The 56,196-nt window shown below is 63.3% G+C and carries 53 protein-coding genes and 1 riboswitch (1 of these 54 running past the window's edge); of the genes, 37 read left to right on the plus strand and 16 right to left on the minus strand.

Features of this window, described 5'->3' with window-relative positions; genetic code table 11:
* A protein-coding gene (locus tag NKI97_RS05315; RefSeq protein WP_352450835.1) for a sulfite exporter TauE/SafE family protein crosses the window boundary here: on the plus strand, positions 1-131 show its 3' end. Its footprint begins 640 nt before the window's first position; the window shows 131 of its 771 coding nt (coding positions 641-771); its start codon lies off the left edge, out of view; the stop codon is at positions 129-131.
* A 39-nt stretch (positions 132-170) separates the two neighbouring features.
* On the opposite strand, the gene NKI97_RS05320 is transcribed toward NKI97_RS05315, so the two are convergent.
* Positions 171-722, minus strand: coding sequence for a DUF2269 family protein (locus tag NKI97_RS05320; RefSeq protein WP_352450834.1), 552 nt, complete (start codon positions 720-722; stop codon positions 171-173).
* A 581-nt stretch (positions 723-1,303) separates the two neighbouring features.
* Here NKI97_RS05320 and rcdA point away from each other — a divergent pair.
* Entirely contained in the window at positions 1,304-1,831 is a 528-nt protein-coding gene (gene rcdA, locus NKI97_RS05325) for a protease adaptor protein RcdA (protein WP_352450833.1), read from the plus strand.
* 38 nt (positions 1,832-1,869) lie between these two features.
* Here rcdA and NKI97_RS05330 read toward each other — a convergent pair whose 3' ends face one another.
* On the minus strand, positions 1,870-2,187 hold the full coding sequence (locus NKI97_RS05330; protein ID WP_352450832.1) for a winged helix-turn-helix transcriptional regulator: 318 nt from the start codon (positions 2,185-2,187) through the stop codon (positions 1,870-1,872).
* Between the two features lie 192 nt (positions 2,188-2,379).
* Between NKI97_RS05330 and NKI97_RS05335 the strand changes: the two genes are divergently transcribed.
* The 17 genes from NKI97_RS05335 to ftsH all read left to right on the plus strand — a co-directional run bounded on the left by NKI97_RS05335 (position 2,380) and on the right by ftsH (position 17,341).
* Positions 2,380-3,234 carry an SDR family oxidoreductase gene (locus tag NKI97_RS05335; protein ID WP_352450831.1) on the plus strand — a complete coding sequence of 285 codons (855 nt, stop codon included), beginning with the start codon at positions 2,380-2,382 and terminating at the stop codon, positions 3,232-3,234.
* 264 nt (positions 3,235-3,498) lie between these two features.
* Entirely contained in the window at positions 3,499-4,011 is a 513-nt protein-coding gene (ruvC, locus tag NKI97_RS05340; protein WP_352450830.1) for a crossover junction endodeoxyribonuclease RuvC, read from the plus strand.
* Positions 4,012-4,067: 56 nt separating this feature from the next.
* The gene (locus NKI97_RS05345) at positions 4,068-4,337 is read left to right on the plus strand and encodes an AbrB/MazE/SpoVT family DNA-binding domain-containing protein (RefSeq protein ID WP_352450829.1); all 270 of its coding nucleotides are present in this window, start codon (positions 4,068-4,070) and stop codon (positions 4,335-4,337) included.
* Positions 4,315-4,737 (plus strand): type II toxin-antitoxin system VapC family toxin, encoded by a 423-nt coding sequence (locus NKI97_RS05350; RefSeq protein WP_023678002.1) that lies wholly within the window; start codon positions 4,315-4,317, stop codon positions 4,735-4,737. Before NKI97_RS05345 ends, NKI97_RS05350 begins: the two co-directional genes overlap by 23 nt.
* A 13-nt stretch (positions 4,738-4,750) precedes the next feature.
* Positions 4,751-5,371 carry a Holliday junction branch migration protein RuvA gene (gene ruvA, locus NKI97_RS05355; protein ID WP_023678001.1) on the plus strand — a complete coding sequence of 207 codons (621 nt, stop codon included), beginning with the start codon at positions 4,751-4,753 and terminating at the stop codon, positions 5,369-5,371.
* Positions 5,372-5,411: 40 nt separating this feature from the next.
* Positions 5,412-5,696 (plus strand): AbrB/MazE/SpoVT family DNA-binding domain-containing protein, encoded by a 285-nt coding sequence (locus NKI97_RS05360; protein WP_352832984.1) that lies wholly within the window; start codon positions 5,412-5,414, stop codon positions 5,694-5,696.
* A gap of 46 nt (positions 5,697-5,742) precedes the next feature.
* Positions 5,743-6,783 (plus strand): Holliday junction branch migration DNA helicase RuvB, encoded by a 1,041-nt coding sequence (gene ruvB, locus NKI97_RS05365; RefSeq protein WP_023677999.1) that lies wholly within the window; start codon positions 5,743-5,745, stop codon positions 6,781-6,783.
* A 128-nt stretch (positions 6,784-6,911) separates the two neighbouring features.
* Positions 6,912-7,382 (plus strand): tol-pal system-associated acyl-CoA thioesterase, encoded by a 471-nt coding sequence (gene ybgC, locus NKI97_RS05370; protein ID WP_023677998.1) that lies wholly within the window; start codon positions 6,912-6,914, stop codon positions 7,380-7,382.
* Between the two features lie 296 nt (positions 7,383-7,678).
* A complete protein-coding gene (tolQ, locus tag NKI97_RS05375; RefSeq protein ID WP_023677997.1) occupies positions 7,679-8,389 on the plus strand; it encodes a protein TolQ in 711 nt (236 codons plus the stop codon).
* A 9-nt stretch (positions 8,390-8,398) separates the two neighbouring features.
* On the plus strand, positions 8,399-8,857 hold the full coding sequence (gene tolR, locus NKI97_RS05380; RefSeq protein ID WP_352450825.1) for a protein TolR: 459 nt from the start codon (positions 8,399-8,401) through the stop codon (positions 8,855-8,857).
* 7 nt (positions 8,858-8,864) lie between these two features.
* Positions 8,865-10,022 carry a cell envelope integrity protein TolA gene (gene tolA, locus NKI97_RS05385; RefSeq protein WP_352832987.1) on the plus strand — a complete coding sequence of 386 codons (1,158 nt, stop codon included), beginning with the start codon at positions 8,865-8,867 and terminating at the stop codon, positions 10,020-10,022.
* A gap of 79 nt (positions 10,023-10,101) precedes the next feature.
* A complete protein-coding gene (gene tolB, locus NKI97_RS05390) occupies positions 10,102-11,373 on the plus strand; it encodes a Tol-Pal system beta propeller repeat protein TolB (protein ID WP_245274748.1) in 1,272 nt (423 codons plus the stop codon).
* Positions 11,374-11,416: 43 nt separating this feature from the next.
* A complete protein-coding gene (locus NKI97_RS05395; RefSeq protein ID WP_352450823.1) occupies positions 11,417-11,794 on the plus strand; it encodes a four helix bundle protein in 378 nt (125 codons plus the stop codon).
* A gap of 223 nt (positions 11,795-12,017) precedes the next feature.
* A complete protein-coding gene (pal, locus tag NKI97_RS05400; RefSeq protein ID WP_352832990.1) occupies positions 12,018-12,524 on the plus strand; it encodes a peptidoglycan-associated lipoprotein Pal in 507 nt (168 codons plus the stop codon).
* 188 nt (positions 12,525-12,712) lie between these two features.
* The gene (gene ybgF, locus NKI97_RS05405) at positions 12,713-13,822 is read left to right on the plus strand and encodes a tol-pal system protein YbgF (RefSeq protein WP_352450822.1); all 1,110 of its coding nucleotides are present in this window, start codon (positions 12,713-12,715) and stop codon (positions 13,820-13,822) included.
* Between the two features lie 57 nt (positions 13,823-13,879).
* Positions 13,880-15,310, plus strand: a complete 1,431-nt coding sequence (gene tilS, locus NKI97_RS05410) for a tRNA lysidine(34) synthetase TilS (RefSeq protein ID WP_352833022.1) — start codon at positions 13,880-13,882, stop codon at positions 15,308-15,310.
* A 105-nt stretch (positions 15,311-15,415) separates the two neighbouring features.
* Entirely contained in the window at positions 15,416-17,341 is a 1,926-nt protein-coding gene (ftsH, locus tag NKI97_RS05415) for an ATP-dependent zinc metalloprotease FtsH (RefSeq protein WP_023677989.1), read from the plus strand.
* Positions 17,342-17,871: 530 nt separating this feature from the next.
* On the opposite strand, the gene NKI97_RS05420 is transcribed toward ftsH, so the two are convergent.
* Positions 17,872-18,534, minus strand: a complete 663-nt coding sequence (locus NKI97_RS05420; RefSeq protein ID WP_502901040.1) for a hypothetical protein — start codon at positions 18,532-18,534, stop codon at positions 17,872-17,874.
* Positions 18,535-19,408: 874 nt separating this feature from the next.
* On the opposite strand from NKI97_RS05420, the gene glmM reads away from it, so the two are divergent.
* The 5 genes from glmM to serA all read left to right on the plus strand — a co-directional run bounded on the left by glmM (position 19,409) and on the right by serA (position 25,936).
* Positions 19,409-20,761, plus strand: coding sequence for a phosphoglucosamine mutase (gene glmM, locus NKI97_RS05425; RefSeq protein ID WP_031213285.1), 1,353 nt, complete (start codon positions 19,409-19,411; stop codon positions 20,759-20,761).
* A gap of 226 nt (positions 20,762-20,987) precedes the next feature.
* Positions 20,988-21,815 carry an outer membrane protein gene (locus NKI97_RS05430; RefSeq protein WP_352450820.1) on the plus strand — a complete coding sequence of 276 codons (828 nt, stop codon included), beginning with the start codon at positions 20,988-20,990 and terminating at the stop codon, positions 21,813-21,815.
* Between the two features lie 232 nt (positions 21,816-22,047).
* Positions 22,048-22,797, plus strand: coding sequence for an outer membrane protein (locus tag NKI97_RS05435; protein WP_352450819.1), 750 nt, complete (start codon positions 22,048-22,050; stop codon positions 22,795-22,797).
* A gap of 181 nt (positions 22,798-22,978) precedes the next feature.
* Positions 22,979-24,154: a phosphoserine transaminase gene (locus NKI97_RS05440; RefSeq protein WP_352450818.1), complete on the plus strand. Its 1,176-nt coding sequence runs from the start codon at positions 22,979-22,981 to the stop codon at positions 24,152-24,154.
* Between the two features lie 183 nt (positions 24,155-24,337).
* Positions 24,338-25,936 carry a phosphoglycerate dehydrogenase gene (gene serA, locus NKI97_RS05445; protein ID WP_352450817.1) on the plus strand — a complete coding sequence of 533 codons (1,599 nt, stop codon included), beginning with the start codon at positions 24,338-24,340 and terminating at the stop codon, positions 25,934-25,936.
* A 59-nt stretch (positions 25,937-25,995) separates the two neighbouring features.
* Here the strand turns inward: serA and NKI97_RS05450 are convergent, their stop codons facing one another.
* Entirely contained in the window at positions 25,996-26,898 is a 903-nt protein-coding gene (locus tag NKI97_RS05450) for a DMT family transporter (RefSeq protein WP_352450816.1), read from the minus strand.
* Between the two features lie 321 nt (positions 26,899-27,219).
* On the opposite strand from NKI97_RS05450, the gene NKI97_RS05455 reads away from it, so the two are divergent.
* Positions 27,220-28,518: an adenylosuccinate synthase gene (locus NKI97_RS05455; protein ID WP_352450815.1), complete on the plus strand. Its 1,299-nt coding sequence runs from the start codon at positions 27,220-27,222 to the stop codon at positions 28,516-28,518.
* Positions 28,519-28,590: 72 nt separating this feature from the next.
* Positions 28,591-30,270, plus strand: a complete 1,680-nt coding sequence (locus NKI97_RS05460; RefSeq protein ID WP_352450814.1) for a hypothetical protein — start codon at positions 28,591-28,593, stop codon at positions 30,268-30,270.
* A 33-nt stretch (positions 30,271-30,303) separates the two neighbouring features.
* On the opposite strand, the gene NKI97_RS05465 is transcribed toward NKI97_RS05460, so the two are convergent.
* From NKI97_RS05465 to NKI97_RS05480, 4 genes are all read right to left on the minus strand, one after another.
* Entirely contained in the window at positions 30,304-30,603 is a 300-nt protein-coding gene (locus NKI97_RS05465; RefSeq protein ID WP_352450813.1) for a CcdB family protein, read from the minus strand.
* A complete protein-coding gene (locus tag NKI97_RS05470; protein ID WP_254816484.1) occupies positions 30,603-30,845 on the minus strand; it encodes a type II toxin-antitoxin system CcdA family antitoxin in 243 nt (80 codons plus the stop codon). The genes NKI97_RS05465 and NKI97_RS05470 overlap by 1 nt, the downstream gene beginning before the upstream one ends.
* Before the next feature lie 76 nt (positions 30,846-30,921).
* Positions 30,922-32,742 carry an ABC-F family ATP-binding cassette domain-containing protein gene (locus NKI97_RS05475; protein ID WP_352832995.1) on the minus strand — a complete coding sequence of 607 codons (1,821 nt, stop codon included), beginning with the start codon at positions 32,740-32,742 and terminating at the stop codon, positions 30,922-30,924.
* Between the two features lie 15 nt (positions 32,743-32,757).
* On the minus strand, positions 32,758-33,402 hold the full coding sequence (locus NKI97_RS05480; RefSeq protein WP_352450811.1) for a thiamine diphosphokinase: 645 nt from the start codon (positions 33,400-33,402) through the stop codon (positions 32,758-32,760).
* Between the two features lie 127 nt (positions 33,403-33,529).
* A riboswitch (TPP riboswitch) is annotated at positions 33,530-33,644 on the plus strand.
* A gap of 43 nt (positions 33,645-33,687) precedes the next feature.
* On the opposite strand from NKI97_RS05480, the gene thiB reads away from it, so the two are divergent.
* The 4 genes from thiB to NKI97_RS05500 all read left to right on the plus strand — a co-directional run bounded on the left by thiB (position 33,688) and on the right by NKI97_RS05500 (position 39,084).
* Positions 33,688-34,701, plus strand: a complete 1,014-nt coding sequence (gene thiB / locus NKI97_RS05485) for a thiamine ABC transporter substrate binding subunit (RefSeq protein ID WP_352471187.1) — start codon at positions 33,688-33,690, stop codon at positions 34,699-34,701.
* Positions 34,702-34,952: 251 nt separating this feature from the next.
* Entirely contained in the window at positions 34,953-36,572 is a 1,620-nt protein-coding gene (thiP, locus tag NKI97_RS05490) for a thiamine/thiamine pyrophosphate ABC transporter permease (RefSeq protein ID WP_352677922.1), read from the plus strand.
* Positions 36,569-37,360, plus strand: a complete 792-nt coding sequence (gene thiQ / locus NKI97_RS05495; RefSeq protein WP_352832998.1) for a thiamine ABC transporter ATP-binding protein — start codon at positions 36,569-36,571, stop codon at positions 37,358-37,360. Before thiP ends, thiQ begins: the two co-directional genes overlap by 4 nt.
* A gap of 254 nt (positions 37,361-37,614) precedes the next feature.
* On the plus strand, positions 37,615-39,084 hold the full coding sequence (locus NKI97_RS05500) for a M48 family metalloprotease (RefSeq protein ID WP_023680559.1): 1,470 nt from the start codon (positions 37,615-37,617) through the stop codon (positions 39,082-39,084).
* A gap of 13 nt (positions 39,085-39,097) precedes the next feature.
* Here NKI97_RS05500 and NKI97_RS05505 read toward each other — a convergent pair whose 3' ends face one another.
* Entirely contained in the window at positions 39,098-39,955 is an 858-nt protein-coding gene (locus NKI97_RS05505) for an RNA polymerase factor sigma-32 (RefSeq protein ID WP_023680558.1), read from the minus strand.
* A 325-nt stretch (positions 39,956-40,280) separates the two neighbouring features.
* On the opposite strand from NKI97_RS05505, the gene NKI97_RS05510 reads away from it, so the two are divergent.
* The 3 genes from NKI97_RS05510 (at position 40,281) to NKI97_RS05520 (ending at position 42,624) form a co-directional block, all read left to right on the plus strand.
* Positions 40,281-41,054 carry an amino acid ABC transporter substrate-binding protein gene (locus NKI97_RS05510; RefSeq protein WP_352452514.1) on the plus strand — a complete coding sequence of 258 codons (774 nt, stop codon included), beginning with the start codon at positions 40,281-40,283 and terminating at the stop codon, positions 41,052-41,054.
* A gap of 122 nt (positions 41,055-41,176) precedes the next feature.
* Positions 41,177-41,857 (plus strand): ABC transporter permease subunit, encoded by a 681-nt coding sequence (locus NKI97_RS05515; RefSeq protein WP_023721020.1) that lies wholly within the window; start codon positions 41,177-41,179, stop codon positions 41,855-41,857.
* Complete coding sequence (locus NKI97_RS05520; protein WP_352452513.1) at positions 41,854-42,624, plus strand: amino acid ABC transporter ATP-binding protein; 771 nt, start codon at positions 41,854-41,856, stop codon at positions 42,622-42,624. The genes NKI97_RS05515 and NKI97_RS05520 overlap by 4 nt, the downstream gene beginning before the upstream one ends.
* 78 nt (positions 42,625-42,702) lie before the next feature.
* On the opposite strand, the gene NKI97_RS05525 is transcribed toward NKI97_RS05520, so the two are convergent.
* The 6 genes from NKI97_RS05525 to NKI97_RS05550 all read right to left on the minus strand — a co-directional run bounded on the left by NKI97_RS05525 (position 42,703) and on the right by NKI97_RS05550 (position 50,691).
* Positions 42,703-43,284 (minus strand): CarD family transcriptional regulator, encoded by a 582-nt coding sequence (locus NKI97_RS05525; protein ID WP_006327799.1) that lies wholly within the window; start codon positions 43,282-43,284, stop codon positions 42,703-42,705.
* 368 nt (positions 43,285-43,652) lie between these two features.
* The gene (fdxA, locus tag NKI97_RS05530; RefSeq protein ID WP_352452512.1) at positions 43,653-43,991 is read right to left on the minus strand and encodes a ferredoxin FdxA; all 339 of its coding nucleotides are present in this window, start codon (positions 43,989-43,991) and stop codon (positions 43,653-43,655) included.
* Between the two features lie 148 nt (positions 43,992-44,139).
* The gene (locus NKI97_RS05535; RefSeq protein ID WP_352833001.1) at positions 44,140-44,526 is read right to left on the minus strand and encodes an RNA-binding S4 domain-containing protein; all 387 of its coding nucleotides are present in this window, start codon (positions 44,524-44,526) and stop codon (positions 44,140-44,142) included.
* A gap of 12 nt (positions 44,527-44,538) precedes the next feature.
* Positions 44,539-47,946, minus strand: a complete 3,408-nt coding sequence (locus NKI97_RS05540) for a helicase-related protein (RefSeq protein ID WP_352833004.1) — start codon at positions 47,944-47,946, stop codon at positions 44,539-44,541.
* Positions 47,947-48,677: 731 nt separating this feature from the next.
* On the minus strand, positions 48,678-49,403 hold the full coding sequence (phbB, locus tag NKI97_RS05545; protein WP_352452509.1) for an acetoacetyl-CoA reductase: 726 nt from the start codon (positions 49,401-49,403) through the stop codon (positions 48,678-48,680).
* Between the two features lie 103 nt (positions 49,404-49,506).
* Positions 49,507-50,691 carry an acetyl-CoA C-acetyltransferase gene (locus tag NKI97_RS05550; protein WP_352833007.1) on the minus strand — a complete coding sequence of 395 codons (1,185 nt, stop codon included), beginning with the start codon at positions 50,689-50,691 and terminating at the stop codon, positions 49,507-49,509.
* 278 nt (positions 50,692-50,969) lie between these two features.
* Here NKI97_RS05550 and phaR point away from each other — a divergent pair, with 278 nt between their 5' ends.
* Positions 50,970-51,578: a polyhydroxyalkanoate synthesis repressor PhaR gene (phaR, locus tag NKI97_RS05555; RefSeq protein ID WP_023678449.1), complete on the plus strand. Its 609-nt coding sequence runs from the start codon at positions 50,970-50,972 to the stop codon at positions 51,576-51,578.
* Between the two features lie 66 nt (positions 51,579-51,644).
* Here phaR and NKI97_RS05560 read toward each other — a convergent pair whose 3' ends face one another.
* A complete protein-coding gene (locus tag NKI97_RS05560) occupies positions 51,645-52,793 on the minus strand; it encodes a citrate/2-methylcitrate synthase (RefSeq protein WP_352833009.1) in 1,149 nt (382 codons plus the stop codon).
* A 92-nt stretch (positions 52,794-52,885) separates the two neighbouring features.
* Here NKI97_RS05560 and NKI97_RS05565 point away from each other — a divergent pair, with 92 nt between their 5' ends.
* The 3 genes from NKI97_RS05565 to NKI97_RS05575 all read left to right on the plus strand — a co-directional run bounded on the left by NKI97_RS05565 (position 52,886) and on the right by NKI97_RS05575 (position 56,114).
* The gene (locus tag NKI97_RS05565) at positions 52,886-53,974 is read left to right on the plus strand and encodes a citrate synthase/methylcitrate synthase (protein WP_352833012.1); all 1,089 of its coding nucleotides are present in this window, start codon (positions 52,886-52,888) and stop codon (positions 53,972-53,974) included.
* 200 nt (positions 53,975-54,174) lie between these two features.
* Positions 54,175-54,957: a 3-hydroxybutyrate dehydrogenase gene (locus tag NKI97_RS05570; RefSeq protein ID WP_352833014.1), complete on the plus strand. Its 783-nt coding sequence runs from the start codon at positions 54,175-54,177 to the stop codon at positions 54,955-54,957.
* Positions 54,958-54,983: 26 nt separating this feature from the next.
* A complete protein-coding gene (locus tag NKI97_RS05575) occupies positions 54,984-56,114 on the plus strand; it encodes a patatin-like phospholipase family protein (RefSeq protein ID WP_352613559.1) in 1,131 nt (376 codons plus the stop codon).
* The last annotated feature ends 82 nt before the right edge of the window (positions 56,115-56,196 follow it).

Genomic DNA, 56,196 nt, shown 5'->3' on the forward strand with positions numbered 1-56,196 from the left:
CGCTGTCGACAATCGCCGGCGCCTGGCTGGTGCGGCGGATGCGGCCGGAGCTGTTCTATCCCTTCACCTATGCGACCGTGGCGGTCGTCGCGGTCAAGCTTCTGTGGGACGGCATCGCCGGCCTCCTGTAAGACGGCGGCCCCATTCGGCCGCCGCCGGTTCCTTACACCTCAGGCGGCACTCGGCAGCAGCTGCCGCGTCCTGCCAAGCGCGAGCGCGGCGCCGGTTGCCAGTACGAACGCCATGCAGCCCAGAATGGTGATGTCGTGCAGCGTCGGCTTCAGCACCATGTCCGCGATGATCACCAGCATCACCGAATAGTCGAAGCGCGCGGCGCTGAGGACGCGCTGGCCCTGGGCAAGCACTGCCGGCGTCACGCCCTCCTTGGCGATCATGCCTGCCATGCGGTCGGCAGTCGGCTTGAAGATGAACATGCCGATGCAGAAGGTCGTCGCATAACCGGCAAGGCCGATCAGCACCCACAGATCGGAAAAGCCGACCCAGAAGCCGCACATGATGAGGCCGAAAAGCAATGTCAGCATCGACATCGGCGCGAAGAACCGGTTGCCGAGCTCGCCGGTGGCGCGCATCGCCTGCAGCATGCCTTCGACGTTTCCAGCGCGGTCGGCGCGTACCGCGAGCAGCATCAGCGTGAAGCCGCCGCCGACCCAGAGGATCGCCGAGACGATATGCAGAAATTTAACGGCCGAGTACCAGTCCATTATTCGCTCCTTGAGAGATTTGATGATTTGCCGGAGCGCAAGGTTTGCTCCGCCTCGTTGCGAGGAGCGGGCGTTTACCGCGGCGCCTGTTTCGGAACGATGTCGCGCGGCGAGCGGATCTGTTTCGATATGTCGGTCACGATCTGGAGGAAACATGGCGCAAGCGCGTCGCCCCGACTTTCCAGCCGGTAGTGGGAACGGGTGCCGTGGCCAGTCAGCTGTGCTGTTACGGCACAGATGCTGGGCGCTTGATCGAAAAATATGCCCTGCGTTAAGGCTTCGTTAAGCTTTACAGGCGTTTACTATGTCCATCCAGTGATCTGGATTCTTACCGAGTGGTTGGAGCCACTTTGTTTGACGCCTCCCTGTTAAACTCCTGAGAGCCGCCTTATCCGCGGCTCTTTTTTTGTCCGCCGGCATGGGCGTCCTTCCGGCTAAATGCGGCCGTTAACCGTTTGTTAAACATGTGCTTGCCTTCGCTGGCAGCGAAGCGCATTTTCAAGCTTCAGTCGTTTAGGCTGCCGGATATGGCGGCCAAGAGCCGAATCGGCCGGCTGTCAGGCAAGTGCAGGGGCGTAGCGATGAACGAGCCTTCGAAGGCGAGCGCGAAAACCATCAAGCTGGCGGAGCGCCGGGTTTTCTCCCAATCCTTCAAGCCGCTCTATCAGGAAGGCATGGGCCTGGTCGAGCAGGCGGCCGAATATCTCGACGGCAAGGGCCGCGCCGAGGCCAAGAAGCTGTCGAGGCTGGCGGCGACGCTTTATGCGGCCGAATCGATGCGGCTGACCACCAGGCTGATGCAGGTCGCCTCGTGGCTGCTTTTGCAGCGGGCGGCGAATTCCGGCGAGATGACCCGCGATCAGGTGGCCTCAGAAAAATCCAAGGTGCGTCTCGACACTGCCTCGGCGCATGACGAGGCGCCCGGCTGGGCCGAGCTGCCGAAGGATTTCATCGACCTCGTCAACCGTTCGCTGCGGCTGCAGGCGCTGGTGCGCCGGATGGACGAGGAGATCTATGGCGGCCTTGCCGAGGTGCCGCCGTCGAGCCGTCGCCTCAATCCGGTCTCCGACCAGATCACGCTGCTCAACACGGCTTTCGCCCGCGGCTGAGAGACCGTTTCATAATTCTACTCCGGCGGCCATCTAGACTAACCGCGAAGGGATGGGCTCGCGATCATCAGGCGGGGAGAATCACGCAGCAGCAGGCGCGATCCGACCTCCACGATAGACCTGATCGCTGGGAGCAGCTCCTGCCCCAATGACGTCAGCTCATACTCCACGGTCGGCGGCGATGTCGGCATCACGTGGCGTGCGAGGACGCCACGCTCCTCGAGATCGCGCAACCTGGCGGTCAGCACCTTCGCCGAAATGGCTGGGATATCGCGGCGCAATTCGGAGAACCGGCGCGGGCCGTCGCTCAAGGACCAGAGCACCTCGGGTGTCCAGCACCCGCCAAGCAGCGCCATGCACCTCGACATGGGGCAGCCGGGAAGCGCCTTCACCTTCGTTCGCATCCTGAGGACCATCGCGCATCTTCCATGAGAGTTTCCAGTTGGTTACCGGAAAATGATGGTAACTACAAGATACGTGGTTTCCGAGGGTAACGAGAGCCGCTATCTGAGGCTCTCAATCCATCCAACCACGAAATGGACAGAACGATGTACGCAATAACTGGAGCAACAGGACAGCTTGGCCGTCTCGTGATCGACGCACTGCTGAAGACAGTTCCGGCCAGCCGGATCGTTGCGGCGGTTCGTGATCCGGCAAAGGCCCGCGATCTTGTCCAACGCGGCGTAGTCGTGCGGGAGGCGGACTATAATCGTCCCGACACGCTCCCGATGGCGCTGGCCGGCATCGATAGACTGCTGCTGATTTCCTCGACCGAAGTCAGCGGCCGCTTGCCGCAGCATCGGTCAGTGATCAAGGCCGCCCAACGGGTGGGGGTTTCGCTGATCGCTTACACAAGCATGCTGCATGCGGACACGTCTCCCGCGAGGCTCGCGGTCGAACATCGGCAGACGGAGGAGGTCATCGCGGCCTCCGGCCTACCCGCCGTCATCCTGCGCAACGGCTGGTACACCGAGAACCATCTGATGGCGCTCCCGGCGGCTCTGGAGCACGGCGCCTTCATCGGCGCCGCAAATGAGGGGCGCTTCTCGTCCGCGGCGCGGCAGGATTATGCCGAGGCCGCGGCCGTGGTGCTGACGAGCGAGGATCAAGCAGGGAGGACTTACGAGCTCGCCGCGGACCAAGCCTTCACGCTCGCCGAGCTTGCGGCGAAGGTCTCGCGGCAATCGGGCAAGGCGATCGCCTACAACGATCTTGCCGGGGCGGCCTATGAGGGTGTGTTGACAGGCGCCGGGCTGCCCGCCGATCTCGCCGCTATCCTGGCCGATGCCGACATTGCAGCCTCACGCGGAGCGTTGTTCGATGACGGCGGCGCCATGAGCCGGCTGATCGGTCGACCGACAACGCCACTGGAGAGCGTCGTTGCGGCAGCATTGCGCGGTTGAAACCGAGACGGCTGTCACATCCGCCAAAGGATCAGAGGACCGTCTGTCGCTCGCGCCAACAGTTATTCAAACGACTAGACTAGCGCAGCTTTCTGCGCTTCCGGTGCTCGCGTACTTATGTACGCTCCGCTCCGGTTCTCGAAAACCACGCTATCTGTCTCGCCAGAGCGAATTCTCAAACATTCTCTAAACCAGACTCGGTTGCTGTTTCTGGTTTGTTCACATTTCGCTGGCATCGCTGCTCGCCGGGGTTAAAGTTGACGGATGGGGGAAGCGATTCGCATCATCGGCATCGATCCAGGGCTGAGGCGCACCGGCTGGGGCATAGTCGAAAGCCTCGGCAATTCGCTGCGCTTCGTCGCTTCCGGCACGGTGCGGTCCGACGACAAGGCCGCGCTGGCGGTGCGTCTTTGCCAATTGCATGACGGGCTCGCCGAGATCCTGCATGCCGCGATGCCGCACGAGGCGGCGGTCGAGCAAACTTTCGTCAACAAGGACGCGGCGGCGACGCTGAAACTCGGCCAGGCACGCGGCATCGCCATGCTGGTGCCGGCGCGTGCCGGCCTTGTCGTTGCCGAATATGCGCCAAACGCCGTCAAAAAGGCGGTGATCGGCGTCGGCCATGGCGACAAGAAGCAGATCCACATGATGGTCAAGGTGCTGATGCCGAAGGCGACTTTCGACACCGACGACGCCGCCGATGCGCTGGCCATCGCCATCTGTCACGCGCATCACCGGCAGAGCATCGCCTACAGGATGGCGGCGCTGGCCGGATAAGTATGTTCTTGACTTGTTCTCCAGTGGGCAATAGGTAATACCAACGAGGTATTACCATGCGCGTTACCACCAAGGGCCAAGTGACCATCCCGAAGGAAATACGGGATCATCTCGGTATCGGCCCGGGCTCGGAGGTGGAGTTCGTCCCCACCGAGGACGGCGCTCGTGTCATAGCCGTCGACGAAAACATGTCGGAGGAGGAAGCCTCGCGCAGATTCAGCCAGATACTCGATCGTATGGCCGGTACGCTGGATCTGGGAGGCATGACGGCGGATGAATATGTGGAATGGCTGAGGGGCCCACGTGAAGATCTCGACATTGATTGACACAAATGTCTTGATCGACGTTTGGGGTCCTGCCGGACGGGAGACGAAATGGTCGGCATCCGCGATTACCGCATGCCGGCGCGACGGCGCACTCGTAATCAATGCAATCGTCTGGTCCGAGCTCGCGCCGTTGATTGCGACCGAACAGGCTCTTCGTCAAGCAGCCGACATGCTCAAGATGGATCGCGAATTTCTGCCGTGGGAAGCAGCCTTCCTCGCTGGTGTCACGCACTCGCGCTATCGCCGCGCCGGCGGCATTCGCGAACGAACCTTGCCGGATTTCTTTATTGGAGCCCATGCGGTTGTCGCTGGGCATCGCCTGCTGACGCGCAATGCTGCGCGCTATCGCGGCTATTTCCCGGACCTCGATATCATCTCTCCGGAAACCCACCCGGCATGATCGGCACGCTCAAATGATCGGCAAGCTAAAAGGCACGCTGGATGAGATCGACGAGGATTTCTGCATCGTCGACGTGCATGGCGTCGGCTATGTCGCCTACTGCTCGGCGCGCACGCTGGCGGCATTGCCGCGGCCGGGCGAGGCGGTCGTGCTGTTCATCGAGACCTATGTGCGCGAGGACATGCTGCGGCTCTATGGGTTCCAGTCGGTGCTGGAGCGCGAATGGTTCCGGCTGTTGATGAACAATGTGCAAGGCGTCGGCGCCAAGGTGGCGCTGGCCATCCTGTCGACTCTGGCGCCGGCCGATCTCGCCAATGCGATTGCGTTGCGCGATATCGCCATGGTCAGCCGTGCGCCGGGCGTCGGCAAGAAGGTGGCGGAGCGCATCGTAACCGAATTGAAGAACAAGGCGCCTGCCTATGCGGGCACTGCCTCCGGCACCATCGGCCTGAAGCAGGAGCTCGGCGAGGGCGTCGCCTCGGCGCCGATCACCGACGCCGTCTCGGCGCTGGTCAATCTCGGCTATTCGCGCGACACCGCCGCCAATGCGGTGGCGGCGGCGCTGAAGACGGCAGGCGAGGAGGCGGACGCCTCGAAGCTGATCCGCTTCGGCCTGAAGGAGCTGGCACGGTGAGACGTTGCCCGACAAATAAATTCCGACTAGGAACAAGAGCATGGTCGGATATGCAAGCTTGACCTCCAGGGGGCAGCTTACGATTCCAAAGAAAGTCCGGAACGAGTTGTCGCTCAAGTCAGGCGATACTGTTGCGTGGACGGTCGTGGATGGTCTCCTGATAGGAACGCCGCGCAATCTCGAATTTGCCGACCTCGCTGGATTTCTAGGCGATCCACCTGACGGGCCTGCTGCGCTGGAACAGATCGACGCGGTGGTAAGAGATGCAGTGGGCCGCCATGTTGCTGGCGAGGAGCACGGCGACGAACGAGAGGGTGCCGGGTGACGTTGATCGGTATCGATATAAACTTTTTCTTTCGGGCGGTATGCGCATGAGCCTTTCGCCACGCCTCATTGCTCCCGACAGACGCGGCGAGGACGCCGAGCAGACCTTGCGGCCGCAGACGCTCGGCGACTTCGTCGGCCAGGCGGCGGTGCGGGCCAATCTCAAAGTCTTCATCGAGGCCGCCAAGGGCCGCAGCGAAGCGCTCGACCATGTGCTGTTCGTCGGCCCGCCCGGCCTCGGCAAGACGACGCTGGCGCAGATCATGGCGCGCGAGCTTGGCGTCAATTTCCGCTCGACCTCGGGTCCGGTCATCGCCAAGGCCGGCGATCTCGCGGCGCTGCTCACCAACCTCGAAGACCGCGACGTGCTGTTCATCGACGAGATCCACCGGCTCAACCCGGCGGTCGAGGAAATCCTCTATCCGGCGATGGAGGATTTCCAGCTCGACCTGATCATCGGCGAGGGGCCGGCGGCGCGCTCGGTCAAGATCGACCTGGCCCGCTTCACGCTCGTCGCCGCCACCACCCGGCTCGGCCTGTTGACCAACCCGCTGCGCGACCGCTTCGGCATTCCGGTGCGGCTCAATTTCTACTCGGTCGAGGAACTCGAGCAGATCGTGCGGCGCGGCGCCCGCATCCTTGCCATGCCGCTCGGCGACGACGGTGCTTTGGAGATCGCCCGGCGGGCGCGCGGCACGCCGCGCATCGCCGGCCGGCTGTTGCGCCGGGTGCGCGACTTCGCCAGCGTTGCCGGCGACGGTCATGTCGACCGCAAGGTCGCCGACGAGGCGCTGACGCGGCTGGAGGTCGACGGGCTCGGCCTCGACGCGCTCGACCGCCGTTATCTGTCGATGATCGCCCGGAATTTCGGCGGCGGGCCGGTCGGCATCGAGACAATCGCTGCCGGGCTTTCCGAGCCACGCGATGCCATCGAGGACATCATCGAACCCTTTCTGATCCAGCAAGGCTTCATCATGCGTACCCCGCGCGGCCGCGTGCTGGCGGCCAATGCCTGGCGGCATCTCGGCCTCGACGCGCCAAAGGACCTGGCGCAGCAGCAGATCAGCTTGTTCCAGGAAGAACCCTAAGTTCCGCTGCTTATGGCTTCGGTGCTGGCAGTTCCCCGGCCCAGCCCTCCAGGTCTTGATCATCGCCGGTCTATGCGCAAAACAGGTGTTGCTTGAAACAGGGCCTGTCGGGCCAAAAGGACAGCGCAATGGACGATCACGGTGAATCGGCATTGTCCGCCGGACTTTCCGGCGCGCTGACGGAATTCGGCCATCGACTGATGGCGCGGGTCTATTATGCAGACACCGATTTTTCCGGCGTCGTCTACCACGCGCGCTATCTCGAATTCTTCGAGCGCGGCCGGTCCGACTATCTGCGGCTGGCCGGCGTCCACCACACCGAGCTTGCCGACGGCAAGCATGGCGAGAAAATAGTCTGGGTGGTGCGGCGCATGGAGATCGATTTCCGCGGTTCGGCCCGCATGGATGACATCCTGACCATCGATACGCGCACCGACGAGATTTCCGGCGCCCGCATCGTCATGGCGCAGCAATTGAAGCGCGGCAGCGAAGTGCTGGTCGAGGCGCGTGTCGAAGCGGCGATCGTCGGCGAGAACGGGCGGCCGCGGCGCTTTCCCAAGGACTGGATCGCAGCCTTCATGCCCAGAACGCGCAAATAAAGGTTCAGAGGCGGACGATCCCAGAGCTCCCGGTCCAGGCCAGAATCGCGAGGCGGTCTATCAGGGCGCGGCAATGCGCCGCGCTGTACGTCCTAACCCATCCTTAACCATAACGGTCCATGAAGGGATTGGTTAAGATTGGGAGAATCCAAGCGCCTTCCTTTCACCAATATTTGCCCCGAAAAGGCCGCCAACGGTGCATTTGGGGTTATTCCGCAAGCCTAACGCGAACGGACCACAAGGGATGCCCATGGGCCAGCCGCCAGCCACGCCCGGAAAATCTTTAAGGACGTAACATGGAAAACATCGCTCTCGCCGAACCGGGCGCGCATTTATCGATTTGGGCCTTGTTCATGCAGGCCGGTTGGGTGGTCAAGCTGGTCATGATCGGGCTGCTTGGTGCCTCGATCTGGACCTGGGCGATCATCGTCGACAAGCTCGTCGCCTATGCCCGCATGCGGCTGGCGCTCAACCGCTTCGAACAGGTGTTCTGGTCGGGGCAGTCGCTGGAAGAGCTTTACCGCACGCTCGCCGACCGCAAGACGACCGGCATGAGCGCGATCTTCGTCGCCGCCATGCGCGAATGGAAGAAGAGCTTCGAGAAAGGCGCGAAATCGCCACTCGGCCTGCAGACCCGCATCGACAAAGCGATGGATCTGGCGCTGACCCGCGAGATGGAAAAGCTGGAAGGGCGGCTCGGCTTCCTCGCCACCACCGGCTCGGCGGCGCCCTTCATCGGCCTGTTCGGCACGGTGATCGGCATCATGACCTCGTTCCAGGCGATCGCCGCCTCGAAGAACACCAGCCTGTCGGTGGTCGCGCCAGGCATCGCCGAAGCGCTGCTGGCGACCGCGATCGGCCTGCTAGCCGCCATCCCGGCCGTCATCGCCTATAACAAGCTGTCGTCCGACGCGAGCAAGATCGCGGTGCGCATGGAAGGGTTCGCGGATGAGTTCTCCGCCATACTCTCGCGCCAAATCGATGAAAAAGTGGCGCAGAAGGCCTGAGGAACGATCATGGGAATGTCCGTAAGCGCAGGTGGCGGAGGACGCGGCGGGCGCGGCCACAGGCGGCGCGGCCGCCACCACGCGTTGATCTCGGAGATCAACGTCACGCCGATGGTCGACGTGATGCTGGTGCTGCTGATCATCTTCATGGTCGCGGCACCGTTGCTGACGGTCGGCGTGCCGGTCGACCTGCCGGACACGCAGGCCAAAGCGATGAACGCCGATACGCAGCCTATAACCGTGTCCATCAACTCGGCCGGTCAGATCTACCTCCAGGAAACCGAGATCCCGATCGAGGAGCTGGTGGCAAAGCTGCAGTCGATCTCGAAGACCGGCTATGACGAGCGCATTTTCATCAGGGGTGACAAGTCCACCGACTATGGCACTGCCATGAAGGTGATGGCCCGCGTCTCGGCTGCTGGCTACAAGAATATCGGCCTGGTTTCACTGCAGGAACAGGATCAGTAGACGCAAGATGAGGACCGGCCTCACCACATCGGTGATCTTGCATACGCTGGCGATTGCCTTCGGGCTGTTCACGCTGTCGGCGCCGCCCGCGATGCCTGCGTCCGATGCGGAATCGGTGTCGGTCGAGATCGTGCCGATGGAAGCGACGGCACAGGTCCTGCAAGGCGACAAGAAGTCTGTGATGCATGACAAGCCGGCGCCGCTGCCGACACAGCGTCCCGACGTCGTTCCCGATGCCCAGAAAGTCGGCGATAACAGCGTCGATACCGACAAGCCGCCGACACCTGAGCCCAAGCCCCAGCCGGTCGACATGACGGCGGCTCCGCCACCCGCGCCGACGCCGGTCGAAAAGCCCAAGCCTGAGGACGTGCCGAAGCCGAAGGAAAAGCCGAAGCCTATTCCCGCTACGGAGGTGGCGCCGGTGCCGCAGCCGAAGGAAGAGGTCAAGCCCGAACCTGTCAAGCAGACCGAGCCCAAGCCGACGCCGGCCAAGGAGCCGACGCCCACGCCGCCGCAGGACAAGACTGCCGCGATCGATCCGCAGCCCGAGGTCAAGCCGGATGCCGTCGCCGAGGCGATTGCCAAGCAACCGCCGACCGAGGAGGCGCAGCTTCCGGACTCGGCGCCGGCGCCCGAGGCTCGGCCAAAGCCGCAGCCGGCCCAGGCTGAAAGCGCGAAGGCGCCGGAGCGCAAGGACACCGACAAGCCGGTCAAGGAAGCCTCGTCCAGGCCGAAATCGGACGACAAGCAATTCAATGCCGACGAGATTTCGGCGCTGCTCGACAAGCGGAAGCCGTCCGGCGGCGGCGCCAAGCGCTCGACCCAGCAGGCATCGCTCGGCGGCGAGAAGGACCAGGGCCAGAGGCTTTCGAAATCGGAGCAGGGGGCATTGGAGGCCCAGCTTGGTGGTTGCTGGACGCTTCCGGCAGGGCTCGAGGGTTCGGAGAATTTCGTCGTCGTGGTCCGGTTTAATCTGGACGCCTCCGGCAAGCTGGATGGCCGGCCGAGCGTTGAAAAGTCGAGCGGAAACCGCCCGTTTGACGAAAGTGCAGTGCGCGCGGTTCAGAAATGCGATGTGGCCGGCTTGCAGGTTCCGGCGGGCAAGCAAGACATCTGGTCCGACGTTCGGGTCACTTTTGACCCCAGGGAGATGCTCGGTCTTTAGGCCCGGCTCCCACAGAATCAGCGAAGAGAAGCGAGAAGACATGAAATCCATCCTCAAGCCGCTCCTGACGATCGCAGCGATGGCGCTGGGTATGACTGTTGCTGTCACCCTGCCGGCGCGGGCGCTCGTTGAGCTCAACGTCAATAAGGGCAATGTCGAGCCGTTGCCGATCGCCATCACGGACTTCCAGGGCGGCGATGCGCTCGGCGCCGAGATTTCCGGCATCGTCAGTGCCGACCTGAAACGCTCCGGCCTGTTCGCGCCGATCGACAAAAGCGCTTTCATTGAAAAGATCTCGAACCCGGATGCCACGCCGCGCTTCGAAGACTGGAAGGTGATCAATGCGCAGGCGCTGGTCACCGGCAGTGTCGGCAAGGAGGCTGACGGCCGCATTCGCGCCCAGTACCGGTTGTGGGACACGTTTGCCGGCCAGCAGATGTCGGGCGAGCAGTTCTTCGCCAACGACGCCAATACCAGGCGCGTCGCCCATATCATCGCCGACGCGATCTACGAGCGGCTGACCGGCGAGAAGGGCTATTTCGACACGCGCGTCGTCTTCATCGACGAATCCGGTGCCAAGAATGCGCGCAAGAAGCGGCTTGCCATCATGGACCAGGACGGCGCCAACGTCCGCTATCTCTCGAACGGTAAATCGATCGTGCTGACGCCGCGCTTTTCGCCGAACCGGCAGGAAATCACCTACATGTCCTATGAAAGCGGCCAGCCGCGGGTGTACCTGCTGCAGATCGAGACGGGGCAGCGCGAGCTGGTCGGCAATTTCCCCGGCATGACGTTTGCGCCGCGCTTTTCGCCGGACGGCCAGAAGGTAATCATGAGCCTGCTGCGCGATGACGGCAATTCCAACATCTTCGCCATGGATCTGAGAAGCCGCTCGACGACCAGGCTCACCAACTCGACCGCCATCGATACCTCACCCTCCTATTCGCCTGACGGCAGCAAGGTGGTGTTCACCTCGGATCGCGGCGGCCGCGCGCAGATCTATGTGATGGGCGCCGACGGCTCGGGCCAGACCCGCATCTCGTTTGGCGACGGCGTCTATTCGACGCCGGTGTGGTCGCCGCGCGGCGATCTCATCGCCTTCACCAAGCAGACCGGCGGCGAATTCCAGATCGGCGTCATGCGCACCGACGGTTCGGGTGAGCGCATCCTGTCCACCGGCTTTCAGCAGGAAGGGCCGACCTGGGCGCCCAACGGCCGGGTGCTGATGTTCTTCCGCGATTCCAATGGCGGACCAAAACTTGTTTCGGTCGATCTCACCGGCCGCAACGAACAGTCGATCCCGACGGCGAACTTCGCCTCGGATCCGGCCTGGTCGCCGCTGCTGGAGTGATGGAAGAAGAACTGAGGAATTGAAGAACTGAAGAACTGAGGAGATGGAGAAGCCGGGGCGCTACGTTGAGCGCGCGAGGGACCTGGAGGTCTACAAACGCGCCTACGCGGTTTCTCTTGAGGTGCATAGAGCCACGCTTGCTTTTCCGAAAATTGAGCAATACGCGCTAGCCGATCAATTGCGTCGCTCGAGTAAGGCAATCTGCGCCAATTTAGCTGAGGGATTTGCCAAGCAGAGCCATTCCAAAGCCGAATTCGCTCGCTTCGTTTCGATGGCGGTGGGGTCATGCAGCGAAGTGGAGACGTGGATATGTTACGCGTTCGATCTTGAATACATCACGCAGTCCCAACTCGACGCCTGGCGGCAATCTTATGCCCAAATCCATGGGATGCTCGTGAGCCTCAGAGAGAAGCTGACGTAATTCCTTTTCTTCAATTCCTCAGTTCTTCAGTTCCTCAATTCCCTCTTTTTCATGTTTTGGCCGCATTTTCGCCTACGGTCCGCGCTCATTGTCGCCCCTCGGCAGAACGGTTGCGGACGGCAGCCGAAAACCAAATTTTAACCGTGTTTCTTGAGCGTCGGTTAACCCAAACGTGGTTACTGGACGATCAATGAAATCACTCGAATTGCGAAGGAGAGGCGGCATGGGCCGTATCGCAGCACTTACCACAAACCCGGTCATGATCGCGCTGGTCGCTATGCTCGCGATCACCGGTTGCGCCTCGAAGAAGACGCCGAACAGCGCCGCCGATCTTGGCCTCAACGGCGCCGGCGCGGCAACGCCAGGGTCGGCCCAGGACTTTACCGTCAATATCGGCGACCGCATCTTCTTCAATACCGATTCGTCCTCGATCCGCGCCGATGCGCAGACAACGCTGTCGCGCCAGGCGCAGTGGCTGAACCAGTACAAGCAGTATGCCATCGTCATCGAAGGCCATGCCGACGAGCGCGGGACGCGCGAATACAATCTGGCGCTCGGCGCCCGCCGTGCTGCCGCCACACGCGACTTCCTGGTCGCCAAGGGTGTTTCGGCGCAGCGCCTGAAGACCATTTCCTACGGCAAGGAGCGTCCGGTCGCGGTTTGCGACGACATCTCCTGCTGGTCGCAGAACCGCCGCGCCGTAACCACGCTGGGCGGCGCCGGTTCTTGATCGGCATAAATGCAACACTTGGTGTGAAAGGCGGCCAAAAGGCCGCCTTTTTCATATCTGCTCGCTCCAAACAAAATTTGGCCGAAGTCTCACGTCCTGTTAAGAGCCGAGAGCGTCTGGCTAGTCCCCAGTTGACTGGTCTACTTCGAATGAGAGGCGCGCAACAATGGTTTCACGGCGAGAGGCACATGCATTTCAGATCGGTCTTGAGCGGCACGCTTGCGCTGCTGCTCGTATCAAGTATCGCGGCACTTGCTGACGGGGCAAACGGCACCGGGCCGTCATCGGAAAGCGGTTTTTCCTTCCACCTGCCGACGATCAAACTGCCCGGCATTTTCGGCGAAAAGAAAAAGCCGGATCAGGTTCAATTCGCGCAACAGGATGGCACCGGCACTCCGGCGCTGGAGGAACAGCTCCGGCAGATGAATGGCAAGATCGAGGAACTCAATTTCCAGGTCCTGCAGATGCAGGAGCAGATCCGCAAGCAGCAGGAAGACAACGAATTCCGCTTCCAGCAGTTGGAAGGCGGTCCGCAAGGCGCGCAGCAGCCGGCCGAGCAGAAGAAGTCCGAGGCGGCGCCTAGCAGCGACAGCCCCAACGGCGACAGTAACGTGGCGGAGGCGCCGGGGACGCCGGCTGCGGCCGATGCGGGCAAGGCGGCAGACGGCGACAAGAGCGTCGAGGACGTCATCGTCGAATCGCCCAACGGCGATCCCGGCAAGCTGATCCCCGGCGCGCCGCCCAAGACGTTCGGCACCATCACCGTCGACAAAAACGGCAATGTCGTCGAAGCCGACGGCAATGCGCAAGCGAATGCGCCGCAGCAGAATACGGCCCCAGCCAACGGCGCCAGCGCAGCCGGCAACAAGGCCGGTAAATCCGATGATACGGTGGTCGCGGCACTCCCGTCGACCAACGATCCGGAAGAGCTTTACCGCAATTCTTACCAGTTCATCCTGTCGGGCGACTACAGCACCGCCGAACAGGGCTTCCGCGACCATATCGCCCGTTTTCCCAAGGACGCCAAAGCGGCGGACGCGCATTACTGGCTTGGTGAATCGCTGCTCGGCCAGCAGAAATACCGCGATGCGGCCGAGACTTTCCTCGCTGCCAGCAAGGACTATCCCAAGGCCAAGAAAGCGCCAGACATGCTGCTGAAGCTCGGCGTTTCACTTGTCGGGCTGAAGCAGCGCGACGTGGCCTGTGCCACCTTCAGCGAGATCGGCAAGCGCTATCCCGATATTTCCGGCGCGCTCAAGGAGCGGGTCAAGCAGGAAAGGGCGCTCGCGGCGTGCTAGTTTTTCTGTTGCATGTCGTAGCCCCAAAACCGGGTCCACTTTTGGGCGACATGCATGATGCTCGACACCGAGCCTGACCTTTCGGATTTTTCGCGGATCGACTTTTCCAACGGCGCTGTTGCGGCCGTGTCCGGCGGCAGCGACTCGACCGCCCTTCTCCTCCTCCTCAAAGCCCATCTCGACCGTAACGCCCCGGCAACGAAATTGCTGGCGGTAACGATCGATCATCAATTGCGGCCGCAAGCGGCAGCGGAAGCGCAAGCCGTGGCCAGGCTGTGCGCGGCGCGCGGCATTGCCCATCGCGTCCTCGCCTGGTCGGGGCACAAACCCTCGACCGGCCTGCCTGCCGCCGCGCGCGAAGCCCGATACCGGCTGCTCGCCGAGGCCGCCGACGCGACAGGCATCGGCCTGATCCTGACCGGCCACACCGCCGACGACCAGGCCGAGACCGTGCTGATGCGGCAAGCACGTGACGACGGGCCAGGTGAGGAGAGGCCGCGCGACGAAGGGCGGGGCCTTGCCGGCATGGCGCCGGCAACCCTCTACGAGTGGCGGCACTGGATCGTGCGGCCGCTGCTCGGCATAAGGCGTGCTGACCTGCGCGAATTCCTGCGGCGTGAACAGGTTGCCTGGATCGAAGATCCGACCAATGCCGACACCGCTTTCGAGCGGCCGCGCGTCCGCGCAGCACTTGCCGAAGGCGATGGTACGCCTCGCGTGGCTGAAGCGATAGCGCTGGCCAGAAAGGCGGCGGTCGAGCGTGAGCAGCTGGGACATCGCGCCGCCATGCTGATCCGCAACTTGGCCTCCAGGCCGGCCGCCGGCCTCGTCCGCCTCGATCGTGATTTTGCGACGGCCGCCGACAGCCGGGCGGCCATTTATGCGCTGCGCATCCTGCTGGCGGCGACCGGCGGCACCGCCTTCCTTCCCGACCAGGCCCGCAGCGAAGCCCTTTTCGGCCGGTTCCGCACCGGGCCGCTTTGTGCCACATTGTCGCGGACCGTGATCGATGCCCGGCGTACCGGCATCTTTCTGCACCGCGAATTGCGCGATCTGCCGCCCGCTGTTGCGGTTTCCGACAATGCCCTGTGGGACGGCCGCAGACGGATCACATTGGGCGACAGTCCAGGTGCATTGTTGATCGCGCCGCTGTTGGTAGCACCGCTCGGGGCGGCTCTTGCCGCAAAGCGGGCAATTGAAGGGCATGGCACGCCGGCAAGTCTTGTACGCGCAGCCCTGGCCGCCGAGCCGGCGCTCTGGCGGGACGGCGAATGCCTTGGTTTGCTCGGGGAAGGCCCGGGTTTGCCCGGGGAAGGCCCGATGCCGGCGGCTGTCGCCGCATATCCGGCAGTCGCGCCCTTCGCCCGTTTCCTGCCGTCCTTCGATCTGGCGCCGGCCGATGCCGTCGCCGCCTTGCTTGGCGCGGCGCCGGTTCCAGCCTCGCCATTCGGTGGCCACAGTGCCGGCCTACCACGGCCGAATGCTTAACCGAGACCTGCTGTTATGCTTGGCAAGGGGGAACGCTCTCCCTATGTTATGGCCAAGTTTCCTCTCACGACGCGTGTCCGCCCAGCGGCGCCAACGGGACAATTGATGAATCCGAATTATCGCAACCTCGCGCTCTGGGCGATCATAGCGGTCCTGCTCATCGCTCTCTTCAATCTTTTCCAGACGCCGCAGACGCGTGGAGCCTCGAGCGATGTTCCCTATTCGCAGTTCCTGCAGGAAGTCGCGGCGGGACGGATCAAGTCGGTGACCATCGCCGGCGCCCGTATCTCCGGCAACTACACTGACAGTTCCAACGGCTTCCAGACCTATTCGCCTGGGGATCCGTCGCTGGTTTCGCGGCTGCAGGACAAGAACGTCACCATCAATGCGCGTCCTGAATCCGACGGCTCCAATTCGCTGTTCGGCACCCTGATCTCCTGGCTGCCGATGATCCTCATCCTCGGCGTCTGGATATTCTTCATGCGCCAGATGCAGTCCGGTTCCGGCCGCGCCATGGGCTTCGGCAAGTCGAAGGCCAAGCTTTTGACCGAAGCACATGGCCGCGTCACCTTCCAGGACGTCGCCGGCGTCGACGAAGCCAAGGAAGATCTGGAAGAGATCGTCGAATTCCTGCGCGACCCGCAGAAATTCCAGCGGCTCGGCGGCAAGATCCCGCGCGGCGTGCTGCTCGTCGGTCCTCCCGGAACCGGCAAGACGCTGCTCGCCCGCTCGGTCGCGGGTGAAGCCAACGTGCCGTTCTTCACCATTTCGGGCTCGGACTTCGTCGAGATGTTCGTCGGCGTCGGCGCAAGCCGCGTCCGCGACATGTTCGACCAGGCCAAGAAGAACGCGCCTTGCATCATCTTCATCGACGAAATCGACGCGGTCGGCCGCCATCGCGGCGCCGGCCTCGGCGGCGGCAATGATGAACGCGAGCAGACGCTGAACCAGCTGCTGGTCGAGATGGATGGCTTCGAATCCAACGAAAGCATCATCCTGATCGCCGCCACCAATCGGCCGGACGTGCTCGATCCGGCGCTGCTGAGGCCGGGCCGCTTCGACCGCCAGGTGGTGGTGCCGAACCCCGACATCGTCGGCCGCGAGAAGATCCTGAAAGTGCATGTGCGCAACGTGCCGCTGGCGCCCAATGTCGACCTCAAGGTGATCGCGCGCGGCACGCCGGGCTTTTCCGGCGCCGACCTGATGAACCTGGTCAACGAATCCGCCCTGATGGCGGCGCGGCGCAACAAGCGCCTCGTCACCATGGCCGAATTCGAGGACGCCAAGGACAAGATCATGATGGGCGCCGAGCGCCGCTCGTCGGCGATGACACAGGCCGAGAAGGAGCTGACCGCCTATCACGAGGCCGGTCATGCCATCCTAGCGCTCAACGTGCCGTCGGCCGATCCGCTGCACAAGGCGACCATCATCCCGCGCGGCCGGGCACTCGGCATGGTCATGCAGCTGCCGGAAGGCGACCGCTATTCGATGAGCTACAAATACATGATCTCGCGCCTCGCCATCATGATGGGCGGCCGTGTCGCCGAGGAGTTCAAATTCGGCAAGGAGAACATCACCTCCGGCGCCTCCTCCGATATCGAGCAGGCGACCAAGCTGGCGCGTGCCATGGTGACGCGCTGGGGCTTCTCGGACAAGCTCGGCCATGTCGCCTATGGCGACAACCAGGAGGAGGTGTTCCTCGGCCATTCGGTGGCGCGCACGCAGAACATCTCGGAAGAGACGGCGCAGATCATCGACGCCGAAGTGCGCCGGCTGATCGACGAGGCCTATTCGACGGCAAGGTCCATCCTGACCAAGAAAAAGAAGGAATGGATCGCGCTGGCGCAGGGCCTTCTCGAATACGAGACGCTGTCCGGCGAGGAGATCAAGCAGCTGATCGCCGGCAATAAGCCCGCGCGCGACCTTGGCGACGATACGCCGCCGAGCCGCGGCTCGGCCGTGCCGAAGTCCGGCCGCCGCAAGAAAGGCCCCGAGCCCGAAGGCGGCATGGAACCCCAGCCATCAAGCTAGGCTCCGGCCCAGGACAGATCGACTTCGAAACGCCGCGGCTCTAACCGCGGCGTTTTCTCTTGGGGAATGCGACCCTTCCTGCATCGCTGGAAATTGGCGAAAGTGACGATGACGGCCAATCTCCCCCTCGTGGGGGAGATGTCCGGCAGGACAGAGAGGGGCGCGAAGGAATGGGGCCTTCTATCGTCCTCGTTGACGATTTCGGGAAGATCGACAAAGCGCGCCGGAGAATGAAGCTCGCATTTTTTTGCCGGCGGCGCCACATTTTGTTCTTGCTTTGTGCCGGCAGCTATGCTATTAATTTGGGTATAGTGCCAATTGGCGCTGACGACCCGCCCGCTGAGGCGGGTTTTCTGCTTCTGGCTGTGAAAGTTCCGGTGGTGCCGAGATCGATGTCGGCCGGACAGAGCGAAGAAACGCGATCTGACTGTTGGTTCGACCTCGGAAGGCCCTCTCACTTGTTCGGCAGCAACAAAAAAGCCCGCGAACCTTGGGGCTCGCGGGCTCATGTCGTCGGATGGTGGCGCCGGTCAGCTCTTCAGCTTGGCGTTGCACAGGCTGTAGAAGCCGCCGCCCTTCTGGATCCACCTGAGGCCGCCCAGCGTGTTGGCGTCCTTGTTGGCGTAGTAGAGGTCGAGGCAGGTGTGCATGCGGCCCTTGGCCGGGGTCTCGGTTGCATACTTCTTGGAGATCGTCGTCGGGAATTTCACGCCCTGGGGGGCGGTGATGGTCGGCGGTTGCGGATCGCCGGTGTACTTGGCGTCGGGAGCCGGCAGGGTGTCGTCGTCGGCTGCGCCGGCGCCGCATTGGCTCTTGCGGAAGTCGTTCCACTTCATGCCATTCAGCGTGTTGCCGGCCTTGGCAGCCTGATATTTGGCGCTGCAATCCGCCATGCTGAGGCCTTTGCCGGTATCGGTCGCGGCGGCTGTCGTCGCCTTGGCAGGTGCCGCGGCAGGCTGTGCGGCTGCAGTTCCGCCGGCGGCGCATTCACTCTTGCGGAAGTCGTTCCATTTCATGCCGTTGAGCGTGCCGGCAGCCTTGGCGGCCTGGTATTTGGTGCTGCACTCCTTGGCCGTCAGCCCAGGCGCCGCGTCATCGCTGCTGGCCGCCGCTGCTTTGGTCGTGGCGGCGGGTTGTGCGGCTGCCGTCGCGCCGGCGGCGCACTGGGTCTTGCGGAAGTCGTTCCACTTCATGCCGTTGAGCGTGCCGGCAGCCTTGGCGGCCTGGTATTTGGTGCTGCACTCCTTCGCCGTCAGGCCCGGCGCCGCATCGTCGGCGGCGGCTGCCTTGGTCGTGTCGGCGGCCTTGGCCGTGGCTTTGGCTGGCGCGGGTTCGGTTGTAGCGGCGGTGGCATCGGTGCCGCATTGGGCCTTGCGGAACTGGTTCCAGTTCTGCCCGCCAAGCGTTCCCGCATCCTTAGCCGCGTTATACTTGGTGCTGCACTCGGCCATGGTCAGCGCGTTGGCAGGCGCCGCCAGGAATAAGGTCGCGACGGCAAGACCCGTCAAAGTGGCAAGTCGGTGGATGAGCATGCGTTTTCTCCCTACGGCGGTTCATGATATGTCCCAGTGCAGCAATAGCGCTCAACGGCTGGTTGCGCCAGATGCTAAGTAGCGTAGAGACAAATTTAGAAGTGCATTCTTTTCTTTAAGGTGATGAATTCGTTGCCGGGACTGTCTCCCGGCCAAGTTCGTCCGGGTTTATTGCACGGAGAGCGCGCATATGGCTGGTTCCCAGCGAGGACAATGCGTCGCATGACAGCCAGTCAAATCGGCGGGTGCGGCGGACCTGAGCCTACCACTGTCTGGAGCAGCACGATGCGGATTCGGGTTCAAGGCCACACTGCCACAGACCAAAGGATCCAGATGAGGTTTGAGTTGACGTTTCTGATGTTGCTGCCGCAACAAGGGCTCGGAACTTGAAAATCAACACACTAGCGTGACGCAAAACACACAAAACAATAATTTTCTAAGGATTGGTCGTCCATAATCATACAATGTGATGACGGGGCTTGGGCCATTTTATGGCATGAGATGCTCGGAAAGAACCATCGGGAAGCTGGCGAACATGGCAGGACATTATTTCGGTACGGACGGCATTCGTGGGCGAGCCAACAAGTTTCCAATGACGGCGGAGGTCGCCATGCGGGTCGGCATGGCCGCCGGCCTCTCGTTCCAGCGCGGCAGCCACCGCCACCGCGTCGTGCTCGGCAAGGATACCAGGCTTTCCGGCTACATGATCGAGAACGCGATGGTATCCGGCCTGTGCGCCGCCGGCATGGATGTCTTCCTGCTCGGCCCGATTCCGACGCCGGCTGTTGCCATGCTGGTGCGCTCGCTGCGCGCCGATATCGGCGTGATGATCTCTGCCTCGCACAACCCCTATTACGACAACGGCATCAAGCTGTTCGGTCCCGACGGCTACAAGCTGTCCGATGAGATCGAGGAGCGTATCGAGGGGATGCTCGACAAGGATATCGAACTGGCGCTCGCCGATTCCGATGGGCTCGGCCGCGCCAAACGCGTCGACGGCGTGCATGACCGCTATATCGAATTCGCCAAGCGCACGCTGCCGCGCTCGATGTCGCTGTCGGGCCTGCGCATCGTCGTCGATTGCGCCAATGGCGCCGCCTACAAGGTGGCGCCCGACGCGCTGTGGGAACTCGGCGCCGAGGTCGTTGCCATCAATGTCGAGCCCAACGGCTTCAACATCAACAAGGAATGCGGCTCGACTCATCCGGCCGGCCTGCAAAAGAAGGTGCACGAGGTGCGCGCCGATATCGGCATTGCGCTCGACGGCGATGCCGACCGCGTCGTTATCGTCGATGAAAACGGCGCGATCGTCGATGGCGACCAGATCATGGCACTGATCGCCGAATCCTGGCACCAGAGCGGACGGCTGGCCGGCGGCGGCGTCGTCTCGACGGTGATGTCCAATCTCGGCCTCGAACGCTTCCTCGGCGACATGAACCTGCAGTTGCATCGCACCAAGGTCGGTGACCGCTATGTCGTCGAGCACATGCGTGCCCATGGGCTCAATGTCGGCGGCGAACAGTCGGGCCACATCGTGCTGTCCGATTTCTCGACTACCGGCGACGGGCTCGTCTCGGCGCTCCAGGTGCTCGCCTGCATCAAGCGCCATAACCGGCCGGTCAGCGAACTGTCGAAGAAATTCGAGCCGGTGCCGCAGCTTTTGAAGAATGTGCATATTTCCGGCGGCAAGCCGCTGGAGGAGGCGCCGGTCAAGGCGGCGATCGAAGATGCGCGCAATCGCCTCGGCAAGGCCGGGCGCCTGGTCATCCGGCCATCCGGCACGGAGCCGCTCATCCGCGTCATGGCGGAGGGCGACGACCCGCAGCTTGTCGAGTCCGTGGTCAACGACATCGTCGAGGTCATTTCGGAAACGCGCAGCGCCGCCTGATCTCCCTCCAACATCGGTTCAAAAGCCCGCCTTGCCGGCGGGCATTTTATTGAGTCGCGGCCAGCTCCGCCTGCAGCAACGGCCGCCAGATTGCTCCACTTTTAGTGATTCGTGGTTAATCAATACGGTTAAACGCCTTTTAACCTTTCCGATTCATTATCCACAACTGAGGTCAATCACATTTCGGGCGCGTTCGCCGTTCGAGGGTTCTCAGGGGTGATAAAGCATGTTCAACACAGCAAGAATGGCTCTCCTGGCCGCGCTGTTTGCCGGCGCCGGGCCGGCATTCGCCGCCGATTTCGTCGAGCCGCCCGTCGTCGAGGAGGCGCCGCCACCGATCGCCTACGAGCAGCCGGCCGACTTTGGCGGCTGGTATATCCGTGGCGACATCGACTATCACTGGTCGAAGTTTCGCGGCGCCGACTATATCACCTACGGACCGCCTCCCGGAACCGGCACTTTTGACAGCGGCAAGCTGAAGAGTGCTTTCTCGGCCGGTGCCGGCGTTGGCTATCAAATCGACCGGCACTTCCGCACCGACTTGACCGCGGACTGGATGAGCAAATCCACCTTCCGCGGCTCGACCAGCGGCATCTGCCTTGATGGAGATCCGTGTACTTCGGTCGACACCTCGTCCTATACCGCGCTGCTGCTGCTCGCCAACGCCTATGTCGATATCGGCACATGGCACGGTATCACGCCCTATGTCGGCGCCGGCATCGGCGGCGCCTGGGTTAAGTGGGATACACTCCACAACAGCGATGAAGACGGTGAATTCTTCCACCACGGCGGCAAGGGCTGGCGTTTTGCCTATGCTGCCATGGTTGGCGCATCCTACTGTTTGACCGATCGCGTCAAACTCGACGTCGGCTACCGCTACAGCCATATAAACGGTGGGAAGATGTTCGACTTCGGCAGCGGCGTCGGCCCCGGCTATGACAATGGCATCAATGTTCATGAGGTGCGCGGCGGCCTGCGCTACCAGTTCGGCAGATCGGACTGCGTTGAACCGGAACCTTATGTTCCGGAACCCGAGCCCGTCTACACCAAGTAGTCGCTTCGAAATCGAGGAATTCGTTGACCGCCCGGCTGATGCCGGGCGGTTTCGTTTGGCTGCCTAAACATGCTGCGGCGCTCTGTAACACCGTCCGGCTCGAGGAGCGAAGGCGGATCAAATCAATTGCTAACGCCTTGTTATCCTTAACCCGCACTTAACCACTATGGTTAACAATGCTGTCTGAAACGGCGCGCGATCGCGAATGCGCCAAGTTCGGGAGCCGAGGACCATGACATTCAAATCGCCTGTAGCACTGGCGCTTGCAGCAGTCGTCCTGGTGCCGCTGACGCCGGCGCTTGGCGCCGATTACGAACCGCCGGTCTATGTCGACCAGGCGCCCGACTATGTACCGGTCGAGGTTGGCTCGGGATGGTATCTGCGTGGCGATGTCTCCTATCTGGTGCAGAAGAGCTTCAAGGATGAGCATTTCGCCTTTACACCCGCGAGCTTCGACGAAAAGGAAGATCCCATCTTCGCCAGCATCGGCTTCGGCTACCATTTCAACGACTATTTGCGCGCCGATCTCAATGTCGGCTATCTTCCCGGCAACAAGATCGACGTCGGCTATAACGACGGAACGACCGTGGCATCGGCGACCCTGAAGAACTATGCCTTCTCAGGCATACTCAATGGCTATGTCGATCTTGGGACCTATGTCGGAATCACACCTTATCTCGGCGCTGGTGTCGGTATCCTGCAGAGCAAGCGTCGCCTCTCGGCGAGCTACTTCACCGACAACGCCGACCCCACCGACGATTTCGTCCTGCGTGACAACAAGACCCAATACTCCTTCGCCTACACGCTGAATGCCGGCCTTGCCTACCAAGTGTCCAAGAACGTCTCAGTCGATCTGGGCTATCAGTATTTTTCCGCGCCAGACGCCGAATATGTGACTGCCGAGAGTCTGACTTCTTTTCCGATCCGCAAAGGGATCAACAATCATCAAGTCAAAGTCGGACTACGCTACGATCTCTGGTAGGCTCGATCGAAGCCGAGGCGTTGACAATGGCGGGTCGCAGGCCCGCCGTTTGCGTTTCGCCCTCGGCAATATCCCGGCAGCGACAAAACTTTCCCCTTGACGCCGAAAGCCTGAACGCATATCGCCATCCGTGGGCCACCCCTCCCCAACGAGGGGCCACTATCTGGAAGGATAGACCACGATGTCCACGCATACCAAGCCCGGATTCCGTCCGGCAAATCCCAATTTTTCCTCAGGTCCCTGTGCAAAACGCCCCGGCTGGTCGGTCGAGGCGCTCAAAAATGCCGCGCTCGGGCGCTCGCACCGTGCCAAGATCGGCAAGACCAAGCTCGAACAAGCGATCGAGCTGACGCGGGAAATCCTCCAGGTTCCGGCGGATTACCGCATCGGCATCGTGCCGGCCTCGGATACCGGCGCGGTCGAAATGGCGCTGTGGTCGCTGCTCGGCGAGCGCGGCGTCGACATGGTGGCCTGGGAGAGCTTCGGCTCCGGCTGGGTCACCGATGTGGTCAAGCAGCTGAGGCTCGCCGATGTGCGCAGGTTAGAGGCTGACTACGGCGCACTGCCCGACCTGACCAAAATCGACTTCGACCGCGACGTGGTCTTCACCTGGAACGGCACGACGTCGGGCGTGCGCGTGCCGAACGGCGACTTCATCCCGGCCACACGCAAGGGCCTGACCATCTGCGACGCTACTTCGGCGGCCTTTGCGCAACAGCTCGATTTTCAGAAACTCGACGTTGTCACCTTCTCCTGGCAGAAGGTGCTGGGCGGTGAGGGCGCGCACGGAATGCTGATCCTCAGCCCGCGCGCCGTGGAACGCCTGGAAAGCTACAAACCGGCCTGGCCGCTGCCGAAGATCTTCCGTCTCACCTCGGGGGGCAAGCTGATCGAAGGCATATTCAAGGGCGAGACCATCAACACGCCGTCGATGCTGTGCGTCGAGGACTATCTCGACGCGCTGCGTTGGGCGAAGTCGATCGGCGGCCTCGACGCGCTGGTCACCAGAGCGGATGCCAATGCCGCCGTTCTCGATCGCTTTGTCGGAAAATCTTCCTGGCTCGGCCATCTTGCCGTAGACCCGGCGACGCGTTCGAACACATCGGTCTGCCTTTCCTTCACCGACCGGCAAGTCGCTGCACTCGACGCCGATGGACAGGCTGCGTTCGCCAAGGCAATTGTCTCGGTGCTCGACAAGGAAGGCGTCGCCTACGACATCGGCGCCTACCGCGATGCACCGCCCGGCCTGCGCATCTGGTGCGGCGCGACAGTCGAGACCTCCGATCTCGAAGCGCTGCTGCCCTGGCTCGACTGGGCCTTTGCGGCGCAAAAGGCGTCGCTCAAAGCGGCGGCCTGACTCCCTCCCCCTCGAGGGGAGGGTGGCCCGAAGGGCCAGGTGGGGTCGCCTCCACCCGCTCAACGATCCGCCATCCAGAAAGAAAAAGATTTGGCCGCATCCGGCCGCAACGACCCCACCCCGGCGCTTCGCGCCGACCCTCCCCTCAAGGGGGAGGGACGCCAATCGCAAAGGACCAAGCCAATGCCCCGCGTTCTCGTCTCAGACAAACTTTCCACCACCGCCGTGCAGATCTTCAGGGATCGCGGCATCGAGGTCGACTATTTGCCGGATCTCGGCAAGGACAAGGAAAAACTGCTCGAAGTGATCGGCCAGTATGATGGGCTGGCCATCCGCTCGGCGACAAAGGTCACGGAGAAGCTGATCAATGCCGCGACCAGGCTGAAGGTCGTGGGCCGCGCCGGCATCGGCGTCGACAATGTCGACATCCCGGCGGCGAGCCGCAAGGGCATCATCGTGATGAACACGCCCTTCGGCAATTCGATCACCACCGCCGAGCATGCCGTCGCCATGATCTTCGCGCTGGCCCGCCAGATACCGGAGGCCAACGCCTCGACCCACGCCGGCAAATGGGAAAAGAACCGCTTCATGGGTGTCGAGATCACCGGCAAGACGCTGGGCATCATCGGCTGCGGCAATATCGGTTCGATCGTCGCTACGCGCGGCGTCGGCCTGAAGATGCATGTCATCGCCTTCGATCCATTCCTGTCGGACAGCCGCGCCGAGGAGCTCGGCGTCGAAAAGGTCGAGCTCGACGAGCTGTTCGCCCGCGCCGACTTCATCACGCTGCACACGCCGCTTACCGACAAGACGCGCAACATCATCGACGCCGCGGCGATCGCCAAGATGAAGACCGGCGTGCGTATCATCAACTGCGCCCGTGGCGGGCTGATCGTCGAGGCCGACCTGATCGCGGCGCTGAAGAGCGGCAAGGTGGCCGGCGCCGGCATCGACGTGTTCGAGGTCGAACCGGCGGACAACAACGCACTGTTCGGCATGGAGAATGTCGTGGCGACGCCGCATCTCGGCGCGTCGACCACCGAAGCGCAGGAGAATGTCGCCCTGCATGTCGCCGAGCAGATGTCCGACTATTTGATCAAGGGCGCCGTTTCCAACGCCATCAACATGCCGTCGATCACCGCCGAAGAGGCGCCGCGGCTGAAACCTTTCGTCAAGCTTGCCGAAGTGCTCGGCGCCTTTGTCGGACAGGTCACCGAGGATCCGATCAAGGAGGTCGAGATACTGTTCGACGGCTCGACCGCGACGATGAACACGCGCGCGCTGATCAGTGCCACCCTTGCCGGGCTGATCCGGCCGCAGGTCTCCGACGTCAACATGGTGTCGGCGCCGATCATGGTGAAGGAGCGCGGCATTATCGTCGCCGAGGTCAAGCGTGACAAGTCGGGCGTGTTCGACGGCTATATCAAGCTGACGGTCAAGACCGAGCACAGGACGCGCTCGATCGCCGGCACCTGTTTTTCGGACGGCAAGCCGCGCTTCATCCAGATCAAGGGCATCAATCTCGACGCAGAGGTCGGCCAGCACATGCTCTACACGACCAATGCCGACGCGCCCGGCATCATCGGCCTGCTCGGCACGGTGTGCGGCGAGAACGGCGTCAACATCGCCAACTTCCAGCTCGGCCGCAACCGGCCGGGCGGCGATGCCATCGCATTGCTCTATCTCGATGCGCCGTTCCCGGAAAACGTGTTGGCGCAGGTGCGCTCGCACAAATCGATCGACTCCGCCAAGCGGCTGCATTTCGATGTGGGGATAGCCTGAAATTCGGCCGCCCCGTGTGCAGCAGCACGCGGGGCGGCGGAACGTCGCGGCAAGCGACTTCATTCAGCAGCGGATGCCGCCATCTTCCGTCCGCTGTATTCGGCGAGGCTGATGCCACCGAGCACCAGCGCGAGAGCCAGCGCCTGATAGAGCTGGAATGTCTCACCGACAATCAGCACCGATAGCAGCGTACCGAAGATCGGCACCAGATTGATGAACAGGCCGGCCCGGTTGGCGCCGATCAGCTCGTTGCCCCTGATATAGAAGATCTGCGAGATGACCGAAGCACCGATGGCGGTATAGAACGCGACCGCCCAGCCGCGGGCATCGGGGACGATGACCTTGCCGGCGGCAATCTCCCACAGGAAGAAAGGCAGCGATGTGACGAGTGCGGCAACCGACAGCGCCAGCATCAGGCTCTGCCAGCGGATGACCGGCTTCAGCCGCAACCCCACCGAATAGAAGGAGTAGCAAAGCACGGCGACCAGCATGATCGCGTCGCCAAAGTTGAGATCCAGCTTGAGAAGCTGGCGCAGGTCGCCATGGCTCGCCGTCACCGCGACGCCAATGATGGTCAGCACGACGCCAGCCATCTGCACCCGGTTCACCCGCAGACGAAACAGCACGAAATTGGCGATGATGATCACGATCGGTATCGCCGCCTGCTCGATCGAGACGTTGATCGCCGTCGTGTAGTTGAGCGCCGTGTAGAAGATCGCATTGAAAAAGGCGAAGCCGCAAGCGCCGAGCCCGCCAAGCAGCAACCAGTGCCTGCGCACCACCGGCCAGTCTTGGCGTAGCGTTCCCCAGCCGATCGGCAGCAGGATCAGAACCGCCAGCAGCCAACGCAGGAAGACCAGCGTCATCGGCGAGATATGACCGACCGCCAGCTTTCCCGCCACGGAGTTGCCGCCCCACAGCAAGGTGGTGCACAGCAGGAACAGATAGGCGGCTCGATGCATCGTGAACTCCCGGCCAGGCAGAGGGAATTTGACGGTCGGTGTGGGCCTATTGCGACCGCCAGCCCAAGTAAATGATGTCAAAGACGAAAATTGTTGTGCCTCGGAGCGTTTTGGGCGGCAAAGAGTGGTCGCGCTCGCCGGGTCTTGACGCTATAGAGCGACGTGCGTGCAATTGGACGCTACAAAGTACGCGTCGGAAGGCTTTAATCTCGCGTCGTGCTTTTCCGAAAATCGATTCCGATTTTGGGGGCCGATGCGATAGAGGCCTATCGTTTCGAATTGTTTCAAGCTGCTCGTGCGGCGTCTCAAGGGAAAAGAAATATGGCCAATGTGGTGGTCGTCGGCTCGCAATGGGGCGATGAGGGCAAAGGCAAGATCGTAGACTGGCTGTCGGAGCGCGCCGATGTTGTCGTGCGCTTCCAGGGCGGCCACAATGCCGGCCACACGCTGGTCGTCGACGGCAAGGTCTACAAGCTGTCGCTGCTGCCGTCCGGCGTGGTGCGGCAAGGCAAGCTTTCCATCATCGGCAATGGCGTCGTCTTCGATCCGCACGCTTTCGTCGCGGAGGTTGCGAAATTGAAGGCGCAGGGCATCGAGGTGACGCCAGACCGCCTGAAAATAGCCGAAAACACCGCGCTTATCCTGTCCTTGCACCGGGAGCTGGACGGATTTCGCGAGGACGCCGCTTCCAATTCCGGAACGAAGATCGGCACGACCCGTCGCGGCATCGGTCCCGCCTATGAAGACAAGGTGGGCCGGCGCGCGGTCAGGGTGATGGATTTGGCGGATTTGGAAACGCTGCCCTTGAAGGTCGACAGGCTGCTGACGCACCACAATGCGCTGCGGCGCGGGCTCGGCCATGCCGAGGTCACGCATGAGGCGATCATGAGCGAGCTGATCTCGGTGGCCGACGAGATCCTGCCCTATATGGACCGCGTCTGGAAAATCCTCGACGACAAGCGCCGCGCCGGCGAGCGCATCCTGTTCGAGGGCGCGCAAGGCACGTTGCTCGACATCGACCACGGCACCTATCCGTTCGTCACCTCGTCCAATACGGTTGCCGGTCAGGCCGCCGCCGGGTCGGGTGTCGGGCCGGGCGCCATCGGCTATGTGCTCGGCATCACCAAGGCCTATACGACGCGCGTCGGCGAAGGCCCGTTTCCAACCGAACAGAAGAACGAGATCGGCGAGTTCCTGGGCACGCGCGGCCATGAATTCGGCGTCGTCACCGGCCGCAAGCGGCGCTGCGGCTGGTTCGATGCCGTGCTGGTCCGCCAGGCCGTCGCCGTCAACGGCATCAAGGGCATTGCGCTGACCAAGCTCGATGTGCTCGATGGGCTGGACGAGATCAAGGTCTGTACCGGCTACCGACTCGACGGCGAGGCGATCGATTACCTGCCGGCCAGCCAGGGTGCGCAGGCCCGCGTCGAACCGGTCTACGAGACGCTGGAGGGGTGGAAAGGCACCACTGCCGGCGCGCGCAGCTGGAACGACCTGCCGGCCCAGGCGGTGAAGTACGTCCGCTACATCGAAGAGCTGATCGGCGCGCCGGTCGCACTCCTTTCCACCAGCCCTGAACGGGACGACACGATACTTGTGACCGATCCGTTTCAAGACTAGTTTCTCAGCCTTCCGGGCATTGCGGCTGATTTGCGGGGGCCGGCCCAGAAACAAATGCAGGTCGACTGACGTATGGTAGATTTTGTTCCTATTCTGAAAAAGGCGCTCGATAAACTCGGTGAGCCGTCGGCGGAAGTGCGCGCCAGGGTCTATGACAGGGCCCGTTCGTCAATCGCGAAACAACTGGCAGAGAAGGCCACGATGACGCCTTCCGATGTCGACCGGCAGATGCGTGCACTGGAAGACGCCATCGCCAAAGTCGAGCGGGACTATGCCAAGCCTGCGCCGCCACCCGACCCGCTGGCGGAACTGGAGGACATCTTCTCCTCCATCGACCGCAACAAGAACCAGTCCAGCCATATCCGACAGCCAGCAAAGACGGAGCCGGCATGGCAGCCGGCCAAGACCGAGCCGGCAAAGACCGGGCCAGCCTGGCAGCCCACGCCCGCCAAGCCGGCGCCGAACTGGCAAAAGCCGCAGCCCGTCGCTCTTTCTCAGGAGCGCGCTGGTCCGCCGCCGTCCGATATGGATCTTCCGACGGCTGACGGCCAAGACGGCGTTTTTCGGGGCGACGACTTTTCCAACGACGGCGGCCCCGCGGAGGACACGTTCCAGCGGCTCCATCCTGCCGAGCGCAGGCGCAGCTATGGCGGTCTGATCGCCGCCGCCATTGCCTTGCTTGTCATTGCCGGTGGTGGCTATGGCATCTGGCTGAACAAGGATGCGTTCGGCAGCATGCTCGGCCTCGACTCGACCAAAGCCGTCGCCACCGAACCGCTGGTAAAACCAGCCCCGGCCAAGCCGGAGGCCGATGCGGCCGTACCGGCCGCCGCGCCTCCGACGGAGGCCGGCGAGGGCGCGAAGTTCACGCAGCGCCTGACGCCCGAGGGCCACGAAGTCGATCCCGGCCCCGCGGCCGGGCAGGCGGGCATCGGCGAAGGCGAATCCGTCGCCGCACTGACCACGCCGCCATCGGCCGCACAGGCGCCGACCACCCCGGCACCCGCCGCGCCGGCACCGGCCGCACCCGCCGACAAGCAAGCCACGGCCAATGCTCCAGCAGTCGATGGGTCCGCTGCACCAACTCCCGCGACGCCGCCCGCCAACGGGGCAGCAGCGCCGGCCGATGCTGCAGCGGCCGCCCCGCCGCCCGCACCGGCAGCGGCACCAACGGCAGTTCCGCCGCAAGCCACGTTGGCCGTCGGCCAGAAGGCGATCTTCTACGAGGAGCGCACCAGCACCGCTCAAGGCTCGGCCGAGCCCGGCAACATCGTCTGGTCGCTAGTGCAGGAATCGCCCGGCGGCGACTTGCCGCCCGAGCCGGCGATCCGCGCCGAGGCGACCATTCCAGGCAAGGATATCCAGTTGCGCATGACGATCCGTCGCAACACCGACCAGACGCTGCCGGCCAGCCATATCATCGAGATGATCTTCCTGACGCCTGACGGCTTCGAGGGCGGCGGCGTCGACAACATCCTGCGTGTCGCCATGAAGGGCTCCGAGCAGGATGCCGGAAGCCCGCTGATCGGCATCCCGGCCAAGATCGCCGACGGTTTCTTCCTGGTTGCGCTCAACGATACCAAGGCGGATGAAGACGCCAATCTGACCTTGCTCAGAGGCCAGGACTGGATCGACGTGCCGGTCGTCTACAAGACCGGGCGGCGGGCGCTGCTCACCATGGAAAAGGGCATTCCAGGCGAGAAGGTGTTCGACGAGGCGCTGAAGGCCTGGCAGACTAAGACGGCGGGGTGAAGACGGTCCGCCACCCCGAAGTTCCCCAGCAGTTCAGAAGCCCTGGAACAGCATATCGAGCGCGGCCACGATCTCGTCGTGATGCCTCGTCAGATTCAGTCGGCTCTCGCCCAGTTCCGTCGCCGCAACCGTGGCGATCAAATGGGTGGCCATGACCAATTTCCGACCATTGATCTCGAAAATCGGGTGGAGCTTTCGCATTGGTGATGGCGCCATCGCAGCCGGCAGAAGCGGGACGACCACCCGGGTCTTGAAATGGTCTAGCAGATCGGCCTGGACGTCGAGGAGATAGCCGCCTTCGATGCTACCCGCGAAGACGTCGTAGCGCGCCATCAGAATTGCCGATGTTCTGCCAGCGGAATACCGTGTTTTTCGACATATTCGTTCCACGCATCTATCGTCGCGCGGTTCTCAAGCTTCCACAGCCGCGTCTTTTCGGCGGCCACGGCCTCGGCGATGCCGGCTTCAGCGGCGCGCGAGACATTCACATCGAGCCCCTTGGCTTCCTTCATGAGCTTTGAGTCGATCGACAGATTTGCCGGCTGGCGAACCGCATTCACAGCAATTTTGCGCATGATCACCTCCACAGTATGCGCATAACATATGCGCATTCCTCTCTAGTCGCAATGACAAGGTGCTTGAACTCGCGAATTACCCCTCCATCTCCTCGCGCAGCATTTCCAGTTCCAGCCATTCCTCCTCGAGCGCTGCCAGTGTGACGCGCTCCTTGTCGAGCGCGGCAATCGTCTTCTGGAACGAGGCCGGGTCACGCTCGTAATAGGCCGGATCGGCGATGTTGTTCTCCAGCCGCGAGATCGAGGCCGACACCGCCTCGATCTTCTTGGGCAGCGATTCCAGCGCGAATTTCTGCTTGAACGACAGTTTCTTGGCCGGGCCCTTCGGTGCGGCCGCTTCGTTCCTGCTTGCCGCCGTCGCTTCACCGGCTTCTGCTTTTGGCCGCGCCCTGCGGTCGTCCAGCCTGGTGCCGCCGCGCTGCGCCAGCATGTCGGAATAGCCGCCGGCATATTCGATCCAGCGGCCGTCACCATCCGGCGCGATAATGCTGGTCACGGTGCGGTCGAGGAAATCGCGATCGTGGCTGACCAGGATCACCGTGCCGGCAAAGCCGGCGACCAGTTCCTGCAGCAGCTCCAGCGTCTCCATGTCAAGATCGTTGGTCGGCTCGTCGAGCACAAGCAGGTTTGCCGGCCGCGCCAAAACGCGGGCGAGGATCAGCCGTGCCCGCTCGCCGCCTGAAAGCTCGCGCACCGGCGTGCGCGCCTGTTCCGGCTTGAACAGGAAGTCTTTCATGTAAGAGACGACGTGGCGCTGCTCGCCATTGATGACGAGGTTCTCGCCGCGCCCGTCGGTGAGATACTGCGCCAATGTCTCCTGCGGGTCGACGGCTTCGCGCTTCTGGTCGAGCGTGGCGATCTCCAGATTTGTGCCGAGCCGCACCCTGCCCGCGTCCGGCTTCAATTCGCCGGTCAGCATCTTCAACAGCGTCGTCTTGCCGGCGCCGTTCGGCCCGACCAGACCGACGCGATCGCCGCGCTGGATGCGGGTCGAGAATCCCTTGACCACGGTCAGATCGCCAAAGCTCTTCTCGATGTTCTTGGCTTCGATCACCAGCTTGCCGGATTCGGCGGCGTCGCTGGCTGTCATCGTCGCCGCACCCTCGGCGCCGCGATGACCACGAAAGCGCTGGCGCATGGTCTGCAACTCACCGAGCCGGCGCATGTTGCGCTTGCGCCGCGCTGTCACCCCATAGCGCAGCCAGTGCTCCTCGCGGACGATCTGGCGACCGAGCTTGTGCTGCTCGCGCTCTTCCTCCTCCAGCACCGTGTCGCGCCATTCCTCGAAATAGCCAAAGCCCTTGTCGAGACGGCGGGTCTGGCCGCGGTCGAGCCAGATTGTGGCGCGTGACACGCGCTCGAGAAAACGGCGGTCATGCGAGATGACGACCAGTGCCGAGGAGGTGCGGGCAAGCTCCTCCTCCAGCCATTCGATGACCGAAAGGTCAAGATGATTGGTCGGCTCATCGAGGAGGAGAATGTCGGGCTCCGGCGCCATGACGCGGGCGAGGGCGGCGCGCCGCGCCTCGCCGCCGGAGAGGTCGTTCGGCCGTTCCTCGCCGGATAGGCCGAGATGCTCCATCAGGTAGGTGGCGCGGTAGGGATCGTCGGCCGGCCCGAGCCCCGCCTCGACATAGGCGCGGACAGTCGCAAAGCCGTCCATGTCGGGCATTTGCGGCAAGTAGCGCACGGTCGCCGATGGCTGGCGGAAGACTTCGCCGTCCTGCGGTTCGATCAGCCCGGCGGCGATCTTGAGGAGCGTCGACTTGCCAGAGCCGTTGCGGCCGACCAGGGCGATCTTGTCGCCAACTGAGGCTGTCAGGGCGGCACCGTCTAGCAGCGGCGTGCCGCCAAAGGTCAGCTTTATTCCGTCGAGATTGAGAAGCGGCGGCGCCATGTCAGCTTTCTGGGCTCAGCTTTCCGGAAGAGGATAGGGATGCGCGAGCAGCAGCGCGCGGCCGCTGGCCAGCGCGATTTCCAACCGGCCCCTGACCTCGTTGGAAATGGTCAGCGACGAGCCGAACGCAACCTCGACATGGTCGAGCGGCCATTTGGCGCCGGTGACTGTCAGGCCGGCGAGATCCGAAAAGCCGAGCACCGAAAACAGCGTGCCGTCGGCATAGTCGAAGTCAGTCTTTCCCGGCAGCAAGGGAATGCCTTCCTGTGCGCCGCTGGTCAAAAGCACTTCCGTCCCGCCTTCCGCCAGCCGGACGCTCAGCGCCAGATGCAGGAAGATGTGGTCGGTACGTTTGCCGCCGAAGGCGCCTGCGAGCACAAGGCTGGTCGCACCACGTTCGAGTGCGGCGGCGATAGCGAGTTCACCGTCGGTCTTGTCTTTTTCGGCGGGAAACACCTGCCGTGGCACGGCGGCCAGATCCTCCGGCAACTCGGCAGGCACCGAATCGAAATCGCCGACCCAGAGTTCCGGCCTCAGGCCCAGCATGCGGGCATGGCCGATGCCGGCATCGGCGGCGATGACACGCGAGCCTTCGACCTGGCGGTCGAGCAGCGGCGTGCGGATGAGATCGCCGCCAAGCAGGATGGTGAATGTGCTCATATCTCGTGGCCCTTACCAGCCCTGCCCCGGAAACGGAAGATGAAACGGCAGACGAAACGGAAGGCTGGGCTTTGGATGCCCGGCAAACTTCCGCTTGCGCAGCACTTCCGCCGGGCCTATGTGTCGCAACGCTCTAACGGGGTGCCGGACGCGATTTTCGCGGACCGGCTGAGAGGCAAGACTGCCAACCCGCTGAACCTGATCCGGTTTGTACCGGCGGAGGGATTAGACGTTTCGGACAGCCCGACGCCTCAATTCCTTTCAACGCGAACGAAGGAGGCGCCGATGCGCAGTTTTTTCCACTCTCTTGTCTCAATTGTCCTGCTTGCGGCATCCGCGCTCGCCTTGCCAGGGCAGGCATCGGCACAGGATAGGCTGACGGTCTATACCTATGAAAGCTTCACCGCCGATTGGGGTCCGGGACCGGCGGTGAAGAAGGCCTTCGAGGCCGAATGCAGTTGCGTCGTCGAATTCGTCTCGGTCGCCGACGGCGTGGCGCTGCTCAACCGTGTGAAGCTGGAAGGCGCCGCGACCAAGGCCGATATCGTACTTGGCCTCGATACCAATTTGACGGCGGATGCCAAGGCAACCGGCCTGTTTTCGCCGCATGGCGCAATATCGGGCGTCAGTGTGCCGGGCGGCTGGAGCGACGATATTTTTGTGCCGTTCGACTATGGCTATTTCGCCATCGTCTACGATACCGAAAAACTGAAGAGCCCGCCGAAGAGCCTCAGGGAATTGGTCGAGGGCGATGCCGGAGAGAAGATCGTCATCCAGGATCCGCGCACCTCGACGCCGGGCCTTGGCCTGCTGCTGTGGGTCAAGTCGGTCTATGGCGACAAGGCGCCGGAAGCCTGGGCCAAACTCAAGGCGAAGGTGCTGACGGTAACGCCGGGCTGGAGCGAGGCCTACGGCCTGTTCACCAAGGGCGAGGCGCCGATGGTGCTGTCCTACACCACCTCGCCGGCCTACCACATGGTCGCCGAAAACACCGAGCGCTACCAGGCGGCGTCCTTCGAGGAGGGCGAATATCTGCAGATCGAGGTTGCGGGGATCACCACCAAGGGTGCGAAGAACCCGCTGGCAGAAAAGTTCATTGCCTTCATGACCGGACCGAAATTCCAGGATGTCATTCCCGAAACCAACTGGATGTTCCCGGCCGGCAAAACCGACAAGCCGCTCAACCCGGCGTTCGACAAGCTGGTCAAGCCGACCAAGACCTTGCTGTTCAGCCCGGAAGACGTCGCGGCCAACCGCAAGGCCTGGGTCGATGAGTGGCTTGCGGCGATGAGCAAGTAGGGCTCAAGCCTCGTCGGATGTTTGCGCCAAGCCACCCCCCTCTGGCCTGCCGGCCATCTCCCCCTCAAGGGGGGAGGTCGGCAGCTTTGTCGCCTCTCCTCGTCCTGCCACTTGTGAGATTGGCGAAGGCGGCTGAGTGCGCAATCCCCCCCCTTGAGGGGGAGATGGCCGGCAGGCCAGAGGGGGGTGGGCTCGGCCATTGTCAGGTGTTTCCTTCGATCAACACCTGTCGTAGCGTCGGGTAGCGCGACATGCGTACGCGTCATCCGGCCGATCCCCGCGTCACTGCCGGCATCGTCGCGCTCGCCGCCATCGCGCTGCTGATCGGCGGTGCATTCGCCGGGCTCGTCGTCGAAGCCACACGCGACCTGTCCGGCGCCGCCGCCGCTTTCGATTCCTATCTCTTGCGCGTCGTCCGTTTCACGCTCTGGCAGGCTCTGCTGTCGACCCTGCTCTCCGTCGCACCGGCGCTGTTTGTCGCGCGTGCACTGTCGCGGCATCCACAGCTTTTCGGGCGAGGCTTCATCCTGCAGCTTTTCGCCGTGCCGCTGGCGCTGCCGGCCATTGTTGCCGCACTCGGTGTCTTGGCGCTCTATGGCCGCGCCGGCTATTTTGCCGGCACGCTGGGCGCGCTAGGCGGCCAGAGCTGGCCCGGCATCTATGGCCTGTCGGGCATACTCGTCGCCCATGTCTTCTTCAACCTGCCGCTAGCGACGCGGCTGTTCCTGGAGGCGTTGCAGACCGTGCCGGCCGACCAATGGCGGCTGGCGAGCCAGCTTGGCATGGGTGCTGCGCCGGCCTTCCGGCTGATCGAATGGCCACCGCTGCGTGCGGTCTTGCCCGGCGTTGCCGGGCTCGTTTTCATGCTGTGCATCACCTCCTTCACCATCGTGCTTACGCTCGGCGGCGGACCCAGCGCGACGACGCTCGAGGTTGCCATATACCAGGCGCTGCGTTTTGACTTCGACCCGGCGCGGGCGGTGACGCTGACCCTGCTGCAGATTGCCCTGACCTTCGTCGTCGTGCTGGCCTTGACGCGGCTCGGCGCCAATATGGTCGGGGATGCCAATCTGCCGGTGGCGCCGCGCCGGTATTTTTCAGCCGGTGCGGCCGAGACCGTGCTGAACGCATTGGCGATCGGGCTCGCACTGCTGTTTGTCGCCGGGCCGATGGCGGCCACGTTGGCAGCCGGGCTTGGCGCCGATCTCGGCCGCCTGGCCGGCGAGAGCGCGGTGCGGCAAGCGACGGCGACCAGTGCCGTGCTCTCCCTCCTATCGGCGCTGCTCTCTGTGGCGTTGTCGCTGTCGCTGGTCATGGCGCGCCGGGCGCTGGCGCTCACCCGGCGGCAGGGCCGGCGGACACTGCTCGAACATCTGGCCGACACCGGTGCGGGGTTCGTCCTGGTGGTGCCGCCCATCGTCATCGGCGCCGGCTGGTTCCTGCTCTTGCGCACCGTCGGCGATGTCTTTGCGATTGCCCCTGTCATGGTGGTTGCGGTCAATGCGGTGATGGCGATGCCGTTCGCCATCCGCGCCATCCGCCCTGCCTATGACGCGGCGAGCGAACGCCACGAACGGCTCTGCGCACAGCTTGGTATCTCGGGCTGGAACCGGTTGCGGCTGGTCGACTGGCCGTCGCTGCGGCGGCCGCTCGCCACCGGCTTCGCTTTCGCCATGGCGCTGTCGCTCGGCGATCTCGGCGTCATTGCGCTGTTCGGCAGCGATTCCGTGCAGACCTTGCCCTATCTGCTGCTGGCGCGCATGGGCAGTTACCGCACCGAGGATGCCGCCGGCCTGGCGCTGCTGCTCGGCCTTGTCTGCCTGGCGCTGGTGTTGGCCGCGGACTGGCTGGGAAGGGGCGAGAAATCATGATGCCGACCAGCCCGGAACAGTCCATTTCGGTGGAAAAAGGCGCGGCCGTACGACTCGATAATGTCTCGTTCAGCTATGGTGAAACGCCGCTTATATTCGATGTCGATTTCCCGGCGTCGGAAATCACCGCCATTATGGGGCCGAGCGGTTCGGGAAAGTCGACGCTGCTCAATCTGGTGGCCGGCTTCGAGACGCCGCGGTCAGGCCGCGTGCTGATCGGCGGCGCCGACGTCAGCACTGCGCCGCCATCAGCGCGGCCGGTATCGATGGTGTTCCAGGAAAACAACCTGTTTGCCCATCTTTCCGTCGAGCAGAATGTCGGGCTCGGCCGCTCGCCTTCGCTCAGGCTGAGCGAGGCTGACCGCGCCGCAATCGCCGCAGCGCTGAAGCGCGTCGGCCTTGCCGGCAAGGAAAGCCGGCTGCCGCGCGAACTCTCCGGCGGCGAGCGGCAGCGCGTCGCGCTCGCCCGGGTCCTGGTGCGCGACCGGCCGGTGTTGTTGCTCGACGAGCCGTTCGCTTCGCTCGGACCGGCACTGCGCGACGACATGCTCGACCTGGTGGCCGACGTCCATTCGGAGCAGCGCATGACGGTGCTATTCGTCACGCACCAGCCGGACGATGCGCGCCGTATCGGCCAAAACATGGTTTTCCTGGATGGTGGCACGGTTGCCGCGACGGGCACCGCGGCCGATTTTTTCGTCGGGGCTGGACCGGAGGCATTCCGACGCTATATCGGCTCGGGTCCGTTTGCGGTTGGATCACGAGATGTTGCCCGGAAGCGGACATAATTTATGGTCAAACCGGCGGAAGGCGAAGCGGCGCTTGCTTGCCATGGTCGAGGTAGTGTGGCTAGGTCCGCCAGGAGCTGGTCCGGCCTAGACTGTGATTTGCCCTTGCTGCCTCGTATCTGTCGGACGCACGAAGGACGCCGTAGCACTTGATTTTGCGCGTGATGCTTTCCGGAAATCGCGTCCGATTTTCGCGGTCACGTGCCAGGACTTGAAAGGAAGCCGATCTGCCGACCGGCATCGACAATCGGAGGGTGAAACCGCTGGCGCGCTTTCTGGCGCTGGCCGGTCTCGCTGTGGCGCTGGCAAGCTGCCAGATGTTCACGCCTCCCGACGTGCAGGAATCAGGCTTCCAGCCCTCCGACAAGCCGATCACGGTCGATAATGTCGCCGCCAACGGCAAGCTCGCTCAACTGGCGAAGGCCCAGCACCCGCGCATCCTCGCCACCTATGGCGGCGAGTATTCCGACCCCAAGCTCGAGCGCATGGTGGCCAAGATCGTCGGCAGACTGACCGTGGTGTCGGCCAACCCAACCCAGACCTACCGCATCACCATCCTCAACTCGCCCAACGTCAATGCCTTCGCGCTGCCGGGCGGCTATCTCTACATCACCCGCGGGCTGCTGGCGCTGGCCAACGATTCCGCCGAGCTTGCCGCCGTCATCGCGCATGAGATGGGCCACGTTACCGCCAACCACGGCCTGCAGCGCCAGCAGCTGGAAGCCGAAGAGGGGTTGGCGACCAAGGTCGTTTCGGACGTGCTCGGCGACAACCCGACGGCCAAGGCGGCGCTGATCCGCGGCAAGCTGAGGCTGGCCCAGTTCTCGCGCAATCAGGAGCTGGAGGCCGACGCCATCGGCATCAAGTCGATCGGCGAAGCCGGTTTCGATCCCTACGCCGCCGGCCGCTTTCTGCAGTCGATGTCGGCCTATACCGATTTTCGCTCGATCAGCGGCGCTACCGACGCCAGCCTCGACTTCCTGGCGACGCACCCCAACACGCCGCAGCGTATAGACCTCGCGCAGCGCCACGCCCGCCAGTTCGGCGCGCCCGGTGTCGGGTCGCGCGACCGCGATTCATTTCTTGCCGGCGTAGACGGGCTGCTTTACGGCGACACGCCGGAGGAAGGCTATGTGCGCGGCGAAACCTTCCTGCACCCTGGCCTCGGCGTGTCGTTCTCGGTGCCCAACGGTTTCGTCATCGACAATTCGGCGGCGGCGGTGACGGCGACCGGCCCGGGCGACATGGCGATCCGCTTCGACGGCGTTTCGATCGACAAGAACCGCTCGCTGACCGACTACATCCGCAGCGGTTGGGTTGCCGGCCTCGACGACAGCAGCGTGCGCCAGGAGACGATCAACGGCAACGAAGCGGCAACCGCGCATGCCGGCGCCGATGGCTGGCAATTCGACATTGCGGTGATCCGCGCCGGCGGCCAGGTCTACCGCTTGCTGACTGCTGCACCGTCGGCCAGCACCTCGCTGAGCACGGTGGCGCGCTCGGTCAGCGGCTCGTTCCGCATCCTGAGTGCTGCCGAGAAGGCGGCGTTGAAGCCGCTGCGTATCCGCATCGTCACGGTGCAGCCCGGCCAGACAATGGGCTCCCTGGCCGCACAGATGGTCGGCGTCGACCGCAAGCTGGATTTGTTCAGGGTGCTCAACGCGCTGTCGCCGGGTGCCGCGGTTTCGGCCGGCGACAAGGTCAAGATCGTCACCGACAAATAGCAGCCGACGCGATTCAGGCTGCGAGAAATTCCGGATTCTGCTTTACCAGCGCCGCCTTGAGCTTTTCCATGGCGCGCGCCTCGATCTGCCGGACACGTTCCTTGGAGATGCCGAGGGTCTCGCCGAGCGCTTCGAGCGTCGCGCCCTCGTCGCTCAGCCGGCGTTCCTCGATAATCCTGAGCTCGCGCGCATTGAGAGCGCCGAGTGCCGTCTTCAGCCACACCGAGCGGCGTTCGACGTCGATCGTATCGCCGACGACCTCATCGGGCAGCGGGTCATCCGAAACCAGGAACTCCATCCGCTCGGTTGCGCCCGCATCGTCGGCTAGCGGCGTGTTGAGCGAGCTGTCCGGCGCCGAAAGGCGGGAATCCATCATCGCCACATCGGCCTCCGATACCCCGAGAGCCGCCGACACTTCGCGGTAGAGCGTGGCATTCGACATCTGCTCGGCGCCGTTTGCCAGGCGGGCGCGCAGGCGCCGCAGGTTGAAGAATAGCGCCTTTTGCGCCGAGCTAGTGCCGCCGCGCACGATCGACCAGTTGCGCAGGATATAGTCCTGCATCGAGGCGCGAATCCACCAAGTCGCGTAGGTCGAGAACCGCACCTCGCGCTCGGGCTCGAAACGGGCCGCTGCCTCCAGCAGCCCGACATGGCCTTCCTGGATCAGGTCGCCCAGCGGAAGGCCGTAGTGGCGAAACCGCGACGCCATGGAAATGACCAACCGCATATGCGCGACGGTGATGCGGTGCAGCGCGTGCTGGTCATTGTTTTCCTTCCAGCGCAGCGCCAGGAGATGCTCTTCGTCACGTTCCAGATAAGGGGCTTTCATCGCCGCGCGAACCATGGTCCGTCCTGCACTGTCTTCCATCATGCCGCGCTCCTGCTCCAGGCGTTGCGGTGCAATCGAATCGTGAGTTGGCGCCGATGGTTGAAATGGCGGCGCCGCGCCCTACAACAGCGAAGAACGTGCCATGCGGGGGAATGTTCCCCCGGACTGTCATGTCGATTGTGCTGTTCCAGGCGATTCGCCACCGGCCTTGACTCAGCCGGATGGCGCCGGGAGATGCTGGTTGAGAATTGGATTTCAAGGGCGCGAGATTTTTGAAATTTAGTTTCTTATTCTGGCATCGCGCATCTGTCATTTTCCGGCACTCGCAATGACGCCGGACATCGGCCAAGGACGGGATCACAGAAAAATGAAATGGCTCAAATCGCTCATTATCGCCGGAACGCTGCAGGTTCTGGCCGTCGCCGCCAGTCATGCCGGCGCCAATCTCGACCAGATCAAGCAGGCCGGCGTCTTCAAGGTCGGCACGGAAGGAACCTATGCGCCCTTCACCTATCATGATGCTTCCGGCGCGCTGGTCGGCTTCGACGTCGAGATCGCGCGGGCCATCGCCGAGCGCCTCGGCGTCAAGGCCCAGTTCCTCGAAGGCAAATGGGACGGGCTGATCGCCGGTCTCGACGCCAACCGCTACGATGCCGTCATCAACGAGGTCGGCATCACCGAGGCGCGCAAGGCTAAATATGATTTCTCCGATCCTTACATCGCCTCCAAGGCAGTGCTGATCGTGCGCGGCGACAACACCGACATCAAGGGTTTCGCCGATCTCAAGGGCAAGAAGGCGGCGCAGTCGTTGACTTCGAACTTCGGCAAGCTGGCTGAAACCAACGGCGCCGAACTCGTCGGCACCGACGGCTTCGACCAGTCGATCCAGCTGCTTCTTACCGGCCGCGCCGACGCCACCATCAACGACAGCCTGTCCTTCCTCGACTTCAAGAAGCACAAGCCCGACGCCAATGTGAAGATTGCCGCCCAGGAAGAAAACGCCGACTATTCCGGCGTCATCGTGCGCAAGGGCGATCCGGAACTGGTGGCCGCCATCAATAAGGCGCTGGCCGACATCAAGGCCGACGGCACCTACAAGAAAATCGCCGACACCTATTTCGGCCAGGACGTTTCGAAGTAAAACGGCTTTCTCGTGTGGGCCGAATGCCGGCCCGCGTCGTTCGTATCGCGGCGAGCTGTCTTTCGACGGCCCGCCGCTTTCGCGTGATATGAGCGACGGCAATCTGGCAAGGAGGAGCCTTCGTGCCGCACTGGCTGCAATTGATGCTGGAATCCCTGCCTACGCTGCTGTGGGCTGCACTGATCTTCACCGTGCCGTTGACGCTGCTGTCGTTTGCATTCGGTCTTGTCCTAGGCCTGGTTGTAGCGCTTGTCCGGCTGTTCGGTCCCAAACCGCTGGTCGCCGTGGTCCGCTTCTACGTCTGGATATTCCGCGGCACGCCGCTTCTCGTGCAACTGTTCCTTATCTTCTACGGCCTGCCATCGGTCGGCATCCTGCTCGACGCCTTTCCAGCAGCACTGATCGGCTTCACCTTGAACATCGGTGCTTATTCGTCGGAAATCATCCGCGCCGTCATCGGTTCGGTGCCCAAGGGCCAGTGGGAAGCGGCCTATTCGATCGGCATGACCTGGGCCCAGGCAATGCGGCGCACCATTCTTCCACAGGCGGGCCGCGTCGCCGTGCCGCCGCTGTCCAACACCTTCATCTCGCTGGTCAAGGACACTTCGCTCGCCGCCGCCATCACTGTGCCGGAGATGTTCCAGGCAGCGCAGCGCATCGTCGCCACCACCTATGAGCCGCTGATCCTCTATGTCGAGGCAGCGGCCCTCTATCTGGTCATGAGCTCCGTGCTGTCGGCCTTGCAGGCGCGGCTGGAAACGCGGCTCAACCGTTATGGCGGCTTCCTGGAGGCGCGCGCATGATCGGCCTCACCAACATCGAAAAGCGTTTCGGCGACAATTTGGTGCTGAAGGGCGTCACCGTCACGATCGAGGAAGGCAGCGTTACGGCGCTTGTCGGGCCGTCGGGCGGAGGGAAGAGCACGCTTTTGCGCTGCATCAACCTGCTCGAGCTGCCGACTTCAGGCACGGTACGGATCGGCGACGATGCACTCGAATTCCATCCCGGCGGCAGGGTCTCGACCAGGGATATCCAGCGGCTGCGGCTGCAGACCGGCATGGTGTTCCAGAATTTCCAGCTGTTTCCGCATCGCACTGCGATCGAGAACATCATGGAGGGGCTGGTGACGGTGCTGAAATGGCCCAAGGAGAGGGCGCGCGAACGGGCGCTGGCCCTGCTCGAAAAAGTCGGCATGGCGCACAAGGCCGATGCCTGGCCGGCGACCCTGTCGGGCGGCCAGCAGCAGCGCGTGGCGATTGCCCGGGCGCTGGCGCCTTCGCCGAAGGTCCTGCTCTGCGACGAGCCGACCTCGGCACTCGATCCGGAACTGGCGCAGGAGGTGGTCGACGTGCTCGGCAAGCTCGCCAGCGAGGGCACGACCATGGTGATGGCGACGCATGACCTGCGGCTCGCCTCGAAGATCGCGCGGGAAGTGGTGTTCCTCGATGCCGGCAACATCGTCGAACAAGGCCCGGCCGCGGTGCTGTTCAGCAACCCGGAACGCCAGCGGACCAAGCGGTTCATCGCCACGCTGAAGCACGAGGCGGAAAGGGAGGGCGGCGAAGGTTAGATATGCCCGTCGCCGGTCAGCTAAGACAAAAAAACCCGGCGCAAGGCCGGGTTTTCCATGTTTCCTGGGCGAAAAGGCTCAGGCAGCTTCTTCCTGCTCGGCTTCCTCGTTGTCGGCCTTGGCGCCGCGCTTCGGGCCCTTGTTGAGGTTCACCTCGATGAGGCGGACCGCTTCGGTCTCCGACATGCGGTTGACGGCCGCGATCTCGCGGGCCATGCGGTCGAGGGCCGCCTCGTAGAGCTGGCGCTCGGAATAGGACTGCTCCGGCTGGTTATCGGCGCGGTAAAGGTCGCGCACCACTTCCGAGATCGAGATCAGATCGCCGGAGTTGATCTTGGCGTCATATTCCTGGGCACGGCGTGACCACATGGTGCGCTTGACGCGGGCGCGGCCCTGCACGACCTTCAGCGCGCGCTCGACATAATCCTCTTCCGACAGCTTGCGCATGCCGATCGAGGTCGCCTTGGCGACCGGCACCTTGAGGCGCATCTTGTCCTTCTGGAAGTCGATGACGAACAGCTCCAGCTTGTGGCCCGCGACTTCCTGCTCATCGATCGAGACGATCTGGCCGACACCATGCGCCGGATAAACGATGTACTCGCCGGTCTTGAAACCGTGGCGCGCTGCGGTGGACTTCTTCTGCGGGGTGATCGTTGCCATTACGCCCTGAACTCCTTGTTGTGGTACCGGCATCGTGCCGGCCCGAACTCGTGCGACCGGGGTGACCGGTCCTTAGCCACACAACGATGAACTCACCGGAAAGGCCAAGACCGGCAAATCGCAACATTGCGACCGCCTGCCCCAGATCGCTCTGGTCCGGATTGAGAAATTCACCTTTCAGTGATTTGGGGCGTTTGCGCCATAAATCGACGTTGTGTCACCGGCATGTTTGGTTGATATAACACAAAAAGTCGGAAGAATCAAGGTTTTGCTGCACGCGCGAAGGCCACGCGCCGTCGTCGCCTGTCAAGGCAGTTAATGTATCACGGCTGTTACGCGGCGTCAGGCCGCCGCAGCCGACAGGCTCGTCAGTCGCCTTCGCCGGGCTCGGGGGAGAAATATTTCTCGAACTTGCCAGTTTCGCCATCGAAATTCTTAGCGTCGGCCGGCGGCTCCTTCTTGGCGGTGATGTTGGGCCATTTGTCGGCATATTCGGTGTTGATCTGCAGCCATTTGTCGAGGCCCGACTCGGTGTCGGGCTTGATCGCGTCGGCCGGGCATTCCGGTTCACAGACGCCGCAATCGATGCACTCGTCCGGGTGGATGACGAGCATGTTCTCACCTTCGTAGAAGCAGTCGACCGGACAGACCTCGATGCAGTCCATGTATTTGCATTTTATGCAATTGTCGGTCACGACGTAGGTCATTGGTCGGCTCCGGGACGTCCCATTTTGTTGGGCTTTTTTGGTGAGGTAACGCCTTTGTCCGCCGGTGGCAAGGGCGGCCCCTGCCAGCGGTGCCGCGGTTTCCGGAATGGAATTCCGGAAGGCCGGCAAAGCGGGCGTTCGACCTTGCTCAATCGTCGCCGAGCAGGTGGTCGGTCTGGCGGCGTTCCTTCTTCGTCGGGCGACCGCTGCCGGCCTCGCGCAACGGCGGCACCGCATCCGGAAGCGCCTCGCCCTTGGGCGCGGGGGGCGGCGACACGTCCTCGTAGAGCAGGCGGGCCTCTTCGGCCGGGCCACGCCGTACGCCGGTGCCAAGGACTTTCCAGACGAAGATCCGCCGCTCCAGCGTGATGGTCAAAACGTCGCCCGGCCGGACCGTATCGGAGGCCTGCGCTGCTTTGTCGCGATTGATGCGGACGCGTCCGGCGACGACCAGCTTGGCTGCCAGCGTGCGCGATTTTACCGCGCGCGAGAAGAACAGCCACTTGTCGATGCGCTGGCGGGCATCAGTGACCATTGGACGAGCAGCTTACTTCTTCAGCTGGTCGCGCAACGCGGCGAGCTTGGCGAAGGGCGAGTCCGGATCGAAGCGGACCGGGCGTTCCTCACGCGGCTTTGGCTGGAACGCCGGCTTTGCGCCTTGGGCGCCGCCTTTGCCGTCCTGCCGGCCAGCCTTCCAGTCGGGCCGGTTTTCGCGCCGGTCCGGGCGTTCACCTTGCGGCTTGCCGGCGCGCTGATCTGCCGCGTCGCCTTGCGGCCTGGGCTTGAACTTGCTGCGATCGAAGCGCGGCTTGCCGGCGCCGTCGCGCTGGTCGTGGCGCCCCTGACGGGCGGGCCGGTCGCCCGGCGTCGGTTGCCCGCCGGCATCTACCGGCGCATCGCTGCGGCTGTCCGGCGCAGCTTGACCATTGCGCGCGCGATTGTCCCGATGATTGTCCCGGGGGCGGTTGTCATGCTGGCGATGACGCGGGCGCTGGTCGAAACGACCCTGCCGCCATAACAGGATGGGTTTTGGCTCCTCGGCTTCTGGAGCAGCTTCGCCGGCGACGGCTCCTGCCGTCGCTGCAGGTTCGGCCGGCGATGCTTCCGTAGTGTCGGAAACCGGCGGTTCTGCCGGTGCCGCAGCCTCAGTTTCCGCCCCAGGTTCCGCCGTTGGCTCGGCCGCCGGTTCCGCAGGCGCTTCAGCAGTCGCCTCCGCGGCGGGCCGGGTCTCTTGCGTGACTTCTGCCGCAGCTTCAGGGGCTGGAGCTTCCGCGACAGGCTCTGCCGTCGCTTCGGTCACAGCTTCGGCCGCCGCCTCCGCATCAGGAGCCGCATCCGACACAGGTTCCGAAGCCTCCGCCGGCGGCTCTGCCGCGGCAGATGCTTCCGCCATCCTCGCCTGCTCGACTCGCGCAGCCTCTTCCGCCGCCTGCTTTGCAGCGGCAGCTTCACGCGCGGCATTGTCCTGTGCTTCCAGCCGCGCCTTGACCTCGGCCGCCGGTTTGGCATCGGCGCGATAGCCGAGTCCCTTCAGGATTTCTTCCATGTCGTCGGCGGTGGCGCCGAGAATCGACATCATCGGCGGCGTCACCATGAAGGACTGGCCGTCATAGGCGCCGTCGGGGCGAGGGCCGAGGCCCGGCTTCCAGTTGGTCGCCGGCCGGATCAGGTCGGCCAGCCGTTCGAGAATATCGACGCGTACAGCACGCCGGCCAAGATTGCGGTAGCCGGCAAGCTTGTAGAAGGTCTTGTCGAAGGTCGGATCGATGACCACCGAGGTGCGGCCGGAGGCCAGTGCGTGAACGACATCGCCGAAGCCGGGCTTGTCCTTGCCGTCGTTTCTCAGCGCCCACAGCAGCATTATCAGCCCGGCCGGCGCCGGTTTGATCAGCGCCGGCACGAAGACATGGTAGGCGCCGAAGCGCACTCCGAGACGGCGAAGCGCCGCGCGGCCTTCCTGGTCGAGCGACTTCATCTCGTCGGCGATGTCGCGACGGTTGATGAGGCCGAAATGCTCGACAAGCTGGAAAGCGATGCCGCGGCCGATGCCGGTGATCTGCTCGGCATTCTTGAGATCGACCAGCGGCTTCAGCAGGGATTCGATCTGGAAGTTTACGAAGCGCTCGGCGCGCGCCGCAACCTTGTCGCGTGCCGGGCCGGTGAGTTGCTCGTCGGCCAGCAGAACCAGACGCGGCTTCAAAGCGTCTTCGCCGGCGACCAGCGTGCCGATCGGCGCGCCGATCCAGCGCAGCGTGCCATCCGAACCCAGCGCGATGTCGCCATTGGCCGAGGCGCCGAAGCGCTCGGCCCGCGCCTCGAACTCGGCGGCAAGCGCCTTCTGCGCCGCCGCCCGCACCGCCTTGGCGTCTTCGCCGCCGGCGCTCTGGTCGGCGGTGAAGCGGAAACCTTGCAACTCGCCGACGTGATGGCCTTCGACGAGGACGGTTCCGGTTGGGCTGATTTCGGCTTCAGGCATCGTGTTTTCTCTAAGGCGCCGCATGAGGACGGAAGTCCTGCGGTCTACAAAACGTTTCGTCAACCGCTCATGCAGCGCATCCGACAATCTGTCTTCGATTTCGCGCGTCTTTTCCTGCCAGTGTGCCCGATCGGCCAGCCAGCCGGGCCGGTTGGAAACGAAGGTCCATGTGCGGATCTGGGCAATCCTGTGCGACAGCGTGTCGATGTCGCCTTCGGTTGTGTCGGCACGGCGCACCTGCTCGGCCATGTAGTTCTCGTCGACATGGCCGTGCCTGGCAAGGTCCATGTAAATGGAGGCAATCAAGTCGGCGTGCTGGGCCGGCGCGATCTTCCTGTAGTCGGGCAGCGCGCAGGCTTCCCACAGCAGCGCCACGCGCCTGGCATCGGTGGTGAGTGCCCGCACGTCCTCGTCGCGCGACAGATGCTCGAGCGCCTGCGCGTCTACTGCCGGCAGCGCGCGCGTCAGGCCTTCGACCGGAGCGTTGGTCTCAATCGAGCGCTTCAGCGCATCAAGGTTGGCGAAATCGAAATGCGCGGTGCGCCACTGCAGTACTTTCACCGGGTCGAAATCATGCGCCTCGATTTTGTTGACCAGTTCATCATCCAGCGGATCGACCTGGCCGGTGACGCCGAAGGTGCCGTCGCGCAGATGCCGGCCGGCGCGGCCGGCAATCTGGCCGAGCTCGGCCGCCGTCAGGTTGCGGTACTGGTAGCCGTCGAATTTGCGGTTCTGGGCGAAGGCGACGTGGTCGAGGTCGAGGTTGAGGCCCATGCCGATGGCGTCGGTGGCGACGAGGTAGTCGACGTCGCCCGACTGGAACAGCGCCACCTGGGCGTTGCGGGTGCGCGGGCTGAGTGCGCCGAGCACGACGGCGGCACCGCCCTGCTGGCGGCGGATCAGCTCGGCGATGGCATAGACCTCGTCGGCCGAGAAGGCGACGATCGCCGTGCGCCGCGGCAGGCGGGTCAGCTTCTTCGAACCGACATAGGCAAGATGCGAGAGGCGTGGTCGCGTCACCACCGACACGCCCCGCAGCAGGCGCTGCAGAATGCCGTGCATGGTGGCCGCGCCCAGCAGCAGCGTCTCCTGGCGGCCGCGCAGATGCAGGATGCGATCGGTGAAGATGTGGCCGCGTTCGAGATCGCCGGCGAGCTGGACCTCGTCGATGGCAACGAAGGCGGCGTCGGTCTCGCGCGGCATCGCTTCCACGGTGCAGACCGAGTATTTCGCGCCCGCCGGCTGGATCTTTTCCTCGCCGGTGATGAGCGCCACCTTATGGGCGCCGACCTTCTCGCAGACGCGCGTATAGACCTCGCGGGCAAGCAGCCTGAGCGGCAGGCCGATGACGCCGCTTTCGTGCGCCACCATGCGTTCGATGGCGAGATGGGTCTTGCCGGTGTTGGTCGGGCCGAGCACGGCCGTCACGTCTCGACCCGACAGGATCAGCGGTTCAGTATGTTTCGGATGGATGTTCATCGGCCTGGAAATAAGGCTCTCTGCCTCGCATTGTCGGGAGCGCGCCCATATTGGCCGCGTATGACAGGCGACACATAGGGATTTCGGGCGCGAAGCGAAAGCGGAATATGCCGAGGGCAGGCCGATTGGTTGGTTCGAAGCCAGAAAATCTGTTCCCGATTAACAGTTGGAACGAGTCTGGAACGAATCAGCGACGAATCACTGACTCGCGCTGATTCAGGGTTTGTTCACGGCTACATCTGGGTTTTCTGTCGGCATACCTCACCACATGCTGAATCACGGAAACTGGCCCGATTTATGCAAGCGGCATCCAAGCGAGCACTGCGGTTAACCTTTGCCGGTGAATGGTCGTGGCTGGCCAACCTGCTTCGCACAATATTATGAAATTATTGATGTTTCCTAATGCGCTTTAATCATTTCGCGGGTGTTTTCAGCTCTCGCCGTTAACGCTCCGCTCAAAGCCGGAACGAATCGGCGACGAATCAGCGATAGCTGAAGTTTCTTGGTTTGTTCACCGCAACATGTTGTGTCGTGAACAGCTTTTCCACCGAGAATCCACAGGCTGCCGGGCGGCTTTTGCACAAGCTGCGAGTTTGCCGTTAACCTTTGCGTGCCGGATTGGGGCAGCGTGCTGCATCGAGATCTTGCAACGGGAAGACCGCTATAGAAACGGGCCGTTTTGCAGGCCCGTTCGTCCAAGCGAGGATCTGTCTCAACGTAAAGACAAACGATCAGGCGACGTACTGGCCGCCATTGGCTGATATGGTCGAGCCGGTGATGAAACCGGCATCGTCGGAAGCGAGGAAGACGACGCAGCGCGCGATCTCCTCCGGCTCGCCGAGACGGCCGACCGGGATGTGCGGGATGACGCGCTCGTTGAGGACCTTCTCGTCCATTGCCTTGACCATCTCGGTGGCGATGTAGCCGGGGCAAATGACGTTGACGGTGATGCCGGCGCGCGCGCCTTCCTGGGCCAGTGCCTTGGTGAAGCCGATATCGCCGGCCTTCGAGGCCGAATAATTAACCTGGCCGACCTGGCCTTTCTGACCGTTGATCGAGGAGATGGTGATGATGCGACCGAACTTACGATCGCGCATGCCGCCCCACAACGGATGCGTCATGTTGAAGACGCCGGAAAGGTTGGTGTCGAGGACCTCTTTCCATTGCTCGCGCGTCATCTTGTGGAACATCGCGTCGCGAGTGATGCCGGCATTGTTGACCAGCACCGAGACGGGACCGAGATCGGCTTCGATCTGTTTGATGCCGGCGGCGCAGGCCTCGTAGTCGGCGACGGACCATCTATAGACCGGGATGCCGGTCGCGGCCTTGAACTTTGCGGCCGCTTCTTCATTGCCGGCGTAGTTTGCGGCGACCGAATAGCCGGCGCTTTTCAAGGCGACCGATATCGCCGCGCCGATGCCGCGCGACCCGCCTGTGACGATTGCAACCTTTGTCATATGTCCTCCCGGGAAATGCAGATGACTGAGCGTTGAAGCGGTGGGGTTTGCCCTCTTTCCCTACTCGCTTTGCGCCAGCATCCTATTCGTATCGCTTATCTCATCACAATGCTTCCACGCACATGGCAACACCCATGCCGCCGCCGATGCACAGCGTGGCAAGGCCTTTCTTGGCACTTCTGCGGCGCATCTCGTAGACCAGCGTGTTGAAGATGCGGGCGCCCGAGGCGCCGACCGGATGGCCGATGGCGATGGCGCCGCCATTGACGTTGACGATGGCCGGATTCCAGCCCATGTCCTTGTTGACGGCGCAGGCCTGCGCGGCAAAGGCCTCGTTGGCTTCGACCAGATCGAGGTCGCCAACCGACCAGCCGGCCTTGGCCAGCGCCTTGCGCGAGGAGGGGATCGGTCCCGTCCCCATGATCTGCGGGTCGACACCGGCGGTCGCCCAGGAAACGATGCGCACCAGCGGTGTGATGCCGCGCCTTGCGGCTTCCGCTTCGGTCATCAGCACCACGGCGGCGGCGCCGTCGTTGATGCCGGAAGCATTGGCTGCCGTCACCGTGCCTTCCTTGTCGAACGCCGGCTTGAGCTTGGTCATGGCATCGATTGTCGCGCCGTGGCGGATGTATTCATCCTGGTCGACTACGGTGTCGCCCTTCCTGCCCTTGACTGTAAAGGCAACGATCTCGTCCTTGAATTTCCCGGCTTTCTGCGAGGCCTCGGCCTTGTTCTGGGAAGCCAGTGCGAACTGGTCCTGGTCGTCGCGGGTGATCTGGAACTGGCGGGCGACGTTCTCAGCGGTGTTGCCCATATGATAGCCATAGAAGGCATCGGTCAGGCCGTCCTTGATCATGGTGTCGATCAGTTTGAAATCGCCCATCTTGACGCCACCGCGTAGATGTTGCGCATGCGGAGCCATCGACATCGATTCCTGGCCGCCGGCAACGATGATCCTCGCGTCGCCCTGGGCGATCTGCTGCATGCCGAGCGCGATGGCGCGCAAGCCGGAGCCGCAGAGCTGGTTCAGGACCCAGGAGGTCGCCTCCTGCGGTACGCCGGCAGCCATTGCCGCCTGCCGCGCCGGGTTCTGCCCTTGAGCCGCGGTCAGAATCTGGCCGAGAATGACCTCGTCCACCTCCTTGCCGTCGACGCCGGCACGGACCAGCGCTTCCCTGACGGCGACGGCACCCAATTCATGGGCTGGGGTGTTGGCGAAGGCGCCGTTGAAGGAGCCGACGGGCGTGCGCGCTGCACTGGCGACAACGATGGCGTTGGAAGCGGACATGTTCTTCTCCAGGCTTTCGGGGAACGATTTCGGGTGCCGTCGGGGACTTTTCTTGCCCTTTCCACAACCCGAGTCAAACCCGAAATGGGCATGGCGTCCCACTGCCGCAAGCATGCCGCCCGTCGCTGCAACGGCGGCCCGTCCGTGCTGCGCAGCATAAAATGTTCCCGCACTGCACAAACTGCTTGGATTCATGACGCTTTTGCGCATATCCTTTAAAAAGGCGCAATCGTTACCGGCGGCTTACTTAAGCTGCCCGGTGTCCGGGGAGGATGCAGATGGCCGCAAAAGACGAACCTATTGTTATCAAGAAATATGCCAATCGCCGTCTCTACAATACGGGCACCAGCACCTATGTGACGCTCGAGGATCTCGCTGAAATGGTCAAAAGAGGCGAGGACTTTACTGTCCAGGACGCCAAGACCGGTGACGACATCACGCATCCGGTACTGACCCAGATCATCTTCGAGCTGGAGAACAAGGACGGGCAGAACATGCTGCCGATCCCGTTCCTGCGTCAGCTCATCGCCTATTACGGCGACCAGATGCAGATGATCGTGCCGAGCTTTCTCGAGCAGTCGATGCTGGCCTTCTCTAAGGAGCAGGAACGCTTTCGCGAGCAGATGAAAGATGCGCTCGGCAAGTCGCCGATGGACATGATGAAGATCGCGACACCAATCAAGGTGCTGGAGGAGCAGACGCGGCGCAACATGGAAATGTTCCAGAACGCCATGCGGCTGTTCACGCCGTTCCCGCCCGCGGGCTCGGCGCCGGCAGCAGCGCCGGCCGAACCGGCCAGGAAGGAAACGCCGGAAAAACCCGACGACCTTCAGGAGCTGAAGGAGCAGATCGCCGCGATGCAGCGCAAGCTCGACACCATGTCGTGATTGCCGGGGCGAGGCGCCGCGTCGAACCTTCGCTCAGGTGCCGCTGAGACTTCGCAAACAGCGCGGCTAGAGCTGCTCCGGCAGCGGCCCCTGGTAGCGGGCGCGTGGCCGGATCAGGCCGTTGCTTGTCACCTGCTCCACGGCATGCGCGGCCCAGCCGACGCTGCGGCCGAGCGCGAACAGGCGGAACGGCGCATCGGACGGCAAACGGAGGCTGCGCGTCAGCGCGGCCAAAGCGAAATCGACGTTCGGGCGCATGCCCGTTGCCGCAAAGGCCGCATCGCAAAGCCGTAACAGCCCATCATCGACATCTATCGCGGCCAGCAACGGTTCCGCACGCGGATCGCCGTCGGGATAAAGCGGATGGCCAAATCCGGGCAGCGGCCTGTCGTGACCGAGCCAGCGTCCGACAGCCGCATCCGGCCCCAATCTCTGCGCATCTTCCGCCAGCATCATGACCGCCTCCGCGGCGCCGCCATGACGCGGCCCGGAGAGCGTGGCGAGGCCGGCAAGCAGGCAGGCCGAAACAGGTGCGCCGGTGGACGCGGCGACCCGTGCGGCGAAGGTCGATGCGTTCAATTCGTGATCGGCCAACAGTACCAGTGAGCGGCGGATCAAGTCTGCGCCGGCCGCATCGAGGGACCAGCCCTGCGCCAGTCTTTCGTGCACGGCACCAGTTCCGGGAATCGCGCCGAGCGCCTGGGCCAAAGCGGCGATGGCGCCGGCCGCATCGTGGTTGAGCGAAGCCGATCTTCGGCCGAGCGAAGGCCGGCCGTTGGCCGCCAACGCGGCCAATTCCGCGAAGGCAGCCGGCCGGCCAGTTGCGCCGTTGCCATGGCGGCTAGCCGAGACGAACGACACTGGTGCGTCAGATGCCCAAAGCAGGTTTGCCGTCTGCTCCAGCGTGGCAGCCTCGCAGAGAGCAACCGCATCCTGGCCGCGATAGACAAGGCGGCCATGCAAAACGGTCGAGATCGTGGTGGCGATCGCCGGCTCACCCCAGGCAATTGCACTTTCGGCGATTGCCTGGGGATTTCGGCCACGAGCCCGGCGGCTCGCCAGCGCCGCGATGTCGTCGGCGCGATACTGGCTGCGGCGTGGATCCGCCCGGTCCGGCCGCACGCCGATGCGTCCGCGGCTGACATAGGCATAGAGGGTCTGGGCTCGCACCTTGAGACGCTCCAGGGCTTCGTCCCGCGTCAGCCACTCCGTCATGTCAGCCTTGGCATATTGATTCAGTTGATCAAGATTGATGGTCGAGTCACCAACCCTTATCTTCCACCCGGAAAGGGTCAAGGAGAAAACCAATGGCGAATGGGCTCGATGATGTGGTGGCGGCGGAAACGGTGCTCTCCGATGTTGACGGTCTTGGTGGCCGCCTGACCATCCGGGGCCATTCGTTGCCCGAACTGGCAGGCCACTGGAAATACGCCGAGGTGGTTCATCTGCTGTTCGACGGCTTTTTCGACGATCTTCCCGACGGCAGGGAGCTGGCGAACGCGATCGGTCGGGCGCGCAGCGAAGTTTTCGAGCAGATCACACCCTTGCTGCCGTTTCTCGCATCCGTCGATATCTACAGCGCGATGCGCGCCGGTATTGCCCTGCTGCCGGATGGTGACAAATTGTCGGACGCGCTGCGGCTGGTTGCGGCACCTGCCGTGCTGACGCCGGCCTTGCTGCGCCTGCAGCGCGGCGACAGCCCGATTGCGCCCGATAGCAAGGCCGATTATGCCGCCGACATGCTGCGGATGCTGACCGGCATTGCGGCCTCGCCTAAATTGGCGAAGGCGCTCGATGCCTATCTCGTGACGGTTAGCGACCACGGCCTCAACGCATCGACTTTCGCCACGCGCGTGGTCGCCTCGACGCAGGCCGGGCTTACTTCGGCGGTGCTGGCCGGGCTCGGAGCGCTCAAGGGGCCGCTGCATGGCGGCGCGCCAGGTCCGGTGATCGAGATGCTGGATGCGATCGAGGCGCATGGCGACGCCGCCGGCTGGCTGCGTGGCGAGATCGCGCGTGGCCGCCGCATCATGGGCTTCGGGCATCGCATCTACCGCGTGCGAGATCCGCGTGCCGACGTGCTGAAAGCGGTGGTGCGGCAACTCGGCGCCAAGGGCGAAGCCGGCCACCGGCTGGCGTTTGCCGAAAGCGTGGAGCAAGCGGCGCTCGAAGTGCTCCGCATCGCCAAGCCGTCGCGCTCGCTCCAGACCAATGTCGAGTTCTTCACAGCGCTCCTGCTGGAAGCGGCGGGCTTTCCGAAAGAGGCGTTCACCAACGTCTTTGCTGCCGGGCGCGTCGCCGGCTGGATTGCCCATGCGCGCGAGCAGCAGACGAGCGGACGGCTGATCCGGCCGCAGTCGCGCTATATCGGGCCGGTCCCAGACCTCGTCGCCTGAGGATTTTTCCCTCGCGTACTTGCGAAAACCGGTCGCAACAGCCGGTGCCGGACACCTCTCTCATCGGGACGAGAGAGGTCTACATGACAAAAATTTCATGTCATTGCTCCACACATCCGCTGTTCTTGGATGACAGAGAGCCTATATGCTGCAGTGCAGCATGGTTCACGGGAGCCCGCCTCGAAAGGAATAAAGCCGCCTTGACCGCCAGAAAAACCGCCATCATCACCGGTTCCACCTCGGGCATCGGCCTGGCCATTGCCCACGCGCTCGCGGCCGAAGGCTGCAACGTCGTCGTCAATTCCTTTTCCGACACCGCCGACGATCACGCCATCGCCGACGCAATCGCGAAGCACCACCAGGTGAAGACCGTCTACGTCAAGGCCGACATGTCGAAGCCGGCCGAGTGCCGGACTTTGGTGGCGAAGGCAGCCGAGGCATTCGGCTCGGTCGACATCCTGGTCAACAACGCCGGCATCCAGCATGTCGCGCCGGTCGAAAGCTTCCCGATCGAGAAATGGGATACGATCATCGCCATCAACCTGTCATCGGCCTTCCACACCATCGCAGCCGCCATCCCGTTGATGAAACAGGCCGGTGGCGGCCGGATCGTCAACGTCGCCTCGGCCCACGGCCTAGTCGCCTCGCCGTTCAAGTCGGCCTATGTCTCGGCCAAGCATGGCATTATGGGCTTGACCAAGACTGTCGCCCTGGAGCTGGCGCGCGACAAGATCACCTGCAATGCCATTTGTCCGGGCTATGTGTTGACGCCGCTGGTCGAGGCGCAGATCCCCGACCAGATGAAGGCCAACAAGATGGACCGCGAGACGGTGGTCCGTGAGGTCATGCTCGAAAAGCAACCGACCAAGGAGTTCGTCACCGTCGAGCAGGTTGCGGCGGCCGCGGTGTTCCTATGCTCGGATGCGGCGGCGCAGATCAACGGCGCGCACATCTCTGTCGATGGCGGCTGGACCGCTCAGTGAGCCTTCCAGCGGTCAAGGGCCACGCCATGCCGAAAAATGGCAAGGCGGAAGAGCCAAAGAAGATCAATGTCGCGCTGCAAGGCGGCGGTTCGCACGGGGCGTTTTCCTGGGGCGTGCTCGATCGGCTGCTCGAGGACGGGCGCCTCGACATAACGGCGGTTTCGGGCACCAGCGCCGGCGCCATGAATGCCGTGGCGCTCGCCGACGGCTTTGTCCGCGGCGGTGTCGAGGGCGCGCGGCGGAAGCTCGACGATTTCTGGCGTGCGGTGGCGGCAAAGGGCCGCTTCAGCCCGGTACAGCGCATGCCTTGGGACGTCGCCTGGGGCAATTGGTCGATCGAGAACACGCCCGGCTATTTCCTGTTCGATACGATGTCTCGGGTATTTTCGCCCTATGTCGCCAATCCGCTTGCCATCAATCCGCTGCGCGACGTGGTCGAACGTGAGATCGATTTCGACAATGTGCGCGCCTGCAAGTCGATTGAACTGTTCATTTCCGCTACCAATGTCGAGACCGGCCAGTTGCGGGTCTTCTCGGACGGCGAGATCGACCTCGACACGGTGATGGCGTCGGCCTGCTTGCCGCAATTGTTCCGTGCCGTCGAGATCAAGGGCGTGCCCTATTGGGATGGCGGTTATGGCGGCAACCCGGCACTGTTCCCGTTCTTCAAGACGGCGGCCACCGAGGACGTGCTTTTGGTGCAGATCAATCCGGTGGTCCGCGAGGGGACGCCGAAGAGCGCCAATGAGATCCAGAACCGCATCGACGAGATTACCTTCAATGCCGGGCTGTTGCGCGAATTCCGCTCGATCGCCTTCGTCAAGGAACTGATCGCCGCCGGCCGATTGCCGCACGGCGAATATCGCGACATCCGCATGCACCGCATCGATGCCGACGAAGCGTTCAAGGATCTGTCGGCATCGTCCAAGGTCAATGCCGAATGGGCGTTCCTTGCCTATCTGCGCGACCTCGGCCGCACCGCAGCCAGTGACTGGCTGGAAGAAAATTACGACGCCGTCGGCAAGCGGCCGACGATCGATCTGTCCGGCGAACTCGACGACGGCCTGAAGCCGGTGCGCGGGCCGGCGCCGGGCCGGCGGGTCAAGGAATTTCTTGCGGCGCGCAAGCAGCCCGAGGCTGCCCGCCGTCCGGCCTAGAGCCTTTCACGTTTTGATGGAAGCGTAGCCGGCGTTTGCGAAGTAGTTGTTGCATTCGGTTGCCTCGATCGTTTCAACGAGG

Origin of the sequence: Mesorhizobium sp. M0296 (assembly GCF_040321675.1) — a bacterium.
Lineage (GTDB): Bacteria > Pseudomonadota > Alphaproteobacteria > Rhizobiales > Rhizobiaceae > Mesorhizobium.

Coding starts and splice junctions, on each gene's coding strand:
- NKI97_RS05320 (WP_352450834.1), bottom strand. CDS start 722: ATGGACTGGTACTCGGCCGTTAAATTTCTGCATATCGTCTCGGCGATC.
- rcdA (WP_352450833.1), top strand. CDS start 1,304: ATGAACGAGCCTTCGAAGGCGAGCGCGAAAACCATCAAGCTGGCGGAG.
- NKI97_RS05330 (WP_352450832.1), bottom strand. CDS start 2,187: ATGGCGCTGCTTGGCGGGTGCTGGACACCCGAGGTGCTCTGGTCCTTG.
- NKI97_RS05335 (WP_352450831.1), top strand. CDS start 2,380: ATGTACGCAATAACTGGAGCAACAGGACAGCTTGGCCGTCTCGTGATC.
- ruvC (WP_352450830.1), top strand. CDS start 3,499: ATGGGGGAAGCGATTCGCATCATCGGCATCGATCCAGGGCTGAGGCGC.
- NKI97_RS05345 (WP_352450829.1), top strand. CDS start 4,068: ATGCGCGTTACCACCAAGGGCCAAGTGACCATCCCGAAGGAAATACGG.
- ruvA (WP_023678001.1), top strand. CDS start 4,751: ATGATCGGCAAGCTAAAAGGCACGCTGGATGAGATCGACGAGGATTTC.
- NKI97_RS05360 (WP_352832984.1), top strand. CDS start 5,412: ATGGTCGGATATGCAAGCTTGACCTCCAGGGGGCAGCTTACGATTCCA.
- ruvB (WP_023677999.1), top strand. CDS start 5,743: ATGAGCCTTTCGCCACGCCTCATTGCTCCCGACAGACGCGGCGAGGAC.
- ybgC (WP_023677998.1), top strand. CDS start 6,912: ATGGACGATCACGGTGAATCGGCATTGTCCGCCGGACTTTCCGGCGCG.
- tolQ (WP_023677997.1), top strand. CDS start 7,679: ATGGAAAACATCGCTCTCGCCGAACCGGGCGCGCATTTATCGATTTGG.
- tolR (WP_352450825.1), top strand. CDS start 8,399: ATGGGAATGTCCGTAAGCGCAGGTGGCGGAGGACGCGGCGGGCGCGGC.
- tolA (WP_352832987.1), top strand. CDS start 8,865: ATGAGGACCGGCCTCACCACATCGGTGATCTTGCATACGCTGGCGATT.
- tolB (WP_245274748.1), top strand. CDS start 10,102: ATGGCGCTGGGTATGACTGTTGCTGTCACCCTGCCGGCGCGGGCGCTC.
- NKI97_RS05395 (WP_352450823.1), top strand. CDS start 11,417: ATGGAGAAGCCGGGGCGCTACGTTGAGCGCGCGAGGGACCTGGAGGTC.
- pal (WP_352832990.1), top strand. CDS start 12,018: ATGGGCCGTATCGCAGCACTTACCACAAACCCGGTCATGATCGCGCTG.
- ybgF (WP_352450822.1), top strand. CDS start 12,713: ATGCATTTCAGATCGGTCTTGAGCGGCACGCTTGCGCTGCTGCTCGTA.
- tilS (WP_352833022.1), top strand. CDS start 13,880: ATGCTCGACACCGAGCCTGACCTTTCGGATTTTTCGCGGATCGACTTT.
- ftsH (WP_023677989.1), top strand. CDS start 15,416: ATGAATCCGAATTATCGCAACCTCGCGCTCTGGGCGATCATAGCGGTC.
- NKI97_RS05420 (WP_502901040.1), bottom strand. CDS start 18,534: ATGAAGTGGAACGACTTCCGCAAGACCCAGTGCGCCGCCGGCGCGACG.
- glmM (WP_031213285.1), top strand. CDS start 19,409: ATGGCAGGACATTATTTCGGTACGGACGGCATTCGTGGGCGAGCCAAC.
- NKI97_RS05430 (WP_352450820.1), top strand. CDS start 20,988: ATGTTCAACACAGCAAGAATGGCTCTCCTGGCCGCGCTGTTTGCCGGC.
- NKI97_RS05435 (WP_352450819.1), top strand. CDS start 22,048: ATGACATTCAAATCGCCTGTAGCACTGGCGCTTGCAGCAGTCGTCCTG.
- NKI97_RS05440 (WP_352450818.1), top strand. CDS start 22,979: ATGTCCACGCATACCAAGCCCGGATTCCGTCCGGCAAATCCCAATTTT.
- serA (WP_352450817.1), top strand. CDS start 24,338: ATGCCCCGCGTTCTCGTCTCAGACAAACTTTCCACCACCGCCGTGCAG.
- NKI97_RS05450 (WP_352450816.1), bottom strand. CDS start 26,898: ATGCATCGAGCCGCCTATCTGTTCCTGCTGTGCACCACCTTGCTGTGG.
- NKI97_RS05455 (WP_352450815.1), top strand. CDS start 27,220: ATGGCCAATGTGGTGGTCGTCGGCTCGCAATGGGGCGATGAGGGCAAA.
- NKI97_RS05460 (WP_352450814.1), top strand. CDS start 28,591: ATGGTAGATTTTGTTCCTATTCTGAAAAAGGCGCTCGATAAACTCGGT.
- NKI97_RS05465 (WP_352450813.1), bottom strand. CDS start 30,603: ATGGCGCGCTACGACGTCTTCGCGGGTAGCATCGAAGGCGGCTATCTC.
- NKI97_RS05470 (WP_254816484.1), bottom strand. CDS start 30,845: ATGCGCAAAATTGCTGTGAATGCGGTTCGCCAGCCGGCAAATCTGTCG.
- NKI97_RS05475 (WP_352832995.1), bottom strand. CDS start 32,742: ATGGCGCCGCCGCTTCTCAATCTCGACGGAATAAAGCTGACCTTTGGC.
- NKI97_RS05480 (WP_352450811.1), bottom strand. CDS start 33,402: ATGAGCACATTCACCATCCTGCTTGGCGGCGATCTCATCCGCACGCCG.
- thiB (WP_352471187.1), top strand. CDS start 33,688: ATGCGCAGTTTTTTCCACTCTCTTGTCTCAATTGTCCTGCTTGCGGCA.
- thiP (WP_352677922.1), top strand. CDS start 34,953: ATGCGTACGCGTCATCCGGCCGATCCCCGCGTCACTGCCGGCATCGTC.
- thiQ (WP_352832998.1), top strand. CDS start 36,569: ATGATGCCGACCAGCCCGGAACAGTCCATTTCGGTGGAAAAAGGCGCG.
- NKI97_RS05505 (WP_023680558.1), bottom strand. CDS start 39,955: ATGATGGAAGACAGTGCAGGACGGACCATGGTTCGCGCGGCGATGAAA.
- NKI97_RS05510 (WP_352452514.1), top strand. CDS start 40,281: ATGAAATGGCTCAAATCGCTCATTATCGCCGGAACGCTGCAGGTTCTG.
- NKI97_RS05520 (WP_352452513.1), top strand. CDS start 41,854: ATGATCGGCCTCACCAACATCGAAAAGCGTTTCGGCGACAATTTGGTG.
- NKI97_RS05525 (WP_006327799.1), bottom strand. CDS start 43,284: ATGGCAACGATCACCCCGCAGAAGAAGTCCACCGCAGCGCGCCACGGT.
- fdxA (WP_352452512.1), bottom strand. CDS start 43,991: ATGACCTACGTCGTGACCGACAATTGCATAAAATGCAAATACATGGAC.
- NKI97_RS05535 (WP_352833001.1), bottom strand. CDS start 44,526: ATGGTCACTGATGCCCGCCAGCGCATCGACAAGTGGCTGTTCTTCTCG.
- NKI97_RS05540 (WP_352833004.1), bottom strand. CDS start 47,946: ATGAACATCCATCCGAAACATACTGAACCGCTGATCCTGTCGGGTCGA.
- phbB (WP_352452509.1), bottom strand. CDS start 49,403: ATGACAAAGGTTGCAATCGTCACAGGCGGGTCGCGCGGCATCGGCGCG.
- NKI97_RS05550 (WP_352833007.1), bottom strand. CDS start 50,691: ATGTCCGCTTCCAACGCCATCGTTGTCGCCAGTGCAGCGCGCACGCCC.
- phaR (WP_023678449.1), top strand. CDS start 50,970: ATGGCCGCAAAAGACGAACCTATTGTTATCAAGAAATATGCCAATCGC.
- NKI97_RS05560 (WP_352833009.1), bottom strand. CDS start 52,793: ATGACGGAGTGGCTGACGCGGGACGAAGCCCTGGAGCGTCTCAAGGTG.
- NKI97_RS05565 (WP_352833012.1), top strand. CDS start 52,886: ATGGCGAATGGGCTCGATGATGTGGTGGCGGCGGAAACGGTGCTCTCC.
- NKI97_RS05575 (WP_352613559.1), top strand. CDS start 54,984: ATGCCGAAAAATGGCAAGGCGGAAGAGCCAAAGAAGATCAATGTCGCG.